General features: G+C 39.4%; 45 protein-coding genes and 1 tRNA gene (2 of these 46 cut by a window edge). 20 read left to right on the top strand and 26 right to left on the bottom strand.

Going from position 1 to position 57671, the window contains the following annotated elements; translation table 11 throughout:
- On the bottom strand, window positions 1-193 hold the 5' end (the start) of the coding sequence (gene recO / locus ACWICE_RS03685; protein WP_185212786.1) for a DNA repair protein RecO. Its footprint begins 527 nt before the window's first position; the window shows 193 of its 720 coding nt (coding positions 1-193); the start codon lies at window positions 191-193; the stop codon falls past the left edge of the window.
- Window positions 194-204: 11 nt separating this feature from the next.
- Window positions 205-429 (bottom strand): alpha-amylase family protein, encoded by a 225-nt coding sequence (locus ACWICE_RS03680; RefSeq protein ID WP_185212787.1) that lies wholly within the window; start codon window positions 427-429, stop codon window positions 205-207.
- A 204-nt stretch (window positions 430-633) separates the two neighbouring features.
- Between ACWICE_RS03680 and rpmB the strand changes: the two genes are divergently transcribed.
- The 7 genes from rpmB (at window position 634) to ACWICE_RS03645 (ending at window position 6073) form a co-directional block, all read left to right on the top strand.
- Window positions 634-867, top strand: coding sequence for a 50S ribosomal protein L28 (gene rpmB, locus ACWICE_RS03675; protein WP_185212788.1), 234 nt, complete (start codon window positions 634-636; stop codon window positions 865-867).
- Between the two features lie 75 nt (window positions 868-942).
- A complete protein-coding gene (gene rpmG, locus ACWICE_RS03670) occupies window positions 943-1125 on the top strand; it encodes a 50S ribosomal protein L33 (RefSeq protein WP_002998409.1) in 183 nt (60 codons plus the stop codon).
- Between the two features lie 44 nt (window positions 1126-1169).
- On the top strand, window positions 1170-1331 hold the full coding sequence (locus tag ACWICE_RS03665; protein ID WP_093100020.1) for a DUF4295 domain-containing protein: 162 nt from the start codon (window positions 1170-1172) through the stop codon (window positions 1329-1331).
- A gap of 143 nt (window positions 1332-1474) precedes the next feature.
- Window positions 1475-2437, top strand: a complete 963-nt coding sequence (gene ftsY, locus ACWICE_RS03660; RefSeq protein ID WP_185212789.1) for a signal recognition particle-docking protein FtsY — start codon at window positions 1475-1477, stop codon at window positions 2435-2437.
- 13 nt (window positions 2438-2450) lie between these two features.
- Window positions 2451-3785, top strand: a complete 1335-nt coding sequence (gene rimO / locus ACWICE_RS03655) for a 30S ribosomal protein S12 methylthiotransferase RimO (RefSeq protein ID WP_454297678.1) — start codon at window positions 2451-2453, stop codon at window positions 3783-3785.
- Window positions 3786-3879: 94 nt separating this feature from the next.
- Window positions 3880-5469: a bacillithiol biosynthesis cysteine-adding enzyme BshC gene (gene bshC / locus ACWICE_RS03650; protein ID WP_454291443.1), complete on the top strand. Its 1590-nt coding sequence runs from the start codon at window positions 3880-3882 to the stop codon at window positions 5467-5469.
- A gap of 7 nt (window positions 5470-5476) precedes the next feature.
- Window positions 5477-6073, top strand: a complete 597-nt coding sequence (locus tag ACWICE_RS03645) for a Crp/Fnr family transcriptional regulator (RefSeq protein WP_185212792.1) — start codon at window positions 5477-5479, stop codon at window positions 6071-6073.
- 9 nt (window positions 6074-6082) lie between these two features.
- Here the strand turns inward: ACWICE_RS03645 and ctlX are convergent, their stop codons facing one another.
- Both ctlX and ACWICE_RS03635 read right to left on the bottom strand, forming a co-directional pair.
- Complete coding sequence (ctlX, locus tag ACWICE_RS03640; protein WP_454297677.1) at window positions 6083-6994, bottom strand: citrulline utilization hydrolase CtlX; 912 nt, start codon at window positions 6992-6994, stop codon at window positions 6083-6085.
- Window positions 6995-6996: 2 nt separating this feature from the next.
- Window positions 6997-7911, bottom strand: a complete 915-nt coding sequence (locus ACWICE_RS03635; protein ID WP_454291445.1) for a dimethylarginine dimethylaminohydrolase family protein — start codon at window positions 7909-7911, stop codon at window positions 6997-6999.
- Between the two features lie 479 nt (window positions 7912-8390).
- On the opposite strand from ACWICE_RS03635, the gene gcvP reads away from it, so the two are divergent.
- The 3 genes from gcvP to ACWICE_RS03620 all read left to right on the top strand — a co-directional run bounded on the left by gcvP (window position 8391) and on the right by ACWICE_RS03620 (window position 13015).
- Window positions 8391-11264, top strand: coding sequence for an aminomethyl-transferring glycine dehydrogenase (gcvP, locus tag ACWICE_RS03630; RefSeq protein ID WP_454297676.1), 2874 nt, complete (start codon window positions 8391-8393; stop codon window positions 11262-11264).
- Between the two features lie 155 nt (window positions 11265-11419).
- Entirely contained in the window at window positions 11420-12172 is a 753-nt protein-coding gene (locus tag ACWICE_RS03625; protein ID WP_454297675.1) for a 3-keto-disaccharide hydrolase, read from the top strand.
- A 21-nt stretch (window positions 12173-12193) separates the two neighbouring features.
- Window positions 12194-13015 (top strand): N-acetylmuramoyl-L-alanine amidase, encoded by an 822-nt coding sequence (locus tag ACWICE_RS03620; RefSeq protein WP_454297674.1) that lies wholly within the window; start codon window positions 12194-12196, stop codon window positions 13013-13015.
- Between the two features lie 135 nt (window positions 13016-13150).
- Here ACWICE_RS03620 and ACWICE_RS03615 read toward each other — a convergent pair whose 3' ends face one another.
- The 7 genes from ACWICE_RS03615 to ACWICE_RS03585 form a co-directional block, all read right to left on the bottom strand.
- The gene (locus ACWICE_RS03615) at window positions 13151-14464 is read right to left on the bottom strand and encodes a nicotinamide mononucleotide adenylyltransferase (RefSeq protein ID WP_185212798.1); all 1314 of its coding nucleotides are present in this window, start codon (window positions 14462-14464) and stop codon (window positions 13151-13153) included.
- Window positions 14465-14535: 71 nt separating this feature from the next.
- On the bottom strand, window positions 14536-15078 hold the full coding sequence (locus ACWICE_RS03610; RefSeq protein ID WP_185212799.1) for an NUDIX hydrolase: 543 nt from the start codon (window positions 15076-15078) through the stop codon (window positions 14536-14538).
- Window positions 15078-16817 carry a phospho-sugar mutase gene (locus ACWICE_RS03605; protein ID WP_454297673.1) on the bottom strand — a complete coding sequence of 580 codons (1740 nt, stop codon included), beginning with the start codon at window positions 16815-16817 and terminating at the stop codon, window positions 15078-15080. The genes ACWICE_RS03610 and ACWICE_RS03605 overlap by 1 nt, the downstream gene beginning before the upstream one ends.
- A gap of 43 nt (window positions 16818-16860) precedes the next feature.
- A complete protein-coding gene (locus ACWICE_RS03600) occupies window positions 16861-17511 on the bottom strand; it encodes a hypothetical protein (RefSeq protein WP_454297672.1) in 651 nt (216 codons plus the stop codon).
- Between the two features lie 2 nt (window positions 17512-17513).
- Window positions 17514-18386: an SDR family oxidoreductase gene (locus ACWICE_RS03595; protein WP_185212802.1), complete on the bottom strand. Its 873-nt coding sequence runs from the start codon at window positions 18384-18386 to the stop codon at window positions 17514-17516.
- A 2-nt stretch (window positions 18387-18388) separates the two neighbouring features.
- Window positions 18389-19156, bottom strand: a complete 768-nt coding sequence (locus ACWICE_RS03590; protein WP_185212803.1) for an enoyl-CoA hydratase/isomerase family protein — start codon at window positions 19154-19156, stop codon at window positions 18389-18391.
- A gap of 149 nt (window positions 19157-19305) precedes the next feature.
- Window positions 19306-21975 (bottom strand): TonB-dependent receptor plug domain-containing protein, encoded by a 2670-nt coding sequence (locus ACWICE_RS03585; RefSeq protein ID WP_454297671.1) that lies wholly within the window; start codon window positions 21973-21975, stop codon window positions 19306-19308.
- 105 nt (window positions 21976-22080) lie between these two features.
- Here ACWICE_RS03585 and purD point away from each other — a divergent pair, with 105 nt between their 5' ends.
- Window positions 22081-23355: a phosphoribosylamine--glycine ligase gene (gene purD / locus ACWICE_RS03580; protein ID WP_454297670.1), complete on the top strand. Its 1275-nt coding sequence runs from the start codon at window positions 22081-22083 to the stop codon at window positions 23353-23355.
- Between the two features lie 97 nt (window positions 23356-23452).
- Window positions 23453-23524, top strand: a tRNA-Glu gene (locus ACWICE_RS03575).
- A 208-nt stretch (window positions 23525-23732) separates the two neighbouring features.
- On the opposite strand, the gene ACWICE_RS03570 is transcribed toward ACWICE_RS03575, so the two are convergent.
- Window positions 23733-24404, bottom strand: coding sequence for a DUF6843 domain-containing protein (locus tag ACWICE_RS03570; RefSeq protein ID WP_454297669.1), 672 nt, complete (start codon window positions 24402-24404; stop codon window positions 23733-23735).
- Between the two features lie 437 nt (window positions 24405-24841).
- On the opposite strand from ACWICE_RS03570, the gene ACWICE_RS03565 reads away from it, so the two are divergent.
- From ACWICE_RS03565 to ACWICE_RS03530, 8 genes are all read left to right on the top strand, one after another.
- Window positions 24842-26860 (top strand): helicase associated domain-containing protein, encoded by a 2019-nt coding sequence (locus ACWICE_RS03565; RefSeq protein WP_454297668.1) that lies wholly within the window; start codon window positions 24842-24844, stop codon window positions 26858-26860.
- A complete protein-coding gene (locus tag ACWICE_RS03560) occupies window positions 26844-27023 on the top strand; it encodes a DNA modification system-associated small protein (RefSeq protein ID WP_454297667.1) in 180 nt (59 codons plus the stop codon). Before ACWICE_RS03565 ends, ACWICE_RS03560 begins: the two co-directional genes overlap by 17 nt.
- Window positions 27020-29125 (top strand): hypothetical protein, encoded by a 2106-nt coding sequence (locus tag ACWICE_RS03555; protein WP_454297666.1) that lies wholly within the window; start codon window positions 27020-27022, stop codon window positions 29123-29125. The genes ACWICE_RS03560 and ACWICE_RS03555 overlap by 4 nt, the downstream gene beginning before the upstream one ends.
- Entirely contained in the window at window positions 29118-30695 is a 1578-nt protein-coding gene (locus ACWICE_RS03550; protein WP_454297665.1) for a DndE family protein, read from the top strand. The genes ACWICE_RS03555 and ACWICE_RS03550 overlap by 8 nt, the downstream gene beginning before the upstream one ends.
- Before the next feature lie 696 nt (window positions 30696-31391).
- Window positions 31392-31586, top strand: coding sequence for a hypothetical protein (locus ACWICE_RS03545; protein ID WP_454297664.1), 195 nt, complete (start codon window positions 31392-31394; stop codon window positions 31584-31586).
- Between the two features lie 144 nt (window positions 31587-31730).
- Complete coding sequence (locus ACWICE_RS03540) at window positions 31731-32027, top strand: hypothetical protein (RefSeq protein WP_454297663.1); 297 nt, start codon at window positions 31731-31733, stop codon at window positions 32025-32027.
- A gap of 216 nt (window positions 32028-32243) precedes the next feature.
- Window positions 32244-32969: a hypothetical protein gene (locus tag ACWICE_RS03535; protein ID WP_454297662.1), complete on the top strand. Its 726-nt coding sequence runs from the start codon at window positions 32244-32246 to the stop codon at window positions 32967-32969.
- Between the two features lie 653 nt (window positions 32970-33622).
- Window positions 33623-34711 carry a hypothetical protein gene (locus ACWICE_RS03530; RefSeq protein WP_454297661.1) on the top strand — a complete coding sequence of 363 codons (1089 nt, stop codon included), beginning with the start codon at window positions 33623-33625 and terminating at the stop codon, window positions 34709-34711.
- Window positions 34712-35285: 574 nt separating this feature from the next.
- On the opposite strand, the gene ACWICE_RS03525 is transcribed toward ACWICE_RS03530, so the two are convergent.
- The 14 genes from ACWICE_RS03525 to ACWICE_RS03460 form a co-directional block, all read right to left on the bottom strand.
- Window positions 35286-35462, bottom strand: coding sequence for a hypothetical protein (locus tag ACWICE_RS03525; RefSeq protein ID WP_313261355.1), 177 nt, complete (start codon window positions 35460-35462; stop codon window positions 35286-35288).
- Between the two features lie 467 nt (window positions 35463-35929).
- Entirely contained in the window at window positions 35930-37510 is a 1581-nt protein-coding gene (locus ACWICE_RS03520) for a helix-turn-helix domain-containing protein (protein WP_454297660.1), read from the bottom strand.
- Window positions 37511-37597: 87 nt separating this feature from the next.
- Window positions 37598-38014: a hypothetical protein gene (locus ACWICE_RS03515; protein WP_454297659.1), complete on the bottom strand. Its 417-nt coding sequence runs from the start codon at window positions 38012-38014 to the stop codon at window positions 37598-37600.
- A gap of 113 nt (window positions 38015-38127) precedes the next feature.
- Window positions 38128-38676: a DUF1573 domain-containing protein gene (locus tag ACWICE_RS03510; RefSeq protein ID WP_454297658.1), complete on the bottom strand. Its 549-nt coding sequence runs from the start codon at window positions 38674-38676 to the stop codon at window positions 38128-38130.
- The gene (locus ACWICE_RS03505; RefSeq protein WP_454297657.1) at window positions 38657-40792 is read right to left on the bottom strand and encodes a DUF4838 domain-containing protein; all 2136 of its coding nucleotides are present in this window, start codon (window positions 40790-40792) and stop codon (window positions 38657-38659) included. The genes ACWICE_RS03510 and ACWICE_RS03505 overlap by 20 nt, the downstream gene beginning before the upstream one ends.
- Window positions 40779-43598 carry a tetratricopeptide repeat protein gene (locus ACWICE_RS03500; protein ID WP_454297656.1) on the bottom strand — a complete coding sequence of 940 codons (2820 nt, stop codon included), beginning with the start codon at window positions 43596-43598 and terminating at the stop codon, window positions 40779-40781. The genes ACWICE_RS03505 and ACWICE_RS03500 overlap by 14 nt, the downstream gene beginning before the upstream one ends.
- A gap of 1 nt (window position 43599) precedes the next feature.
- Entirely contained in the window at window positions 43600-45027 is a 1428-nt protein-coding gene (locus ACWICE_RS03495) for a glycosyltransferase family 2 protein (RefSeq protein ID WP_454297655.1), read from the bottom strand.
- Window positions 45011-46210, bottom strand: coding sequence for a HEAT repeat domain-containing protein (locus tag ACWICE_RS03490; RefSeq protein WP_454297654.1), 1200 nt, complete (start codon window positions 46208-46210; stop codon window positions 45011-45013). Before ACWICE_RS03490 ends, ACWICE_RS03495 begins: the two co-directional genes overlap by 17 nt.
- A gap of 602 nt (window positions 46211-46812) precedes the next feature.
- Complete coding sequence (locus ACWICE_RS03485) at window positions 46813-47316, bottom strand: helix-turn-helix domain-containing protein (RefSeq protein WP_454297653.1); 504 nt, start codon at window positions 47314-47316, stop codon at window positions 46813-46815.
- Between the two features lie 1150 nt (window positions 47317-48466).
- Window positions 48467-49330 carry a glycoside hydrolase family 16 protein gene (locus tag ACWICE_RS03480; RefSeq protein WP_313261340.1) on the bottom strand — a complete coding sequence of 288 codons (864 nt, stop codon included), beginning with the start codon at window positions 49328-49330 and terminating at the stop codon, window positions 48467-48469.
- Between the two features lie 35 nt (window positions 49331-49365).
- Window positions 49366-50292, bottom strand: a complete 927-nt coding sequence (locus ACWICE_RS03475) for a hypothetical protein (protein ID WP_185215729.1) — start codon at window positions 50290-50292, stop codon at window positions 49366-49368.
- An 11-nt stretch (window positions 50293-50303) separates the two neighbouring features.
- Entirely contained in the window at window positions 50304-51824 is a 1521-nt protein-coding gene (locus ACWICE_RS03470; protein ID WP_454297652.1) for a RagB/SusD family nutrient uptake outer membrane protein, read from the bottom strand.
- Between the two features lie 12 nt (window positions 51825-51836).
- Window positions 51837-54956: a SusC/RagA family TonB-linked outer membrane protein gene (locus ACWICE_RS03465; RefSeq protein WP_185212832.1), complete on the bottom strand. Its 3120-nt coding sequence runs from the start codon at window positions 54954-54956 to the stop codon at window positions 51837-51839.
- Window positions 54957-55244: 288 nt separating this feature from the next.
- Window positions 55245-57671: the 3' portion of a triple tyrosine motif-containing protein gene (locus ACWICE_RS03460; protein ID WP_454297651.1), read on the bottom strand. It continues 480 nt past the right edge of the window; the window shows 2427 of its 2907 coding nt (coding positions 481-2907); its start codon lies beyond the right edge, outside the window; the stop codon is at window positions 55245-55247.

Here is a 57671-nt window from a genome sequence, read left to right as displayed (position 1 = left end):
CCTTATTATAAACAACCATTTCTAATAGATGAAATGGCTGGAGCATATTGAATGGGATCTTGGCCTTAGGTTTTCTAGCGCCATTGATCAGATAAGATTGCAGGCCCAAAACCTCCGTATATATCTGAGCGACAACGCTACTTTCGGAGTAGTTGGTAACTTTTAAGGTGATTCCTTTGGTTTGTTGCAGCATCAGGTTCTACCCTATTTGTTTTTCTTGGACTTCCTGTCGTCCAATATTGAGTTTCGATCGATCTTTCTGAACAAGCGATAAATAAAGGTGATAAAGCCGAATCCGAAAGAGATCACGCCGACAACCAGGAGCGGTTTATACCACATATTGTCGGATTCCATCAGGATGGTACCATAGTAGATACAGATTATTCCCAGCAAAGTGAAAGCTAATCCTCGTATTAAATACTTGTTCATTGTGAATTGTTGAAAACTATTGTGAGCGTCGGCGTAAATAATAATGCAAAATACAGTATTTTTGTTGACTTCTGCCCTATTCCTACATTATTTTAAAATAATTCGCTAATTAATATTGTATTTCCCAAAAGAAATATAGATATTTGCACACTCGTTTCTGAGGAACGATAATTGAATTAGAACAACAATAAAAAATCGAATATCATGTCAAGAATTTGTGATTTAACAGGCAAGACGGCATTAAAGGGAAATAACGTATCACACTCGAACGTTAAGACTAAGCGTAAATTCTATCCTAATTTACAGACCAAGCGTTTTTATATTCCAGAAGAAGATCGTTGGATTACTTTAAAAGTATCTACTTCGGCTATTAAAACCATCAACAAAAACGGTATTACAGCATCTATCGACAAGTTTATTAAAAGAGGTCATATTTAATAGATAGTAGCCTGTTATATCAGCAGAAAATAGAATCATGAAATTCACCCGTGAGGGTATAAATAAAGTAAGGCAATGGCAAAAAAAGGAAATAGAGTACAAGTTATCTTAGAATGTACTGAGCACAAAGAAAGTGGTCTTCCAGGAATGTCTCGTTACATTACCACTAAGAACAAAAAGAACACAACTGAGCGTTTAGAGTTGAAAAAATTCAACCCAGTATTGAGAAAAGTAACAGTTCACAAAGAAATTAAGTAATTAACGGATTGGATCTTTAGGGTCCATATTAAAAATATTATACCATGGCAAAGAAAGCAGTTGCATCATTACAAAAAGGTGGTGGTAAAGAGTTTACCAAAGTAATTATCACTACAAAATCTGCAAAAACTGGCGCTTATACTTTCAAAGAAAGTATGGTACACAATGACAAAGTAAAAGAGGTTGTTGCTGCGGCTTCTAAATAAGCAGTTAGATATTCCTTTTTTTAAAGTTTTTCTTTAAAAATCTTATAATTAGCCGTTTTGGGAGCACCAAAAGGGCTTTTTTAGTATCCTGTATTTAAGTATCTTTGATACGATTCAGATCCTTTATCTATAACACATCCATCATGGGATTATTTGATTTTTTTAAAAAGAAGCAAGAGACACCTGAAGCTCAAGAGGCTTTGGACAAAGGTTTAGAGAAGACCAAGGAAGGTTTTTTCTCCAAGATTACGAAAGCAGTAGTAGGAAAGTCTACCATTGATGACGAAGTGTTGGATAATCTGGAGGAGGTTCTGGTAACATCTGATGTGGGCGTTACGACCACGCTGAAGATTGTAGAACGGATTCAAAAACGTGCTGCACAGGATAAATATGTCACTACCGATGACCTGAACCGTCTGTTGAAAGACGAAATACAAGGGTTATTGGCTGAAAACAACAGTAATGACTTTGAATCATTTGAATATGGCAACCAAAAGCCATATGTGATTATGGTCGTTGGCGTGAATGGGGTAGGAAAGACCACAACCATTGGCAAACTGGCTCATCAGTTGAAGGAAGCTGGCAACAAGGTTGTTCTTGGTGCTGCTGATACCTTCAGGGCCGCTGCGGTTGATCAAATCCAATTATGGGGTGATCGGGTTGGGGTGCGTGTTGTTGCACAGCCCATGGGATCGGATCCTGCATCGGTTGCTTTTGATACCGTAAAGTCAGCCGTTGCGAATGGCGACGATGTTGCCATCATTGATACAGCAGGTAGACTTCATAATAAAGTGGGCTTGATGAACGAATTGACCAAGATCAAAAATGTGATGCAAAAGGTTATCCCTGATGCCCCTCACGAGATTTTATTGGTTTTGGATGCTTCTACAGGTCAAAATGCCATTGAGCAAGCAACGCAATTTACTCAAGCTACCGATGTCAATGCCTTGGCTTTGACAAAATTGGACGGTACTGCCAAAGGTGGTGTTGTCATAGGGATCTCGGATCAGTTTAAAATTCCGGTTAAATACATTGGAGTGGGAGAGAAGATCGGTGATTTGCAGTTATTTAACAAAAAAGAATTTGTAGACTCACTATTCAAGTAGGCTACAGCGTAATATGAAAACGAAACAATCAAAAACAGCGCCTGTACAGGCTAAACCACGTGTGAACGTGGTGACCCTAGGTTGCTCTAAAAACATACATGATAGCGAGGTGTTGATGGGCCAATTAAAGGGCAATCAGATGGAAGTGGTCCACGAGGCTTCCAATATCCAAGCTAATGATATTGTGGTGATCAATACTTGTGGTTTTATTGATAATGCCAAACAAGAATCTATTGATACCATCCTTCAATTTTCCGAATTAAAAGACCAGGGAAAAGTAAACAAAGTTATTGTGACAGGTTGTTTATCAGAACGATACAAGCCTGAACTGCAAACGGAAATCCCTAATGTTGATGCATTCTTTGGAACGAATGATCTTCCAGATCTTCTTTCCAGTATTGGTGCAGACTATAGACATGAATTGCTTGGCGAGCGTTTATTGACGACCCCTTCCCATTTTTCTTATTTCAAGATTGCTGAAGGCTGTAATAGACCTTGTTCATTCTGCGCGATCCCTTTGATGCGCGGAAAGCATGTGTCCAAATCCATCGATGATTTGGTTAAAGAGGCTAAGTTCTTGGCTTCCAATAGTACCAAAGAGCTGATCTTGATCGCTCAGGACCTGACCTATTATGGGCTGGATATTTATGGAAAGCGTAATCTTTCGGATCTTTTGCGTCATTTATCGGACGTGGAAGGGATTGATTGGATACGCTTGCAGTATGCTTATCCGTCGGGATTCCCAATGGATATTTTGGATGCCATGAACGAACGTTCCAATATCTGTAATTATCTGGATATGCCATTGCAGCATATCTCAGACCGTATGCTAACCTCCATGCGTAGAGGAACTAGCAAACAAAAGCAGATTGACCTGGTCAATAAGATCCGTGATAAAGTTCCTGATATTGCGTTAAGAACGACATTGATCTGCGGTTACCCCGGTGAAACGGAAGAGGACTTCCAGGAAATGTTGGAATGGGTAGAAGACACAAGATTTGATCGTTTAGGATGTTTTACTTATTCGCATGAAGAGAAAACGCATGCGCATAGTCTAGAGGACGATGTGCCTGAGGAGGTAAAACAGGATCGTGTGGATCAGATCATGGAGGTTCAACAAGGAATTTCCTATGAAATCAATCAAGAAAAAGTTGGAAATACCTATAAAGTGTTGGTGGATAGGGTAGATGGCGATTATTTTATAGGTAGGACTGAATATGATTCCCCTGAGGTTGACAATGAGGTTGTATTGGAGGCAAAATCCAATTATGCCCGTATTGGTGACTTTGTTCAGGTGAAGGTTGACCGTGCTGAAGACTTTGACTTGTACGGAAATATTGTCAAATAACTATAACATTTGTGGCAAGTAGTCGGGCTTATTTTAAATTTTTGTATTTTGTATACTAAATGCCTATACATTTGTAAAAGTTTAAAAGAGGTAGATGAAAGCCACATATATTGATTACAACGACACTAATAGTTTCTCCAAAACCTTAATTGCCTATCTAAACCATAATGAGCAGCTTGCTCCATTTTATGGGAACAAACCTGATATAGCAGGTTTTAAGGATCAAATTGGCAAAAAGAAAGGGTTTGCTCATCGGGAATTATTAACTAAAATATTAACTGATCAATATGGAGACCTGCTGTCTTCCTCTCCGGAAGTGGCGCAGAATATTATCCGCTTAAAGGATGATAACACCTATACAGTTACTACTGGCCATCAATTAAACATATTCACGGGACCTTTATACTTTATTTTCAAGATCGTGACGGCTATCAAATTGGCCCAAGATCTAAAGAAGGAATTCCCTGATCATGAGTTTGTACCGGTGTATTGGATGGCGACAGAAGACCATGATTTCGAGGAGATCAACCATACCAAGGCTTTTGGCAAAAAGATCCTTTGGGATGTGGAATCGCTTTCAGCGACCGGTCGCTTGGACACATCCAGCATAGCTGATACCGTTAAACAATACTGCAATACCTTTGGACTTTCTGATAATGCAACGGAGCTGACCGAGCTTGTAGAAGAGGCCTATCTGAATGGATCGAGCCTGGCTGATGCAACCAGAACCTTCGTGAATTCCCTGTTTAAGCAATATGGATTGATCATAATTGATGCGGATAGGAAAGAATTGAAGAAAATCTTTGCTCCGATCATGGAGGATGATATTCTGAAAGAAAAGAGCTATAAAGCTATTGAAAAGACTTCTGAGCAATTGAAGGAGAAGGGTTTTGCTACTCAGGTCCATTCTCGGGAGATCAACTTTTTCTATCTAACGGAGGAATACCGCGAAAGGATCGTGCGTACTGAAGATGGTAAGTTTGAGATCTTGCATCAAGGGGTCTATTTTACTGAAGAAGAGATCAAGAAGGAAATCCATGCACATCCGGAAAGATTCAGTCCGAATGTGGTTATGCGTCCAATGTATGAGGAGTTAATCCTTCCGAACCTGGCTTATATTGGGGGAGGCGCGGAGATAGTTTACTGGTTACAGTTAAAAGCTAATTTTGATCAGTATAAAGTTCCTTTTCCTATTTTGATTCCGCGCAACTCGGCATTGATTACTGACGATCAGATGGCGGGAAAAATATTTAGGTTAGATTTCACTTTTAAGAGCATATTCAAGCCGTCGGAGACCTTGAAGAAGGATTATGTGAAACGTATTACCAAACATAGGTTGAATCTGCAAGATGAATGGATGGAATTCAATGCTATTTTTGGAAAGATCAAGCTGAGGGCACATAAGATTGATCCGAGTCTAGGGCCAAGCACCGATGCGGTCAAAGCCCGATTGAAAAAGGCTGTCAATAACTTAGAAAAGAAGCTGTTGAAGGCTGAGAAGCGGAATCATCAGGATGCCTTGATACAGATTGATCGGATCAAGGAAAAGCTCTTTCCTGGAGGGGCCCTGCAGGAAAGGACCGATAACTTTGCTGAGCTTTACCTGAAGCATGGCAAGGAATTCATTCCTGACTTGGTAAAAAGTTTTAACCCACTAGACTTTAAATTCACTATACTATATTAATATGGAAATGGAAGAGTTATTGAAGAGTAATTTCTATAAATACTATACAGAAAAAGCTTTCTTGACTGAGAATGATTTCGAACAGCTACTTCCTTTTTTTGAGTTTAGGGAACTTTCGCACAATCAGTATATTCTAAGGGCAGGCGAGGTTTGCAAACATTTTTTGTTTGTGGAGGAGGGATTATTGCAGTTTTTATCCTTGGATGAGAAAGGTGTAGAGCACATCCTTCAGTTTGCACCAGAGAATTGGTTGATGGGTGATCGGTCCAGTGTTTATTTTGATGAGCCTTCCTTGTATTATATCAAGGCCATTGAGCCTAGCAAGGTCGTTTTCTTGCATCCAAAGTTCTTTTCTGAAGCAGCAAAATTACGGCTTGAATTCGCCATGTTTACAGAAAGGTCCCTGCAAAGAAGTGTTTACTATTTACAGCGCAGGATCAACTCCCTATTGGCGATGACTGCCAAAGAACGCTATCTTGAGTTTATCGAGCTTTACCCTAACCTCTTATTGCGCGTGCCACAATGGATGATTGCATCTTATTTGGGGATTACTCCGGAAAGTTTGAGTAGGGTAAGAAGAGAGATAGCAAAGGACAGTTTTTAATAGCTGAGGTTAAAAAACCTCAGCCATCATACATCTGGCGCTGCCGCCACCATATTTTTCAATACTAAACAAAGGAGCATGGGCAATCCTGCCGTGCTTCTCCAGGGCTTCAATCTGTTCCTCTTCAAAGGATTCGAATGCCTGCGAACTCATGCAGATTACTGGATCTCCATCAATGTTCCTGACTTCCAAGATATTTCCTGCAAAACGATTCATTTGATCTTCGCTGATCTCAATGATCTCCTTGCCTGATTTTTTTAAGGTAGAAACGACCAGCTCTCTTTCCTCAGGATTCCTGATTACCTCCAAACAGATTACGCTGAAGTTTGTACCTACGGACATCATCACATTGCTGTGGTAAATGGGGAGGTAAGCCTCGCCAACCTGTTGGGTGGAATGGAAAACCAATGGGGTATAGCCTTGATCTTTGCAGAAAATATGAAATAGTTCCTCATTCGCACGATCCGACAGGGAGCAATAGGCAATCTTGTTGACCCTATCCAAGATCATGGACCCCGTGCCTTCCAGGAACTTGTTCTGGTCTTCATAGGTGCTGTAGTCCTGGACCGTCTCGTAATGTATTCCGGCCTGGTCCAGCTTTCCTAAATAGTTCAATTGCCTTTCATTTCTCCTGTTTTCAGCAAACATGGGATAGATAATGCTCTTATTGACATGGAATGAGATCACATTATTGGGGAATATACTGTCCGGAGTATTTAATTTACCCGGATCTTGAACCACAAAAACCTTGATTCCGGCATTTTTAAGGACCTTGACAAAGTTGTCAAACTCGGTAACGGCCAGGTCGGAAAGCCTGTCATTCCGTTCATTTTTTGCTTGGAAGAAGTTATTGACAGCCGTTTCTTCGTTTCTTCGGAAGTAGAACGGTCTGACCATTAGGATTGTATTGGTGGTTTGCATGGTTATTTTCTGATTAAGGGTAGGGTAGAGCATCGTAGGAGCCCTTCTTGCTTGCCGATTTCGTGATAAGGGATTTCTTCCACAATGAAGTTTTGATCCCTTAGCCAATTGTTCAGCCTGGTAAATCTTTCCTCCGTAACAACGACTGTAGGCGAGATGGAAAACACATTCGAGTACATCTGGTACATTTCATCAGCTGTAATCTGGAATACATTCTCTTCCGAGAACAAGGACAGCAGAAAATGGAAATCTTTTTGGTTCCGGAAGCCTCCAGGGTATATGATTGCCTTGTTTTCTCCTACCGGTTGAAAGCAACAATCCAGGTGTAAAGCATTAGACCTGGGGTCCGTCATGGATTTAATCAGGTCAAAACCCATCACTGTTTTGTTGGGGAATTTTTCCTTTAGGAATTCAACTCCTTGCAGGTTTGTTCTTGCTGTATTGATCTCAGAATAATCCGGACCAGTGTAGGTACCGATAAAAATATAATCTTTCCAGAGGATGACATCACCACCTTCCATGTGAATGTGGTCAGGTGCGGTGATAAGTTTGTCGGGATCGATCTGGTCGATGATGTACAAGATTGCTTCCCATTCTTCTGCTCTGTCGGGCAGGATATTGGATTTTACGAAATAATCGTCAATTACAAAACCTATATCTCTGGTAAAGATTTGATTAAGGTTGGGGATTGTTTCCGGACGATAGACTTCAACAGCATATTTTTTGAGAACTTGCTGGAACTGCTCAAGTTCATGAACCATGTCTGGTTCGGTGGGGTAAGTACCTGCGAGGATATGTTCCAGTGACTTGGGGTCATAAGCTTCTTCGGCTGTCGGGGTGGGGCCGTTATCATTGGCAATCCCCAGTATTACAGCGGACAAGCGATCGGATTCATTCCTCACGTTTAATTTAAGCATATAATTTATTAATTGATTTAGGCCTAAATTAGTAAAGATTCCCATCTTAAAAATACCCGCGAAAATTATTGTAAATATTTAACAGCAAGTGCTTTAATGGTGGAATTAAAGTATTAAAGCAGGGGTGTTCAATGCAGAAAATGGAATGTTTTTGAGGTTTGTTTGCAGTTTTTTTAATAGGTGTGTCACATTATCCCGAAAGTAGCATATCCTAATGCTGAAATGGTTTTAGGTCTTTCAAAGCAAAAGGGCTGAAAGACTGTTACATTGATAAAATATTGCCGCTATTGTTGTTTGGAATTTAAAGAAATGTGCAATCGATTGATGTGTTAATAAAAGTTTTTCGAGCAGGTCGACTCCTTAAAATTACCTATAAAAAGCGTATCTTTGCACATCTAAATTTTTACAGAGAAATCCTGTTGAAATATTTTGGATAACAGATAGTTAATCAGTCTCAAAAGTTACAATTAATACTTAAAATGAGTAACATATTTTACCAAGAAAAATTTGAGGATCGCCATAATGGTCCAAGTTCTGCGCAAGTAGAGGAAATGTTGAACGTGCTTTCAGTAGGTTCTTTGGATGAATTGATCGATCAGACCGTTCCTGCACAGATTCGTAAGAAACAAGCTTTGAACCTTCCTCCAGCACTTAGTGAGGTTGCGTATTTGGAAAAAATAGCTCAAATAGCTGAAAAGAACAAGGTATTCAAATCTTATATCGGTCAGGGATATAATGATGTGATCCTTCCGGGAGTTATTCAACGTAACGTTTTTGAAAATCCAGGATGGTATACTCAATATACGCCTTACCAAGCGGAAATCGCTCAGGGACGTTTGCAAGCCTTATTGAACTTCCAAACCATGGTTTCTGACCTTACTGGTTTAGAGATTGCAAATGCTTCGTTACTGGATGAGGCTACTGCTGCAGCTGAAGGTATGTTCATGTTGTACAGCACACGTAAAAACAAGGATGCAAATGTTTTCTTGGTGACTCCAAATGTGTATCCTCAAACCTTGGATGTATTGCAAACAAGGGCCGTTCCTTTCGGTGTTGAGATAAGGGTTGCAGATTTAACTGTAGAGAACCTAACGGACGATGTGTTTGCCACATACATCCAATATCCAGCAGCTGATGGTACGGTAAATGATTATAAAGAATTTTCTGCTTATGCCCACGATAAAGACATCACGGTATGCGTAGGTACAGACTTAATGTCATTGGCATTGTTGACTCCTCCGGGAGAATGGGGTGCGGATGTCGTTGTAGGTAACTCGCAACGTTTTGGTGTACCTATGGGATTCGGTGGACCTCATGCTGCTTTCTTCGCAACTAAGGACACTTACAAACGTAATATTCCGGGAAGAATCATCGGTGTTACTTCTGATTCCAATGGTGAATACGCTCTGCGTATGGCTCTTCAGACCCGTGAACAACACATCCGTAGAGATAAAGCTTCTTCAAACATCTGTACAGCACAGGCGTTGTTGGCTATCATGGCTTCATTCTACGCAGTTTACCACGGTCCAAAAGGAATCAAAAATATCGCTTCCCGTATCAATGACTTGACGAAATTAGCTGATAAGGCTATCCAGGCATTGGGTTACAAACAAGTTAATGAATCATACTTTGATACCCTACGTTTTGACGTGGGCAAAGAAGTTGATGGCTTGAAGAGCGAAGCTTTGAACCATGAGCTAAACTTCTTCTACCAAGACGGTACAGTTGGTATCTCTATCGATGAGACCACTACTTTTGATGATATCCAAACAATCGTGAAAGTATTTGCTAAGGTAAAGGGCAAGCACATTACCGATGTTGACATGGATGGAATCGTTAAGGAATTAGGAACTTCTATTCCAGAACACTTGGAAAGATCTTCTGAGTACTTGACTCACCCAGTATTCAATAGCTATCACTCCGAGAGTGAAATGCTTCGTTATATCAAATCTTTGGAGGCAAAAGACCTTTCATTGTGCCATTCCATGATTCCTTTGGGATCATGTACCATGAAATTGAACGCAACGACAGAGATGGTTCCAGTTACTTGGGCTAGATTCGGTGGATTGCATCCATTTGCACCTGTTGACCAGACTTCAGGTTACATGCAATTGATCAATGAATTGAACGATTGGTTATGTGAAATCACAGGATTTGCCAAGATGTCTTTCCAACCAAACTCTGGTGCTCAAGGTGAATACGCGGGATTAATGGTAATCCGTGCTTACCACCACAGCCGTGGAGATTTCGATAGAAACATCTGTTTGATCCCTGCATCTGCACATGGTACCAACCCTGCATCTGCTTCTATGGCAGGCTTGAAGGTCGTTGTCGTTAAATGTGACGATCGTGGTAATATCGATGTGGAAGATTTGAAAGCAAAAGCTACCGAACATGCAGCTCACTTGAACTCCTTGATGGTGACCTATCCGTCGACTCACGGAGTATTTGAAGAGCCAATTGTTGAGATCTGTAATATCATCCATGAGAATGGTGGTCAAGTATATATGGACGGTGCAAACATGAATGCTCAGGTAGGGTTGACTAGCCCAGGCTTCATCGGAGCAGACGTTTGTCACTTGAACTTACACAAGACTTTCTGTATTCCTCACGGTGGTGGAGGTCCAGGTATGGGTCCAATCGGTGTAGCAGAGCACTTAGTTCCTTTCTTGCCTAACCATGAGATCATTGAGATCTCTGGAGAAGAAGGGATTTCAGCTGTTTCAGCGGCTCCATTCGGTTCAGCCTCTATCTTGGTCATCTCGCATGCTTACATCGCTATGATGGGCGGAGAAGGCCTTACAAACGCTACTAAGACTGCCATCTTGAATGCCAACTATATCAAAGCTCGCCTAGAGCAACATTACCCAGTATTATATGCTGGTGCCAATGGTCGTTGTGCACACGAGATGATCTTGGATTGCCGTGGATTTAAGAACGTTGGAATCGAGGTTGCTGACATCGCTAAGCGTTTGATGGACTATGGTTTCCACGCTCCAACAGTATCCTTCCCAGTTGCTGGAACTTTGATGGTTGAGCCTACGGAATCAGAATCAAAAGCAGAATTAGATAGATTCTGTGATGCATTGATCGGTATCCGTGCCGAGATTGCTGCAGTTGAGAATGGAGAGGCAGATCAAAAAGACAACGTTTTGAAAAATGCACCACATACCGCTAGAGTGGTTACAGGTGATGAATGGGATAGACCATATTCTCGTCAGACTGCCGCTTACCCTATCGAATACTTAAGAGTAAACAAATTCTGGCCTTCAGTGGGTCGTGTGAATGATTCTCAAGGAGACAGAACATTAATCTGTTCATGCCCTCCGATGGAAGCATACGCAGAGATCTAAGAAGATCTGAAAATATAAAGAACCTGAAAAGCCTTTACTCAAAACTGAGCAAAGGCTTTTCTATTTCTTGTAGAATATCAGGTTAGCCCCCTAAAACATGGCATTTCTGTTATGTTTTTACTATTTTAGGTTTTCAATTAAATCTGATTTTGATCATGAAAACCTACCTATCTCTATTATCGATTCTTGTATTATTCCTTTTAGGTACTCAATTTGCAGAAGCACAAAAGAAGCTGTTCCAATTTGGAGTGGAAAAGAGCTTTGACGAATCCATCTTAAACGCCAAAACCAAGGGCAAGGCTATCCAATGGATTGATGTCAATACCTCCGATACCACTTGGAAGGCGAAAGGAAACCTTCTGCAGAACAGCGGTAATCCGATAGGTGTAGTACGTTCGGAGAAGATGTATGAGAACTTTATCATGCATGTCGAGTGGAGACATCTGGAGAAAGGCGGCAACTCCGGGATTTTTGTATGGTGCGATGCCAAGGCAGACCCGAAAAGCAGGCTTCCGATGGGAATGGAAGTGCAGATGTTGGAGTTGGACTGGGTAAATATCAATGCAGTAGATGGCAAGCAACAGCCAATTGCCTATGTCCACGGTGAATTGTTCGGAGCCGGAGGGATGACCGCATCACCAGACAACCCAAGGGGCGAAAGAAGTAAGTCTTTAGAAAACAGGTGCCTCGGAGTAGGAGAGTGGAATAAATACACCGTTGTCTGTGTGGACGGGACGGTGAAATTAGCGGTTAACGGTAAATTCGTAAACAGTATCAGGCTTGCCTCCAAACGAAAAGGTTATCTTTGTTTAGAAGCTGAAGGGGCTAAAATGGAATTCAGGAACCTTCAGATTATTGAATTGGAACCCGGAATGGATCGCCCAGAGTTTGTGGTTGATCCCTTGTAAGAGAATGTTTAACAAAAGGATATGATCAAGAAATACATTGTTTATTTTTCACTTGCTGTATTGGTAAGTTCTTGTGGCGGAGGGAAGTATGCCAGCACAGAAAAGATATATAAAAAGAAAGCCAAAGATTTCTCAGAACTTTATAGGGAAGCCCCTGTAAAGGGACAGGTAGAAAAGATTGCGGCCAACAATAAGGAATGGATTGCTTCAACCAATTTTGGTGTCCGCAAGCCAAACTATGTGATGATCCATCACACTGCTCAAAAGGACCTGGACCAAACCGTCAGGACCTTCCATAATGAAAAAGTGGGCGTAAGTTCACACTATGTCATCGGTAGGGACGGAAAGATTGTTCAGATGGTCAACGACCTTTACCGTGCGCACCATGCAGGTTTGGGAAGATGGGGAAATGACACTGACCTAAACTCCTCTTCCATCGGTATCGAATTGGATAACAACGGTATCAGTGACCCATGGCCAGAAGTGCAGATCAACGCCTTGGTCCAATTGCTTTCCTACCTAAAGGAAACCTATAAAATTCCACAGGCGAACTTTATCGGACATATGGACTATGCCCCAACCAGAAAGAACGACCCTTCAAGGTTCCCATGGAAGGTATTGGCAGATAAAGGTTTTGGATATTGGTATGATGATGTCCTGGAAGATCCTCCAATGGGCTTTGATCCTAAGATTGCATTAAGGATCATTGGTTATGATGTGAAGAACCTAGATGCCGCTATCAAGGGATTTAAGCAGCACTATACCCAGATGGATGTCACAAGTGCCAACCTCACCGAACATGACCTCAAGATCCTTTATTCGATCTTTAAGAAGTTTCTTTAGAGTATTTAGTACCTAGTATTTAGTATTTAGACTTAGGGAGTCCTACCTGTCTAAATACTAAATACTTTCTACTAAATACTCAAAAGAAAAGGACGTTTTTGGTCTAAATACTAAATACTTACTACTAAATACTATTTAAACAGTTTTAACGAATTTCTCATCGTAGTTCTCGATATCAACAATGTATCTGTTGTTGATCAAGAAATCAAACAATGGTTTTGCTTCTGGAGAAACAGGAAGGTTTTTCGTCGTAACGATCTTCTCTGATTTTTTATCCAAATAAGGGTAAGCATAAAGCTTAACGTTCTTGCTAAACATACCTGAGATGTAACTCAACAGCTCATTGGTATAGTTTTCCTTATTGTAATTATCCGAATTGAAGATGTTTTTCAAGTTGGAAACGTTGGTTGCAATACCCACATGTTTCGGCTTGAAGGTCTGAACGAATTCAGCCAAATGGTTATTCCTTCTGAAGTTGGAAACCAAGATATTGTTACCTGTAGAACAAAGGTATTCCGCACGTTCAGCGAAGTAGATCAGATCCTCATCTGAAATCACGCTGTTTTCATCCAGCACATTCCCCATCAATACCTCAATCAGCACGACGGTATTCTCTGGAACCGCCTTTGTGTTCTTCAAGAACTCTTCAACGGCCAAGTTAAACAGGTCAAAGTTTGGGTTGGACTTCTGACGATACTTCGTACGTAGGATAATGATGTTCTTTTTATAAAGATAATCCTTGATTTGGGCAGCCTTTCCATCCGGTTTGAAGATCGCTGCTTTCGAGAAACCTTTTGCGATCAGGTATAGGTTCAATAAGCGCTCATTTGCATTTGCGAAAAGAGGCCCTGAAACCTTAACCAGGTCAATTTCTACCGAGCCTACAGAAAGATTGTCCACTAGGGACTCAATCATCGTCTGCGGGTTCTCTGCGTAGTAATAGGCGGCAAATACAAGGTTTACACCTAAAATACCAAGGACTTTGGTCTGCAATCTATTGTCACTGTCCAATAACCTGACGTGGATGATGATATCGTTGGTCGGTCCATCCACTTCATGTTGGAATCGGATTCCGATCCATCCATGAGGTTCATTGGTTTTCGTAAAATTCAATGTGGTTACTGTATCGGCAAAAGCAAAGAATTTTTTACTGCTGTATTTCTCACCCTGTAGGCGCTCTGTAAGGAGGCTATACTCATGGTCCAGCATTTTGGTCAGTCGGGTCCGGCTCACGTATCTTCCGGACTCTTCGATACCATAGATGGCATCGGAGAATGCCATATCGTATGCAGAGATGGTCTTTGCAATGGTTCCAGACGCTGCACCTGCTTCAAAGAAATTACGAGCGACTTCCTGTCCCGCGCCAATTTCTGCGAATGTACCATAAATATCAGCGTTAAGATTGATTTTAAGCGCTTTGCGCTTGGTTTCGTAAATTTCTCTTGCCATGCGGCAAAGGTACGAAAACAGCGTCAATAATTGTGTAAAGAGGTTGGTATAAAGAATAAAGTTAGGCGAGATTATAGCTCGCCTAACTTTTTCAATGTATAGAATAGGGCAGAGCTATGCAGTGCCTGTCCGATTTTATTGTCAAAAAGGAATTGTTTTGCCTCTTCCAAGTCCATTAATACCACTTCAATATCCTCCGAAGGGTCTAGGTCCTGTTCCTGCACTTTCCTTCCGCCGGTCAAGAGGTAGGTATAGGTGATATTTCCCGAAGTCGCTGGATTGGCAAATAGTTCACAGACATAGCTGATATCATCAAAGGCATAGCCCGTTTCTTCCAACAGCTCCCGCCTTGCCGCTATCTCAGGATCTTCGTTATCTTCAACCACACCCGCTGGAAGCTCAACCATGATCCTGCCGGCACCATGACGGTACTGCTTAACGAAGATAACCTGATTATCTTCCGTCAGAGCAACCATATTGACCCAAGTAGGGTATTCCAGTACGTAGTACTCCTCTTTTATGTTGCCATTGGGCATCTCTAGCTTATCGACGCGTAGAGTGGCCCAAGGGCGTTGAATAATGTATTTCGAATCAATCGTTTTCCACTTCTCCATTAATCTTTCACTATATCAGCCATCATCAATCTCACTTTATCGTCCAAACGGTTTGAAATTTGACCAAACTCAGAGGTAAACTCCAGATTCTCCCTTACCGAACAATAGAATTTAATCTTTGGCTCCGTTCCAGAAGGTCTGGCAGAAATTACATCGCCATCTTTGGTGATAAACTGAAGCACATCGGATTTAGGAAGGTCAATTTTAGACTTCTTACCTGTCGCCATATCCGTCGCTTCTGAAGTTTCGTAATCCCTAACCTCGACAACCTCGATATCGCCCAACGATTTTGGAAGGTCAGCACGTAGATCAGCCATCATCTGTTTGATCTCATCAGCTCCAGCCTTGCCTTTTTTAGTTAGGGAAATCAGTTTCTCTTTGTAATAGCCATAGTCTAAGTATAATTTCAACAAGACATCGTACAGGGATTTACCCTGGCTTTTGAAATAGGCAGCCATCTCCGAGATAAAGGCACATGAGTTAACAGCATCCTTATCGCGTACTAAATCGCCAACCAAGAAACCGTAGCTCTCTTCACCGCCCACTAGATAGGTTTCCTTGCCTTCCAGTTTCGTCATGACCTCTCCGATAAACTTGAAGCCTGTTAGAGTTTCATAGCTTTTCACATCAAATGCTTTCGCGATATCCGAGAATAGGTTCGAAGTAACGATGGTTTTTACGATATATTGGTTAGCCTTTAGCTGACCCAGGTCCTTTTTAGAAGAAAGCACATAATAGGTCAACAAGCTACCGATTTGGTTACCATTGATCAATTGGAATTCGCCTGATGGCAATTTGATTGCCACACCCACGCGGTCCGCATCTGGGTCTGTTGCCATAACCACATCAGCATCGATTTCCTGACCCATGGCCATAGCCTTCGACATAGCCTCTTCCTCTTCAGGGTTTGGATAGACCACCGTAGGGAAATTACCATCCGGTTTAGCTTGGTCCTCAACAACCTGAACATTCTTGAAGCCCCATGCTTCCAACATCTTTGGAACGATGGTGATACCTGTTCCGTGGATTGGAGAATAAACGATCTTCAGGTCGCTCTGCGCCTTAACGGCTTCAGGATGTATGCTCAATTTCTTGTTCGCATCTATATAGAGTTGGTCAAAGTCTTCTCCCACCAAGTGGATATTCTTCTTAACTCCCTCAAATTTGATCTCTTTCACAGAAGAGATCGCATTCACCTCAGTGATTACATTTTTATCATGTGGAGCAACCAATTGCCCGCCATCATTCCAGTATGCCTTATATCCATTGTATTCCTTTGGATTGTGCGATGCGGTCAACATCACCCCGCCTTGACAGTTGAAATGGCGTACAGCAAAGGACAACATCGGCGTCGGTCTCAATTCCTTGAACAGATAGACCTGAAATCCATTTGCTGAAAAAACGTCGGCAACCAACTGACCAAACTCCTGTGAATTGTTTCGGCTATCATAGGATACCGCAACCTTGATTTCCTGATCTGGGAATTGCTTGATCAGGTAATTCGCCAAGCCCTGGGTCGCTTTTCCGATCGTGTATTTGTTCATCCTATTGGATCCCACGCCCATTATGCCGCGAAGACCACCAGTACCGAATTCCAGTTCCTTATAGAACGAATCCAATAATTCCGTCTCTTCCTTGTTGTCTACCAATGCCTTTACTTTGGAAACGGTGTCCTTGTCGTATTCATCCGTTTGCCATTGATTGATTCTTCCTTGTGTTTCTTTATCTAGAGTACCCATGTGGTTACATTTTTTAAGGTAAATATATTAGTGTAATTATTAATTAGGCATCGCAGTTGCCATAAGAACGGTCCAGTACAGTTACATACCAAGAGCCTTCAAACTGTTTAACATGGAAAACCAAAAAGTGTTCATCCGTAGGGTTTAAAATAACGCGATAACTGCCATCCTCCAATTTGGAAACCCTTTCCAAGGTCTTATCATCGTATTTGGCACCATTGAATTCCCCTTGGTACTTCATGATGGTATCCAGCAGATGTGTCACGCTGGTCGCGGTCGTATCGCTAGAGAAACCATATTTGGTCCATTTATCCGTATCACATAGAAATTCAGGCAATGCCTCAAAGGTCAAGGTCTTGTCGTTTTCAAAAGTAGTATAGGGATAGGAATCGGGAACAGGATTTTGAACATCAAAGCTGTCCACTAATTTGAATTCATCCATCACCCCAGGACGATAGATTATGGCAAGGCCATGTTCAGGATGGATCAAGGCATTGACCTTTTCATTGTCTTGGCTGAGGTAGGCACGCACAAACCTTGTAATCACCTCCGAAATCTGTTGGATCTCCTCAGGTTGGTTCAGGCTTGCTCGCGTTACCGTGTCCTGATGGGCTGTTGCTGTTTTTGATGAGTTATTACAGGAACCTAATAGCACAATAAAGGCTAATAGTCCCACTGCGTAATTTTTGATCATGATTATTTGTTGTTTTTCCGGATAGTTTGCTCGATTGTATCCCACATTTCTGAAGGGATGGCCTCCATGCCATTCATCTGACCGGCTCCTTGTAGCCATTCTCCTCCGTCTATGCTGATTATCTCGCCATTGATATAACCTGCAAAATCAGATATCAAGAAAGCTGCCAAGTTTGCCAATTCCTGATGTTCTCCAACACGTTTTAATGGAACTCGGTTCTTAAAGTCAAATTTCTGGGCCAATTCGCCAGGTAGTAGGCGGTCCCAAGCCCCTTTGGTAGGAAATGGTCCGGGAGCAATCGCATTATGACGAATGCCATATTTTCCCCATTCAACCGCCAAGGATTTGGTCAAGGTTACCACACCGCCTTTTGCAACGGCCGAAGGTACCACATAGCCCGAACCTGTGAAGGCATAGGTCGTCACGATATTCAGTACGTTGGCAGCCTGTTTCCTTTCGATCCAGTGCTTGCCAAACTCCAAAGTACAGTTTACCGTACCTTTCAGGACGATATCGATAATGGTAGAAAAAGCATTCGCAGATAAACGCTCGGTTGGCGAGATAAAGTTCCCTGCGGCATTGTTCACCAATACATCAACCTGCCCGAAGATCTCGATGGCTTTCTCCCGCACAAGCTTGATCTCCTCCGTATTCCTGATATCACAGGCAACAGGTAATACGGGGTTTCCGGTCTTGGCCTGGATTTCTTTGGCAGTTTCTTCCAGAACATCCAGTTTACGGCTCGTGATGACCACATTGGCCCCCAATTCCGAAAAATAGACGGACATCGCCTTCCCCAATCCAGTTCCACCACCGGTCACTACCACTGTTTTACCTTTCAGGGCATCCTGCTGTAAAGCTCCTTGTACTGCCATATTTATGATTTTTTAGTGAGATTGTCGATTATTGCTTTCAAGATTGCCCTTGTGGACGGTGCCCACCAGCGCTCTAGGACCTGCTCAATGGCAGCCCCCTTGGTTTCTTTTACCTGCTGCAAGAGATGCTTGCGGATATTCAACTTCGATGCCCTCCATGCGTTGGGCTCAAACTGCAGGTATTGCTTGGCCTTTCTGGCTGCAGTCGTCTGGATGCGGTCAAAATCAACGACCTCATCAACCAAACCTGCGTTCAAAGCCTCCTGCGGAGTCAATAGCTTGCCTTCCAATAAGAATCGCGCCGCATTGCCTGAACCGATCCAAAAGGCATAAAGTTCAAAAATACTGCTAGGGACAATGATGCCTACAGGCACCTCATTCAATCCGATGATATATTCTCCAGCTGCCATTACACGGTAATCGGAGCAAAGGGCCAACACACAGCCACCTGCTGGACTATGTCCTGTAACCGCCGTGATAAAAGGCTTAGGGAAAGAGACCAGTTCTTCGATCAGGTCAATAAACTTTTCCCAAAAGGCCTTCATCTGTGCCTCGTCGTATTGAAAGAGCGTGATCAGGTCCAGGCCTGAAGTAAAGAAACCTTCTTTACCTTGAAGGACAACGGCAAAAACGGATGGATCTTCCTTTAGGGATCTGAATGTAGTCGTGATTTCCTCGATCATTTCCAGATGCATGGCATTGGATTTTCCTCGATCTAATTGAATGTAACAGATGTTCTCTGATACTTGAGTATTTAAGAATGTACCCATATGAATTCCATTTGTTAAGTATGGAAATTTACGGAAAAATTAGACGTTATGATAAAAAATTAGCGCTTATTATAAGGTAATGTGGAGATATATTGATGTTAGAATAAGATTATCAAAAGAATAGGCCCAAATGAATGGGCCCTTCTCTATTATTTAACTTCAAACTCTAATATCCTTCTCAATATCCTGCCATTGAAGTCCAAGCCCTCAATGATCATTCTATAGGTTCCGGCCTCATCCGAAGTGTAAAAATCAAAATGAGCAATACCCTTTTCATTCGATACTATCCCCGGCTCCCAATGTATCGTCGTTCTAAGGTCCGTTTGGAACTGGCTTTCCGAATTCGCTTCATAGACAGGTTTGTAAAATTCCTTGGTCAAGGAAATTCCTCTTGGAGAAATCGAAAGGATTCCCGTTGGCTGATAGGCCGAACTACGTGCGTCCCTACCTGTTTTGGAGGTGATAATGATCAAACCATTGCCGCCGTAGCTACCGTAGATGGAGGTGTAATTAATGTTCCGGAGCACCTCGACGCTCTGTATATCGATGGGGTTGATGCTGGATAGCATATCACCTTCCACATACATCCCATCTATCACCAGCTGCATCGGTCCATTGCTACGCGTGCTGTAAGGAATGCCTCCACGGAATACCACACCGGTCAGCCTGCCGTTTAGACACATCTCCAAACTAGGGCAGGTAGTAAGGTCTTCCGCTGTCAATACCTGATCCGCATTGCCAGAACCATTCAGGTTAGATGAATTGGCGGCCGCTTTTGGACGTTGTGCCCGAACGGTTACCTCTTCAATCTGGAATACCTTTTCCATGATCCCCTTTTTCTCCAGTTGCTCATAGAACTTTTTACTGGCCAGCAATTGATCCGCATTCAGTTTGTTGATGTCATTCAAGATCAAGGGCTGGTTCTTTCCGAAGTTTATGGCTGGCTCCTTAAAAGGGTTCGCAATGATGTCCACAAAGTTTTTCCCCTTATCATTCCTTGCCGACAATAAAAACTTGACACTGTCCGGAAACAACAGGTTCTTAAAGGCAAACTCACCTTCCGCATTTGCTGTGGTATCCAGGTAATCCATAAAGTTATTCGTGGAAATCAGCTGTATTTTCGCATTGGGAACCGGTGCCTTTCTGCCCACCTTATTGATGCTCCCTTTGATGGTAATCCCTTTCTCTTCGTCGAACTCCGCTTTTGCATTGCTGAGCGAATCCAATTTATTGATCGAAATCTTCCGCCAACCCTGGGTCAACATCAGGTTGTCCAGATCCGCAGCTTTGACAGTGCCATCTGCATTGAAGTAGAAACTTGGCTTCTCAATGAAACCCTTGATATCTGCATTTAAAAAGAGTGAACTTAGTATGCTCACCGAGTTGGGAACATCATCGCTGTAGTTCTTTAGGTTAACGACAGAAGCCGATAATGCAGAGAAGCGAATGCTATCCTCCGTATTCCCAATGGTAATCTCCGTGTTCACCTTTTCCCTTAAGCCATAACTGTTCTTGTTCAATTTCACCTCAGCAGGTAAAATGGACTTTTTATTATAGTTAAAAATAGCCCTTTCAGAAAGAGGAAGAAAATCCTTGTTCAGCAAACTCACCGTCAGAACACCCATAGGCAGGTCCTTACGCGGTACATTGAACAGGACATTCGCTTGTCCGGCCTTATTCTTGGCCATATAGTAAATCTTGCCTAGGTGTTGGACTATGAGGTAGAGTTCTTCATTGTTTATCTTCCCTTCAGCTATATTGACCTGTGCAAAGACCTTATCCGAATTGCTGTTGTTGATGGCCAAGGAGATATTGTTGCCAGAAACCGCATCTATACTGATGGTCTTTTGGCTGCCATCCTTAAATTTAGTCTGTATCTGGTAGCTTTCACCCTCCTCAAAATAACAGGGTGCAGAACCCATGCCCAGTTCGTTGGTGCTCAGCACGGCTGCGGTATCTTGTTTCGAATTGATGATCGTGATATCCGCCTTTATGCCCAATCCTTGCGGATTCAAGGTCTTAATGGCTATTCTATTCAGTTCATTGCTGACAATTTGCCCACCCTCCATAAAATATTGGACCGAATTCCCAGAATCAAAGACATTCGTATTGATCAGTTTCTTGACAATGGATCCATCTAGGTTCTTGAAACGAATCGAAAGCGGTTTCCCCCGATTTTTATCGGTCACCTTGATCCTGATGCTCCCATCAGGCTGCAAGGACTCCCGACCTCGGTCGACTACCTTATCCCCGTCCATCACCGTATAGCCAACAGAAGTCTTTTCCCAACTTTTGTTTTCTGGATTTTCGAAATTTAAGAGATAGAACTCATTTTCCCCCTCCTTGATAAGCTTGCTGCTGCCAATGATATTGTCCGAACGGACATTACCGATATTCAACACCTTCTCAAAATAATAGTCAGAGCTGCTGTTCCGCATCCAATTGCTGTACGCCCGCATGCGGTATGAACCTTCTACCAAGGTGTCCGCAAGCAACATATCGCCAACAGATACGCCCGTAAACAGGGAATTGATCTTTTGTGACACAATCTCGCCCGTCGGGCTGATCAATTCCACATAGGCAATGTTGGAAAGAATGGAGAGTTGATTTTCCAGTCCGATCGTCGAATAGATTTTGTACCAGACGGTTTCTCCGGCACCGTAATTATTGCGGTCGGTTTGGATGTGGATCTTTTCTTGAGGGAATTTTCCTGAATACAGATCCATCTTTTCTTGAAAGGATTCTGAAGTTTGAGCAGCTAGTGGATTAAATAAACTGATAAAACACAGGAAAGCCAAGATGGCTGTGAGTTTCTTCATAATTAAGTCGGCTAAATCCTTATAATTATACGAAAATTTGTAAAGAATCTATGTAAAAATCTTTTTTGGGAGCGGATTTCTCATCTGCTTCAATATCTTTGCGGTATGAATATTCTGATCATCGGCTCTGGAGGTAGAGAGTCTGCCTTTGCCTATAAAATCTCGCAAAGCCCTAAACTAAGCAAATTATTTATCGCTCCTGGAAATGCAGGAACTGGACAGTACGGTGAAAATGTACCTTTAAAAGTGACCGACTTTGAAGGAATCGCTGATTTTGCTTTGAAAAACCAAGTGCAAATGATCGTGGTAGGTCCAGAAGAACCATTGGTGAAAGGTATTCATGACTTCTTCCTTTCTAGGGAAGATCTAAAAGATATTGCTATTGTCGGCCCGCAACAAGAAGGCGCTCAATTGGAAGGATCCAAGGATTTCTCCAAGGAATTTATGATCCGCCACAATATCCCAACCGCTGCTTTCAAATCCTTCAATAAAGAAAACCTAGAAGAAGGCTTGGCCTATCTAGATACCCAAAATCTTCCGATCGTTTTGAAGGCTGATGGATTGGCGCAAGGAAAGGGCGTATTGATCATCGATAATTACGAAGAAGCGAAAGCGGAACTGAAGGCCATGATCAATGATGCTAAATTCGGTGCCGCTAGTGATGTGGTGGTCGTAGAAGAATTCCTGAAAGGTATAGAACTTTCAGTTTTCGTATTGACCGACGGGAATGACTATAAGGTATTGCCTTCCGCAAAGGACTATAAACGTATCGGCGAAGGGGATACAGGATTAAATACAGGCGGTATGGGTTCGGTATCACCGGTTCCTTTTGCAGATCAGGCATTCTTGGACAAGGTAGAGAGCCGCATCATCAAACCTACCGTAGATGGGCTGAAAAAGGATAACATCCCTTACAAAGGCTTTATTTTCATCGGACTGATGAATGTAGACGGGGAACCGTTCGTAATTGAATACAACGTGCGTATGGGCGATCCTGAAACGGAATCTGTATTGGTTCGTATCGAATCTGACCTCGTTGACCTTTTGGAAGGTGTGGCCAATGAAGACCTGGCAACGCGCTCTTATACCGTGACCAATAAAACGGCAGCAACCGTAATGATTGTTTCCGGTGGTTATCCAGGAAATTACGAAACAGGCAAGGTGATCACCAACATCGAAAACGTGAAAGAATCCATCGTATTCCATGCCGGAACTAAACTAGACGGTCAGAATGTACTGACTGCCGGAGGTAGGGTTCTAGCCGTTACTGCACTAGAAGATGACCTGTTCTCCGCTTTGCAACAGGCAGCCGCCGACGCTGGACGCATCTTTTTCCAAGGAAAGTACTTCAGAACCGACATCGGATTCGATCTTATATAAAAATATCGGTTTAAAAGCCAATGAGTTATATTTTTGCCAGTGAAAATATTTTGGAAGAATAGATAAAGCTTCTATATTTGCATCACCAAAGCAAAATGGCCCGTTCGTCTAGGGGTTAGGACGCAAGATTTTCATTCTTGAAACAGGGGTTCGATTCCCCTACGGGCTACTAAAAAAAGCGACTTGAAAAAGTCGCTTTTTTTAGTATATAGTAATTAGTATTAAGTAGCTAGACCTATGACGGATTAATAACTATGGAACATTCATTCGCAGAAGGGTAGTCATAATTAGCAATTCACGGGAAAATGATATGGCAAGGCAGGTTGTTAATGATTTAAACACCTTGCTGGATTTTGACATTATTAGAGACTGTTTTTTTATTGTTGCCTGCACTGTTTGAGAATTATTCTTGTCAATGAGTCGAATTTTTGTTGACTTTTATAATCGCTTCTGTCAAGGGAATCTTTGTTGTATATATAAAAATCAGAAAAAGTTATTCCATTTATTTTATCTGTTGGTTTATCGTCTATTTCTTGATACATTGTTCCTGAACCACCAGCTAAGACACTAGATCGCTTTTTAATTCTGTCTTTGAACTCAAGTATTTCTAGTATTTCATTTTTGTTTCCTTGGTCGTCAACCAAATAATAATGGTAACTAGCTTGGCTATTGAACTCTTCGTTTAGAACTAATATCCCATTTTCAGGGAAGATCAAAGTTTTTACACCCTCTATTTTTTCAAAATTACTTCCACAATTTTCGTCATACATAATTCGCAATTTTCCTTCAAAATTTTCAGGGATTAAAATTGTCATTGCTGTTGAATAATTGTAGAAATATAGGAACAAAAAAGTAAATGGGAAGTATAAAACAATAGGTAATAATGTCGTGAGTAATTTTGTTTGAATAGGTTGTTTTGATATTAAAACCAGTATTGCTCCAATAATAAATGTTGGTATGCCAAAAACTAAAAGATAGTAACTCAAAACACAACCAATGAAGCTAATTGCTATTAAAACAAGTCCAATGTAAAATGATATTCTATTCAATTTATCTTTGCTTGTTAATTCATCGCTATATAGATGCCGCTACTGGCTAAGTATGTGCGATAGTGGTGAATTAAAAAGTCTAAAGTTTCAATCTAGGATTAGCTAAAGCAACGGTCTACTGTAATTTCTAAATTTATGAAAAAAGAAAATATTATAAATGGTTATGACGAAAAAGTAGAGACTTACAACTTGTCCCTTAACCTGCCAATTAGTCAAACATTTCATAGGGAATTTCTTAAAAAATTCTAAAAAGTTGGATTGGAAGCAAAAATAAGAGAAAAGCATCCTTGGAGGATGCTCAAAAGCTCGAATGCGTAACATAAAGGGTGGAAATCCAGGGCTTGCCCAACTTCCGCTTGCTCAAAATTTCAATTATTTTTTATCACTTATTTTAATTATTTTTAAAACTGTTAAATCACCAATTTCCAATTATACCTATGAGTTTTTCTGATACAATTGAACATATTCCAAAGTTATCTTTAGATGAAATTACTAATCTTGAAGATCTTTCTGTAAGATCATATAATATCTGTAAAGTCAATGGCTTACTAGATATTAAATCAATTACAGAATTTTACCATTTGAATAAGTCATTTATTAAGTTAAAGAATTGTGGTGTGAACTCTGACAGAGAATTAACGAAATTATCCATAAAATATATCTCGGGGAAAAATATAGTTAATAAAGTTTTAAATGATTTTGGTGATATAATAAATAATCTTAACAGAGAGCATAAAGATCTTTTTAATAGCATTATAGCTTTGAATTTCAGTTGCTTGTCCGCCAGAAGCAGGAATGCTTTAGGTGTACTCTTAAACAACAATATAACGATAAAGGCTATATACCAAAATAATTTATTTCATAAACCTTTTGCAATACGAGATTTACAAAATGTAGGAGAAAAGTCATCGGATGAGATAATTAGGTTTTTAGAATTGGTAAAAGATTATTCAATAAAATTTCATAAGGCTAAATCAATTGAAGAGTTAATGGATATTAGAAATGAAATACTATTACGGAGTAGATTTAAAAGTGTAAATATTGATTTTGATCTTGTTCATTCAAAATCAGTATTTATTCTAATCGATAAACTAATAAAAAGTCAATACATATTTCCAGGTAACAATAATGAAATTTTCAGAAATCTATTCAATATATATCAAGGAAATAAAAATTTTTCAATGGAAGATATTGCTGTTAAAGCAAATTTAACCAGAGAAAGAGTGAGGCAATTGAGAAATAGTATTTTTGATAGTTTAAGTGGTAAATTTCAATTTATTGAGTCATTTAAAGATGACTTTAAAGAAGTATATAATCTTGATAATAATTCATCATTTTTAAATATATCTAATGAAATTATATTTACAATAAATAATTCTAGTAAGATCAATTTTTCAAAACAATTCTTAAAATATCTAATATCCTTTTTTTACAAAGATACGCATATTTTAATAGGTGACTTATCAGATGTATTACTTGTAAATTTAACTAAGCCAAAAGGACGCCATGTTTGGAAGGATGTATATTTAATTGAATCTTCCTTAACGATAAACTTTGATTTTGTTGCGTTTGTTAATGATATTAACTGTCGTTTAGAAGATAGGATATATGATAAATATATATTTAACTTCAAGAGTTATTTAAGCAGATTTTTATATTTAATTAATTTGGAAGATATCAATAGATTATTTCCGATTTGTGAAAAAATAATTAGAGATGAATTTGATATATATCTAGATTTAGACGATAACATCGTCTTCGAAAGGAACACTATAAAACAAGTATACGAATATGCTATAGATGCATTAGTACTATTGAATAAACCTAGTAAAGTTGAGGAGATATATAATATTATTAACCAAGCAGATCCCTCAATAACAAAGAGTTCAGATGCTTTAAGAGGTAGTTTACAACGAAAAAATATTGGTATAATTTATTTTGGAAGAGAAAGTACATATGGTTTAGAAATTTGGGAATCAGAGAAAGAAAATATAAAAGGTGGGACAATTAAAAATATAGTAAGAGAATATTTAAGCCAATTTGAACATCCAATTCATATTAAAGATCTAACAGTTCATATATTGAAATTCCGAGAAAACTCAAATGAGAATAGTATTTACCAAAATTTGAAAATTGACCCTTACAACTCCTTCTCATTTTTTAATGGGCGCTTAGTAGGTTTACGAGAGAAAAAATACTCGGCTTACTTTTTAGAACAAGAAAGCAAAAAAGTTTTTAAAAAAGACTGGGAAGAAAGATACAAAGAATTGAAAAATTTTATTTCACAAAATAGCAGGTTCCCCTATTCTGAGAAAGGAACTAAACAGGAAAATTCTCTATATAGGTGGTTTAATATTCAAAAAGATAAAAATCAAAAAAACACATTGACAGAGGATCGAAAGAAAATGTTTGAAAAATTATTACAACTTAAAGAGTGGTATGAAAATAAAAGATAATAAAACTCATCAAAAAGAAAGACTAAAAGAGATTTGTTCTACGAAAGGTGTTGATTACAATTCTTTAGAGTCAATGTTAGACTCAGTTAAGTCAAAAAAAATTAAACGTATTAATTACCATCAGCAAAAAATTGTTGACGTAATCGAAAAAGCTATAATATGAAATTTTCTAATATAAAAATCAATAATTTCAGACAGTATTATAAGACTGTTAATTTTGATTTATCTACTAATGAGTACAAAAATATTGTAGTAATTGGTGGTAAAAACGGATACGGTAAAACTAACTTTTTACTTTCTATAGTTTGGTGTTTATACGGAGAAAAAATTTCTCAAATAGACGACAATTTCAAAAAAGAAATACAGAAAGAGAAAAACTATTCTTCATTTATTCAACAATCAATAAATTGGTCTGCTCAAAAAGAAGGAATTGATACCTTTTCAGTAAGTATTTTGGTTGAAGAAATTGAATTACCCGATATCTCAAAACTACCATCAAATGCAGATAAAGTATTAATAACTAGATCAAGAAATACATCAACAACAGAAGAAAAACTGTCAATTATTGACCCATTATCAAATTTAGAAATTTTTGACAACGAAGAAGAAAAAATCTATTTCATTAACGATTACATTATTCCAATAGATGCTGCAAAGTTTGTGTTTTTTGATGCAGAGAAAATTGCTGAAATAGCCAATCTATCAATAAGAGAGGAAGGAAGTTTTATTAATGATGCACTTGGAAAAATATTAGGATTAGACAATTACGAAACACTAATTGATGATTTTGTTTTTTATATCAATAGTTTAAAGAAGGAAGGAGCAGCAAGAAATCTTCAAGAGCAAATAGTAGATAAAGAAAAAGCAATTGACCTATCAAATTTGGAAATTGAAAAACTTGAAGAAGAAAATGCCGAGAAACTCAAAGAAATTGATGAATTAAAAAAGGAAATTAGAAAGTTTGATAGTTTAATTTCACAGAACAGTAAACTAGGAAGTTCTAATTTTGACAGGGAAACAATTGTTACTGAAATTGATAAATTAAAATCGAAGGAAATAGAGCTTAGTGAAAGATTTACAGAATTAAGCGAGATTATTCCTTTGACAATTTTAGCTGGAAAACTTGAAGAAGTAAAAGAGCATATTTCACTTCAAGAAACAAACGAAATGACTCAAAAATCAACAAAAGAGAATTCAGAAAAAATAGAAAACTTCATTGAATTACTTTTCAATAAACCTCCTGATCCTGAAAATTCAACAATGTCTTTCAGGGACAAAAGTTTCTATTATGAAAAAGCTAAACGTTTAGGAAGTGAATTGTATAACACCGAAGGTGATTATCAAGACTTAGAATTTGAACACGATTTAAACAACGCTGAAAAGAGTTTAATTTCTGAGGCAATTAATCTCGTCCATTCTCAATCGAGCGACTTATTTCAAAGCACTATTGAGGAATTTAATGTAATTAATTCAAGAAAATCTGAATTGATGAAAATTCTTAGTAAAGTTGATGCAGATTTAGTGGACGATATAGTTTTAGATTATTTGGCTAAAAAAGAAACAGCCGAAAACAAAACCACAGAATACAATAGAAAAATCGGAGAGAATACTCAACAAATAAATAAAGTAAAGAAGGATATAACCCGGTTTAATCAAGAACTTGTAACACTCAGAAGTAAAGTTGAAATCAACGCTCAAAACAAATTAAAAATCAAAGAAACTGAAAAGTATATTGATACCCTCAATACTTTTTTAGAAGAGCAAAAGAGTAGGCATAAAGATAGTTTAGAAAAAACTATTCTTATCGAGTTAAAAACATTGATGCACAAACTTTCTAGCGAAGAAAACAACAGTAAATTTATCGAAGATGTCAAAGTTACAATTTTGGCTTCTGGACAAGGAATGAAAATCGCTTTACTTGACCAAGACGACAATGAAATCAGAAAAGAAAGTTTATCATCAGGAGAAAAGCAAATTTACATTTCGTGTTTAATTAAAGCAATTCTTAATGAATCCATTCAAGGTTTACCAATTTTTATTGATACACCATTAGGAAGACTTGATGAAGAACACAGAGATAGCATTACTAAAAAATACTATCCTACTCTATCAGAACAAGTGGTACTTTTCTCAACCAATAGTGAGATTACCCCGAAGCGATTTAAGGATATTTCAAATCATATTTCTAAATCATACCTTTTGGTAAACGATGGAGCAAATACTAATTTAAAAAACGGTTATTTCAATACAGTAAACGATGATTAGATTCAGAATAGATTCGGAAAGTACAGAATTATTAGATAGAATTACTACGGTCTATAATTTCAAGAGAGATACTATAACTGGAAGAATAGCTCTTTCATTTAGTATTGAAAAAGGCAAAATTTTTAATGATGAAGCCGCAACCCTTCCTCAAAATGGAAGAGAGTATACCCCTACAAGTAATATTTTTGGTCGATTGATAAATGATATTGACAATCTTGTCTTATATAAAACTATTTTCGATCAACATTACAAGAAAGAACTTTCTGAAAGTGAATTTATTAAACTTTATAAATTGCATTTAAAAGATGGTTTAGACTTATGGATTAAGCAATTAGAAAACTGTGATATAACAAGGGGAGACCATATTTCGTTACTTATAAAATCTATAAAAAAAGGATTGACTTTAAGATCAAATACTGCTCATATTTCTAATAATGTAAAAAAAATAGAAGTTAAAGAGTTTCAAGAATTGCTGTCATTTGAAATTGGAAAATCAGAAAATGATGAACCAGTTGTAATTAAAATTAATGATCTTAGAGAATTTGACAATAGAAATATTGCAATTGCAGGAATGGCAGGTTCGGGGAAAACACAACTAATAAAAGATATTCTATTTCAGATTTCTAAAAACTCAAAGAATGAATTGAAATTTATATTTTTCGATTACAAAGGAGAAGGAAATCCAGAACAACTAAAACCATTTTTAGAAGCGACAAAAGCTGAATTTGTCGATATTGTCAATGATGGCGGAATTGACTTTAATCCTTTCTTATCCATAAATTTAGATGAAAGACAAAGACCTTTTAGCATTCGTGCATTTGTAGATACTATTTCTACTTTCGTTCCAAGAATGGGTGTTAGTCAAGAAAACATACTGATAAGTTTAATTAATGATTTACTAGATCGTAAAAACGGGAAATATCCTACAATAGCTGAATTATTTAACGATTTAGAAAATTATTACGAAGAAAATGGAATTAGACAAGATACCTTGTACTCTGTGATAAGAGATTTATCTACTAACATTTTTAATTGTGATTTGAATAATCCTGATGTTTTAAGCAAAAGTCTATATTTGAATTTACCACCTGCACTTTCCGACACATTGCGTCAGTTAGTTGTATTCCTTTTGCTCAGATATTTTAATTCATTTTTTAGTTCCACAAATGACTGTGAACCTAAAGAGCATATTTTCCCAGTTAGATATGTAATCGTAATTGATGAAGCTCATATCTATCTAAAAAACAAAAACGCAAGAAAAGCGCTTGAAGATTTGTTAAGACTTCTAAGGTCAAAAGGAGTTATTGTAGTTATGCTATCACAAGGTGTTGAAGATTACAAAACAAAAGATTTTGATTTTGCATCACAAGTTAAGTTACCAATTTGCTTGAATATTCAAAACAAAGATTATAAGGCAATTTGTAATTTTGTAGGTACACCAAGCAGTAAATATAAACTTGAAACAGAAATCAAAAAATTAGATTCGGGAAAAGGATTAATCAATGTTGGAGAACCTAAAATAATAGCACTAAGACAATGGTGGAAAACAAAAAAAGATAGTAATCTCTAATACAATTTAGAAAACCGCCTTCTAGATTGATACTTAAAAAATAAAATGTCAAATAATTTCTTATTATTAATTTTTTCAAAACTCTTTGTAAATATAGCAATGTTGAAATAATAATAATTCCAGATGGTATTTGGTAGATTAATAGTATGTCCTTCTTATTAAAATAGATTAAAGATATTGACGTATTGTTATTAAACTTGATATGAAGCTATATAGCAAAAACGTATGTCAAAGCAGTGAGTGATTCGATGATTTTGGAAACATATAGTTGTTAATTACTGATAAAGAGATTGATGCCCAGTAGGTGTTATTCTCCCAAGGGATACCGAAAAAAGCGACCTGATAAAGTTGCTTTTTTTTCGTGAAAGTTATTATGTAGATAAATATTAAACCTGTGATTATTCAAGCTTCTTTTATCGTGTAAATTTATTAGTTTCACCTCTTTTGAATAATTATTTGTCTTGAAAAGGTGTTGTTTAATAAAAGCAAGAATTTAATTTTTTCTACAAGTTTTAAAGGCACCTACTATTGGTTCTTAACGTCTGAAATCAGTTTTGTTTCCGGGTCCTCTAGCCTCCAAAAATAGTCGGTCTTTTATTTGAAAGAGGTGTTGTTAGATTATTGGCTTAAAAAAATATTGTTTTGAGAAAATTACTTTGAAAACCTACATTATTGAAAACTAATGATTATTAATTTATGATGGATAAAAACGACAAAGTTTGGTACGCATGTTACGGATCTAATCTATTAAAGGATCGCTTCTACTGTTACATTCAAGGAGGTCAACCTGCTGGGGCAAATACAATTTATGAAGGTTGTACTGATAAGAGTTTACCTATTGACGAAGAAAATATTATTATAAATGCAGAACTATATTTTGCTAAAGAATAGTCTACCTGGGAAAAGGGTGGCGTTGCATTTATTGGAACGGAATTAAAAAAAAGCCATTCAACAATTGGAAGGATATATCTAATAACTAAGGAACAATTAGTTGATATAGCAAGGCAAGAAACAAAAACAGCAGGAGAATTATATTTGGATTTTGATTTAGCAATTAGTAAGGGATCATATATCTTTAAAGAGAAATCATGGTATGGAAATTTACTTTTTTTAGGTGAGCAGTCTGGTTTTCCAATATTTACTATTACAAATGAATTCAATATTCAGAAAAGCAATAATCCTGCCTCAAGTTATCTTCGAACTATTGTTAAAGGTATAAAGGAAATACAACAACTCGAAAATATTGAAATTTTTGAATATTTGTCAAATAAAGAAGGTATAACTGGTTTTTACGATGATGTTGTATTGAAGAAGATTATTGAAGAAGATTAATTTAGAATTTTAAGGATATTCAAACTGTTTGATAAAAATATTCATGCAAAATATGGAAATATCAAGGTTTGGTATTATACCTATAAGAGTTTCGGAAATTATGAAACATGCTATGCAAAAAAGAATAGAACTCAAAGGGCCGTCACATTATCTTTCCTTAAGGAAATTGATCAAAATAAGAAGTTGATAAACCGACAAAGTAACAAGATAATTAGAATGAATAAAAAAATTAATAGTGCTACTCAATCATTTATAAATTCGGCAGTTGAATTTGAAAGTATTGAGCGCATCCTATTATATTTAAAGGTTAGCAATTCTTTAATTAACGAAGATATTCTGAAATCTGTTAAAAAGCTCAGAGAATTCAATAACAAATTGGATCTTTCGTATGAGCTAGATAGTAAAAGAGAAGAGGAGTTTTTAAAAGTTAATCACTATGAAAGAATGCTTTCCATAATGATGTATATAAGGTTAATAGATAACTTTGAAAGTTATTTTAAAGATATTTTATCTGAAATTGTGTTTAAGAACCCTAAAGTATTAAGCTCTAGTGAAACCGAAAAATTGGATTTTATTTTGTCTTTCGATGACTATCCTAGTATGATAAAGGAAATTGCTAGCAAGAAAATTGAAGCGCTATTCTATCAAAACATAGACAATATTCAAAAATTTTTTAAAGAACGAATAGGAATATTAATCTTTAAGGAGAAGGCTGACGATATTAATCTTTTAATCAAACAAAGAAATTTAGCGGTTCACAATAGAAGTAAAATTTCTAAAGAATTTATTAAATTATTCCCTAATAAAGGATTTGTTGAGGGGATGGTGTTGAAATTTGATTTTGCCTATATTGAACTCCTTATTCCAGCTCTTTATAAAATAATAAACGAATTAGATTATGAGATTTGTGCAAAATTCAATTTGGAAGAGGTTGAATATTAATGCAATAATTGTCTTTTTTTATTAATTACATTTAAAATTTCATATAATTAATTGAGGGGACTAGAGCTGCAAAATAAAATTGCTGTACAATATTCTCCACATAAGAAATTTGAATTGTGGTCAACTGATAATGATATTTTAACTAATCCTAGGCATTCCTTAGTTTTTCGCAACAAGGATAGAATTATTGAGAAGTTATATCGTCCATATCCGCTACGTCATGAAAAAGGGGATTTTTAGCAGCGAGAATAGCTGTTTTAAGATAAATATAGACAATTTTCTGAATTATCGGAAAGGCTAAATATGGCTTATTCATATTCGGAGAGTTTATTTATGGATCGAGAGATTTAATATATTAACATACCGATCCTATACAAATTCATTTTCTATCATTAAAAGGTATTGGAAATCTTAAAGTTTTATAACTAATTAATTTTTTCATATTCCCAATTTAGCTACAAAGTCCTTTTCTAAACTTCAATCGCAATTTCCTCTAGTTTTGAATTGCTGGACCTAAACTAAAGCAAAGTCGAAGTATTAATCGCATTCTAGGAAGACCATATATTAAGCATTCCAAATCGCAACTAGTTTTATTAAATTATTTATTTTGAGGAAATATTAACATCTGATTTTAAAGAAAGTAATTAACGCAAATGGTCATAATAGATATTTTTAGTATTCTGGACTTAAATCATGCATTAGCTGTACTTGGAATAATCGTAACAGCGTATGGATATTTTTTTATAAAAACCTCAAAGTTTGTGGTAATTAAAAGAGTTTCTGATGTAGCCTTAAAACAATTTAGTGATATAGAAATTAAACTGAACAACATAAAGGTAAACGCTAATGTATACCATTATCGTTGTGTAATATATTATAGGGGACCACATGATGTTGGAAATACGGAGATAAAAGAGCCCTTTATTATTTATAATAAAAGTGAAAACTGCAAGTGGCATAATTTAAAAATAATTAAAAATTCCACTGGGTTTAAACCTACTATCCGGGTTCATAAGAATCAGATAATAATCACGAATACCTATTTCAAGTCTGGAGATTCATTTGAAATTGACTTTTTACTTGAATCGGAGACTAGGGATATATACTTTGGACATCGCATATTAAACGTTTCAAGAAAACCTATAATTTACAATCGCGATAATAAATCATTTTTAGGCGGTTTTGGTTTTCTAGCGGCTCTTTCTGCCATATTATTTATGTTTACTTATGCTCAAATAAGAGATTTTAAGAATTCAATAGAAAATAGGCCACAATTTGGGGTTGATTATTATTATTTGGATAATAAGGTTTCTCCAGATAATAATTGGCAATATTTTAAAGATATACAGATTGATAGTATCTATACAGAACAGTTACTGGATGCCTATGATCCAAATAATAAGAAGGATTCAGTTAATTTTTATAGCTCAGGAGGTAAAATTAGGTTTATTTCGCCTAACACACTGTCGATTGAAGAAATTGACCTTCCGTCATTAAAAGCGAAGACATTATATGATAAATTAAATACTGAACGGAAATTAAAGTATAATCATTATTATAAAATTGATAATGATCTTAAAGTAAGGTTTATTAATACAAAAAATTTAGACTTTAATGATTGGAGTACAATATTTTTGTTTTCAGTTTTTTTAATCGGTTCTTTTTTCAGCTTTTATGCAGCTTTAGATAGTTTAAAAAAATCTATTTTAATTAGAAATGCAATTCGAAATTTAAATGAATAGGGCAACAGCTTGAAAGAGGCTGGATAAATTTATTGTTTAGTTTTTACAAAATTTTTTGATAAGCTCTTAATCCTCTAGAGCAAAGTTTAATTCGACTTAAACAAAAGTTCTATAAGGGGTAAACTTTATCTTCTCGATGAAAGCGCTATAATTTCTATCAATATTAAGGTAACTCTTGACCTAATATTTTACCTATATGCCCATTATTTTAGGAAAATGAACACATGGTTTGTTATGTGGTCAAATCACAACGAAATATAAGCCTTGAAATGGATTTGCCATCATCGTAACCCACCTCATTTTTCACCCCACTCTCAGCCCACTCTTATTCGAGACATATTCGAGAAATACCTCGAATTCCACCTTAAAATTCTCCGCCCTTCCTCGACCATTTTCCCTGCTCAAAACCAAGTCCCCTTCCAACCAACTTTACCATCCCTCCAATCCCCTTCCACAGCCCTTCGAACATACCTCCAGAACCCCTTTAGCCATTTTGCGAATTTTCGGAATGTGTCTCGAATGAGACCCATACCATACCCCTTCGATTTCATAAAAAAACCTTAAACTCATTCACCTAATTGCCCCTTGTTTTTTTGACTTGTTCCGTTACGGTGGGCAATAACCTAATGATCCAATCGACCACGGTTTTCTTTTTTTTGATCTGATATTTTTGCATAACTTCTTTTATGTTAAGGTCTCCCTTAACAATAGAGGTTACGGCCTCAATTTTTATAGATTCTTCAAATTTCATGGCTTCACTATTTATTATTTATAATCTGGTTTCGCGTCTAGATTGAGATGGGGTCAGGAAATTGCTACTTTGCTCCTTTTGGATGATTTATGGGAGTTTTTGGGCTAATATTATCTTGAAAGTTAAGAAGATTTGACACAGAGTTCAGCTATGTGTTGTTTGTCTCAAATATTGGCTCATAGCACTGATGATCTTGTTGAATTTTGTATACTGCTGGTTATCATGGTATTGTCGCTTTTATGGTTGGAGATATCTGGATTTGGGCTAAAAATGATTTTCTAGGAGCGTTAAAACTTTTGTGGATTGTGTTACATGGTGTTAGCGGGGTTTCTAGAAATGGGGCTAGTAAAATAAGTGGGAGGCAATTTTACTAGATTGCCTAGGGCGGGGATAAATGAAAGATAAAACAATAGCAGTATAGCCTAAAAATTTATAGTTTCAGGCTAGAATTTAATCTTAGTGCTATGCTACGTATTTAGCTCTTTTTTTAGGAGGTTGATATAGGTCGATGGGGGCATTCCAGTGACTGCCTTGAAGGAGGTTGAGAACTTGCTCAAGGATGAATAGCCGCATTTTTGGGCGAGATATGCCAGTTTGAAGTCTAATAATTCCGGTGAGGTCTTCAACAGATTAAGGAAATATTCAATCCGTTTGTTTTGGATAAATTCATAGAAATCCATGTGGCGGTATTTCTGGATGATATAGGATACATATTTGGAGTTTGTGCCCATCATGGAGGCAACTTGGTCAAGTTTTACATTTTTCTCGAGGAAGAACTTTTCTGCTTCTAATTTTCCCAGTTTTCTATAGAGACAATTTTCTGTATACCTCGATATTTTTATTTGGTTCAGCTTTGTGTTGTGATTATTTAGAGCATTGAGTTCGGGGTAGCTAGTTTCTTCAGGTTCTGCATGCATCCCTGGGCTCTCTGGTTGGCTTTCCGACATTACTTCGACGGGTTCTGGCTGAATCCATACTTTGCGTTTCCAAACGAGTAGGAAGTAAGCAGCAAAGACCAAGAATGAGATAATGCCACTCAGGGAAATAATATAAAGAAACCTGTACATTTCTTCCCTGTCCCTAGTCTCCAAAAGCAAGCTAGCGGAGAGTATATTGGCCCGGTTTATCTTTGTTTTCAATAGCTCGGCGGATTTCTGGGAATAATAGAGCGCATTCTCCATGTTCCCAGTATCCTTATAATAGGTGGACCAGCTGTCGTAGGATATTTTCTCTAGCTCATCGTCCATTTCAACCGCTAGATATTGGTCCACCAAGGACAAATACTGCTGTGCCGATTTAAAGTTACCCTCTTTCATGGCAATTTCTCCAAGGGCAATATAGACATGGGGTTTTAGGGAACAGTTTATATTGCTCAATTTGTTTAGAGCAGAATTGAGGAGGGAGTCTGCGGTCTCTAATTTCCCCGAGTTCATTTCAAAGATCCCCATGATCTGATCATTGGTGGCTTGGGCTACCATAATTTTCATTTTATCCTTGGCTTGTTTGGGAATTTGTTTTGCGGCAGAGCTAGCTAAAACCGCGGCTTTTAAGTATTCCTTTATTTCCAAGGAGTGGTAAGCTTGTTCATGTAAAAGATCTACCAAAATAAATTGCTTTAGTTCAGAGTCTTTGATCATATTGTTGGCCTTCATTGCGCGGTCCAGGTACCTGTTGGATATGTTCATCAGACCTAAGGAACGAAAAGACTTGGCCAAAAAGCCCGAAATGGCAGCTTGGCATTGGAAGTTCAGGGTATAGGAAGCTAATGAATCCGCATGCATGGCGGTCCTGATCGATAGGGGGAAATTACCTTGTTGCCTATAGACATTTGCCTTGGTCATTAAAGCGGAAATACGTTGTTTATCACTATTGGCAACAACAATGAGTGAATCAGCATTCAGCACCACTTTATTGAGATCTTTTATCTCACTAGAAATAGGAGCGGCACAAGGTATTTCATTGATCGTTTCCATGGCATTTCCTTGTGAATAGGCGTATTCAAAAAGGAAGCACAATGCAATTAATAAGTTACTAAAAATGAATTTCATCGATGTCAAAATTAAACAGGTTTTCTGGGCACATTTATTTTGTTTCCATTATGGTTAAATGAAAGTTCAACAGTTTATCAGAATCAATTACCTCAAATAATACAGCGCACTGACTATGGCAATAAAGTTTGCACAAAGGACAATCAGGAGGATATAGTCTATCCATCTCCAATCTCTGTTTATCTTTTGCGTTTTCTTCAATATATCATGAGAATATTTTGAATAATCAAATAACGCCCTTAGCTCATTGGATTCAATTACAACCTGGATCGTCTTGTCCAGTTCGCGCTTGAGATGTAACAGCGATAATTGGGTTGTTAAATATTCTACCTTATCAATATTGGCGCCTTGTGCGTCTAGTAGGTCATTAAGAGCCGTATCTAGATCTTCGTTTAATGTAATAGGTTTCTCTGGACAATTCTCTTGAATAACCGTTTTTAAGGATTTCTCGATTTCAATCAATGAAATCAAGACTTCTTGAGGGTTATAGGCAACGGGTTTCATATTAAGACAAAAGTTAATTCATGTAGTTAAATATCCACATTTTTTACTTTATCTTTTTATATTAATCCAATTCTTTACAAAAAAATTATTGTTTTAAATAAAAATTTATGTAATTAATTATTTTGATTCTCGATTTTTGGAGGTGGTTCAGGCATGTAATATCCTTTCCCATTTTGTCTTCCATCCATCATAAGCTCAACTGATTTATTTTCTTCAAGTTCCTCTGTATACAATTCTTCATAGTCCTTGGTATACAATGCCCCAGGGACGACATTGATATCAAAAACAATCTCTTTGTATTCGGCATCCTTAAAATTCCCGTAAAGTGTAACATAATGTTTCACTGCTCCAATGTTCTTAGCGCTATTGTAGCTCAGGATAAGCTTCCGTTCTTTTTTGGGTGGGATTGAAAACCCGCCAATGCCGTTTGAGTTCTTCAGGCAACCACAAGAAGTAATAATATCTGTCAGGATTAAAGGTTCATCGCCGGTGTTTTTGATGTTAAAGACCAAATCCTTGAGCTCACCTGCTAAAATCGGAAAGTAATGCCTATGGTTATCTTCTATTTCCACGGTGGTTTTCCTGTCCTTGATGTCCATGCAACCTGTTATCAACAAGTTGATGATTGCTAAAAGCGAAATGTTAAAATATTTCAATTTCATCACATGCTATTACTGAATTGTTAATGCTTTTATTTTTGTTTATCCTTATTTCAATTTGTTGCTCTCCGTTAACCATGATTTCCTTTTCCAGCTGGAATGTGTTGCCTTCTTGGATCAATTCCATGCCCGCGACCTTTGCGATGGGCTGCCCGTCTTTCAGTATTTCAATCTTGTCGGGCCTTAGCATCCGGTGCCTTGCATTATGTAAGAACCGCATGCGGATTGTTTTTTTTCTTTCCTCTACGGATACCAGCTTACCTGAAACATTTATATCCTCTGCAGCTAATAACCAGCCTTGATTGAAATCGGAGAGGAATCCGGGCAGGTTGTCAGCCAATAGAGCAGCTTCTTCCAGTGCTTGCATGGTCCTTAATTCCAGCACCTTCTCGATCTGGAAAAGATTTCTGTTCATTGGATGGGCTAGGATCTGTTTCCATTCGGCGATATAGTTGCTTATCTCGCCATCAGTTTCCTTATAATGGTCCTGTTTGTATTTTTTGGAAAAGGCTGCCAATTCCAAGATGCTCTTCTCGGCCTTGGGATTGATCCATACCTTTCCTTCTCGTTCTGCAAGGAATCCGTTTTCAAAATTTCCAGTATGGTAGTCAAACTGGAGTTGGGTATAGGCCAAGCCTAATAATAATTTGTCAAGCTTGATCTTTTCTTCTCCTTTTGCTTTTTTGCTCAGTTCAGATAGATCGCTATGGAATTTTTGAAACCCGCCTTGGTCTAAATAGGATTTCATCAGTTCTCTGAAAGGTAAATAAATTCCTATTTCAGATTTTGATCGACTTGATTTCTGTTCAATCTCTAAAAGATAATCAGCTATTAGCTTACCTGATGTTGGATATTTCCTTTTGCAATAGCCCTCGACTAGGTCTTTGGCATCCAAGCTTGGATCCATCATCATCGCACTCAGTACATAGGTCTTGATGTCTTCGAATGGAGAATAGTCATAGCCCGAACCGTTGAGGAAAAAGCCATTGATCCCGATAGAACGAAAGTAACTCAGCTGATTTTGAAAGCGATCTAATACGGGGTAAGGGCTCAAATAATCGTCGAAATTTGAAATATAGTCCCAGAGGTAGACCGCATTGACTTTATTTTTCCATTGTTCTACCAAGGTTCCAAAATCTTGGACAGCGGTACTGCTTGGGATGATTTTGGAAGATTTTGTGAAATCGATCGTGCTGATGAATACACCGGTGTTTTTTTCCATTTGAATGGAAGGAGCACGTTTAGTAGTCAGGTAGGCCGTGGTGAAAAATTGATAGTCTGGATACTGCTTTGCAAGGCTATTCAGCAGATTTGTAACTGCGCCAGTTGCATCAGCGGTCTTGTTCCCCAATTCTTTACAAGTTTCACAAGTACAAGCGATGTTATTGTCATTGGGAGCGATCATAAAGTACTTTAAGCCATTTCCCTCTTGCCCGACAAGATATGCTTTGATGGCAGCAAGGGTTTCTGCAGAGGAGAAACAAAATTGATCTTCATTTATACCCGCTTCGGTCTGCGCATAGGCTCTTTCAGGTATCTTTCCATTAAAAATCTTTTTAAAATTATGGCCCCAAATTCCCCAATCACGGTCTACGCTATTGGTATGGTAGATGCCTACGAGATTTGGGTCGGTATTGCTGAGCAAATGAGGTTCACGATAGTGCATTGCGAAATTGAATTGGCCTGTCCTGAAATGAATGATGGCAGGAGGGAGGTCATGTGCATCGATATCGACCTTGTCTCCCAAATGGGAGATAAGGCCATAAATCAGCCATATCATGGTTTCCCTGTTCTTTGCAAATAGGGAAAGCTTTCCCGGAACATTCTTGATCTCGTAATCAAAGCTTAAGTCAGGGACAAGCTCAAAATATATCTGGTTTGTTTTGTTTGTGGTATCTGGGCTATCTGTTCTGATGATGGATAGTTTGTTGCCTGTATTGCGCTTGGAGAGGTGCTGATTGAAATAATCAGCCATTGCAGCACTGCTCTGGTCTCCGTTAGAGATAATAATTATCTTCTGTTCAGCAAAGTTGAACACATTGCTTTGGCCCTTACTGCTCGTGCAAGAGCTAAAGGCGAAAAGGCTGAACAGGGGTATGGTGAATCTAAAAAGATACATTCATTTGCAGGTTAATGTTGTATAGGTTTTTATAGGTACTGATTCCATCAATTAGGTTGGTTTGGAAGTTATACCATGACCCTAAAGCATTGGCTGAAATATTCCTTGAAATGTTCCTGCCGAATCCCGCGCCGACCATGGTATTGAGTACCTCAAAACTATTTTGGATCTGGAAGTCCATTAAGTCCAAGTCTGGAGAATTACCTACGCTGGCTATTGCAAGAACAAAGTTTCTAGGATTGTTCATGTAATATTGGCCCTTTACGCCTACGTTGTATAGGTAGCTGCTGCTGCCATTCTCCATTAGCATGAAATTGGAGATTTTCCCTGACAGGTTGAAGTCATCAATGGTCTTCATGACGCCTAGATTCAGGTTCATCAAGGATTCATCTGTGAAAAATTTCCTAAATCCAGCTCCAGCTTCAAGTTGCCAAGTTGGGGTCCATTCATACATGACGGTGGCATTTGTTGCAACCTTCAAGAAAAACTTATTGGCTAGGGCTAGGTCAATCCGGCTGGAAATCTCAGGTGTCCATGGTTTGGTCCATTCAAACTGTCCTTGTATTCCTTTTCCATTTTCACGTCCAGTATAGTTCAGACGCCCGGTATATATGGATCCATCAGTATGTAAGCGGCTGTATTCTGCTGTGGAAATGGTCGTAAGGGCGTCATTGTCGCCGAACCTTGCCCTGAGGTGTGAAATACCCACCGTGTTCTTGAAAGATCGTTGCCCTAGGTAATCCAGATGCTGTTTAAAGTCTTCGAATTCCAATAGGGAAGGATCATAATACCTTTGGTAATAAAAAGCCGAATCATACTGCTTTAGGCCTTCATAGGCAGTACCTTTCAGATACTTCAAGGATTTGCTGTTTTCATTGTATTGAAGGGCAGTATCGATGACGGCTAGGGCTTGGCTATGTTCCTTGTTTTTCAATAACCTGGCAGCGTATTCTTCGGTAGTGCTACTGAAGGTGTTGACCAAGGGTTGGTGGAACGGGTTGAGTGTGACCTGATGGTGGAGCAGTTCCCAAGAGTCTCCTAAGGTTTCTGGCTTATGGTTCATGGCCTCTGCTAGCTTGATCTTAAATGGAATATCATCCAAATAAAGCTCTTCGGCCTTTTTGGCGTAAGAAAGCATTGCATCATGGTCCTTGAGTTGGTAACTGATATTGATCATGGCAAGCAGGGCGTCTTGATTATGTTCATCAACTGCCAACCACCTTTCGCATAGCTGTTTGGCTTCAATGAGTTTGTATTCTTCACGGAACTGTTTGATCCAAGGGGCTATGATTTCTGAGTAACCATTTTGCAAACGCAGTTTGTCCTCTGGGGAGGCTTGCGCCAGGACTTGCTCGTAAATACTTAATGCATAGTCATACCTACCCTGTTTATTGTATAGATCTGATTTCTTCATCATCAGGTCCAAGTTGCCTGGATCGTCAAATAACATTTCATCCAATACGACGATAGCTTCCTGAAGTCGATTGCTAGACTGGTAAGCATTATAGATACCTGCCTGGGCACTTTTTACCGATTCATGGTCGCCATAACGGATAACTTCTTGCCATTCTGAAATAGCTACCGTGGTCTTTCCCTCGTCCATGCTATTTTTGGCACTTCTTAAGGTGTTGGTGACATAAGACTCGCGTAGGTCCAAGTCGTCTGGGTACTTGGTAAAAAGGTCTTTGGTTAGGCTAGCAACTTTTGGTTGGTTCTGCATCCTTTTATAGACGGTCAGTTCCTTCAGGTCGAGCTCTTTGCTGCCACCTATACTGTTTCGGTGCCTATTCAGGACATCGACAGCTTCCTCATATTGTTCTTGGCCCACGCGTTCATTGAAAACATAGGCGAATGCTTCTTCGTTTCCGGGCGAAGCTTCAAATATTTTTCCATATAGCGTTCCTGCATCGCCTTCCTTGGCATTGCGGGCCGCTTCAAGTAGAAAGTAGTTGTACTGGTTCCTAAGGTTTGCACTTCCACCTCGGTTCATCTCTTGACCAAGGAAGCCCAACAGCTCTGAATAGCGCTTCTGATGTTCTAGGACGGCTAGTTTCTTGCTGATGAAACCTTCGTTTCCGGGGAACTGGTTTAAGGCTCTTTCGGAATAAACCAAGGCGTTGTTATAATCCCCGGCCTTGATGTAGCTGTCTATAACCGAAAAATAACTCTCCTGTTCTTGGGGTTGGTCCTCTACTGATTTCCTTGCCAATTCGATGGTCTTATCTATTTTTCCCGAATTGCGGACTTCAGCAGTGCGCTGCTCGGTAATATAGGTTTGATCCTTGCGCAACTCGGGGTCTTCAGGATATATCTGTGCAATTCTTTTTAACAAACGATCGGCCTCCACTTGGTTTCCCGATACGCGATATAAATCAATCTTTTTTCGCCAAAGATCTTTCAAATAGGGGTTTACCTCCAGCAACTCATTGACATAACAGATTGCACTTGAATAGCGAGCGGTCTCCGTTTCGACCGTAATAAGCATCTTCTTAGATTCAAGATTGCTAGGGCCATATTCCAATGATTTGACCAGTTCATACCTTGCTTTATCATACTGCTTGCTATGGATATAGTATTTACCCAGCATCATTCTCATATCGGAATCTTTGGGGTTTTTTAACAAGATTTCCTCTGCTTTTTTCCTGCCTTCTTCCCAACGCTGCTGGTTGTATAATGCATTGATTTGATTTACTTCCAAATTGTTTTGGTTGGTAGATCCTGTGCTTTGAGCATGAGAAACAAGGCAAAAAAAGATCAGTCCAAAGGCTGTAATCATCCTTTTGGAGAATATAAATCTCTTTAACATATTATGTTGCGGTGTTTGTGTTTTTATTAGGTGCGTATCCCTGTCGGGTCATCTGGCCCCATTTGAAATCCTTTTTGGTAATGTACTGAACATAGCCTTTCAGCGTGAAAAAAACCACCAGCGGGTGATATAAAAAAGGCTCTAGGGCTGCAAAGAACACCAGCTTGAGATATTCCCAGAAATTTCTATACAACTTTCCAAGAACTAAATCATTGGACACGGTGACTATAGAAACCACCAATCCAATTAAATAGGCATAGAGCAGCATCATCCAAAAGGTTTCGAAATTAACCTGACCTGTTAACAATAAAAACAGGAAGAATATCAAGCCCACCATCTCAATGATTGGTGCCAGGAACTCAAAAAAAACAATATACGGCATGACGATCAGCCCCATTCTCCCATAATCTCTGTTCAAGAGGAATTTTCGGTGATCGACGATGAACTGAAGCATCCCGCGACCCCATCTTGTTCTCTGCCTGTTCAAGAGGCTTATGTTAGGAGGCCCCTCAGTCCAGCATAGACTATAGGGACATTGAACTATTTTATATTTTCTTTTGTTCTCCCGCATAAACGCCACCATTCTCACGGTCATGTCCATATCCTCCGCATGGGAGGTGGAATCAAAGCCCCCAGCGGAGATTACGACCTGTCTATCAAACAGACCGAAGCCCCCAGAGACATTTGGAATGGAGTTGATCATCGACCAACCCATTTTTGCGACTAGGTATGACCTCAAATATTCAGTTTCCTGGAAAAGTGGAATCAGTCGACTCGGCGCTTTTACCCGGATTATCTTTCCTTTCTCTACCTTGCAACCATTCACCATGCGCATGGTGGCTCCTACGGCGATAACTTGTGTGTCGGAATCAAGGACGGGAAGAATGATTTTGCTCAAGGTGTCCTCAGAAAGGATGCAGTCTACGTCTGTATTGATGAAATGATCATATTGAGCGATATTTACCCCTGCATTCATCGCATCCGCTTTGGTACCTCCGTTTACTTTATCGACCACAATAAGCTTACTGAATGCCGGATTGCTGGATCGAAAAACTCTTTTTATGGGCTGACAGAACACCTTGTAGACATAATAATAGGGGACCTCCATCAGTTCGAATTCCTCTTTCAAGATGTCGAGAGTCCTGTCGGTACTTCCATCATTCACGATGATCACTTCAAATGTTGGATAATCAAGATTCAAAAAGGAGTGAACACTGTCTGAGATAATGACTTCTTCATTATATGCAGGTGCAACAATTGATATTCCTGGAGCTTGGTCAGGAAAGTCCTTCAGATAATTCTCTTCCCGCTTCGTGTATTTAAATCGATAGCGAATCGTTTTGAAATAGCTCATTACCATTAATGCCAGATAGAAGACCGCCAGGGCCGTGGCATAGAAGTAGATCAAATAGTTAAAGAAATAGGCCATTGGTTTGATATTGTGCTACTGTAAAGTTCTTTTCATTGGTTACTTGAGCTAATAGCATGTTTTCAGCTTCCTTTTTGGTCTTTGACACCTCGTTTTTAAGTGTTTCAAGTGCCTGTTGTCCCTCGATCCCATGTTGGCTGATCGCTCTCGCAATGTTTAATTTGCTGTTATTGTCATCAGTTGATTTGTAATTCTTGACCAAGAATTCCAATGACTCCTGGCAAGGCAGTATGGCCATGGTCCTGATAATGGCCTCACGGACCACCGTAGTCTCCATGGTATAGCGATCTATTAATTTAGGGATGCCCTCAAAGTAACCTAGCTCACCAAGGGTTTCTACCATTTGCACTCGGATATCCCGGTTTTCATGCTTATCAAGTAAGTCTGTCAAGATCTCTGATGCTTCATCTTGTTTGAAATATCCTATTTCCCTCAAGATGAAGATGATATACTTTGGGCTCTTGGAGCTGTTCACCCAACGTAATAAGTTTGGAAGCTTTCCATCCCTAGACCTCTTGATTAAGGTAGAGTGAAGACGAAGTTTATCTAATTGGGTAAACTCCTCATCGAAGTTTTCTTCCATAAAACGAAAGGGGTTGTATTTGTCTTGGTTGGTGTATAGATCTCTTGCGGCTTTCCTGATATCCTTGTTTTTATGGAAGGTTGACTTAGAAAGGACGCCGGTGTTTACACCGTTGTCAAATTCTCCTATGACCAACAAGGCTTCTTTTCTTTTATCAAAGCCTGAGTTTCTAATTCTTTTCTCCCAAAAGCCCATTAAACCTAAGGCTTCAAGACTGTTCTTGTAATTGAGATCATTAAATTGGCCAGCTTTCATCAGTTCGCTTTTGACATCCAATAAAACGTCGGTTACATAATCGGATTTCCAGTGTTTCAAATTTGTAATATTGAACTCCAATAGTCTTTGGATCTCTTCTTTTTCATATATCGAAGGATTTTTAATGATAAAAGAAAGTTTATCATAGAAATGGTTTGCAGTTTTCTGTTTCTTTTTCTCGGTCCTGTTTAATTGATAGCCTATGACCAATAGGCGGGTAAAAGCTAGTATGGTTACCACTATTAAAAAAAGGACCATTACAAAAGTGACTCTAGCAATTGGCGGATAGCCGCTGAATATAGTACCTATATAATTTAGGTAGTACGTGAAGTATTCAAAGTTCATAATCAATATTTTTATAATAATTAATTGACAATCTTTTGATCTTGCCTAGAATTGGAGGGAAGTGTAACGTATAATTGGCGTTGCATTTCATCGATTCTCGCTTAAACAAAGCTCATTAATTAGGTTTGGATTTATTGTCTCATTTTCTCCATTTTCGGAAAATACAACAATAACGGACACTCGTTTTTATAGGTAATTTTTTGCGTTATTAATTTGTATATTAATGATAATAAGTGTTTTATTAATTTGAGTATTCGTTTTTCAAACAATTTGTAGAAAATCCAAATTTACTATTAGAAAAAACTTTTTCCATCCTGTTAAGTGGTTCAAATAGGGACAAATGGGGTGACCACCCCTGTACATCGGTATTTATTCACAGGTGTTTCAGTCAGGTGTTTTTGTGCCAATAAGCTGTATCCTTGGGATAGCCGTAAAAAGGAGGCCATATTATTCGAGCAATAGAAGATGTTGTGAGCCAGGATCAAGGAATTGCCTAGAAGAGAGGCTTTCCTGCCTTTGATTAAGACCGAAAGCTTCTACGACATTGAAAGCAATAGTGAAGAGGGCTCCCTATTGAAACCAAGGAAATGACTGGGGAATTATTATTGGGCTATAAGTTGGTCATTCCTGAACTTATGCGGTGAACAGCCATGGATAGCTTGGAAATTCCTATAGAAGGAAGCACGGGAACTGAATCCACAAATACCGGCTAAACCCTCAATCGTATAGTCCATCACTTGTTCCTTGAGTTTCTTCTCAGCATAAGCCATCCTTAATTGATTGATAAAGCTCGTATAACTTTCTCCGTACTCGTATTTTAGGAATTGACTCACATGGCGGATCGGAATCCCTAAATCAGAGCTGAATTTTTCCTTCGTTAGCTCACTATCAAGATAGCACTGGGAATTGACGAACTCGATAATCTTGAGGTTGTAAGCCATGAACAGATCTGAATTTGGATGGGTAGCATTAGCGCTTTGTTTTGTGGGCTCATAATAGTTGATATCATATATTATTATGTCACTTCCCTTTTCTACTAAGTTCCCTTTTGAATGATAGAAGTTGATATTTGCCGAGTAAATAAGGGTTAAAGTAGAGAGGAACATGCTGATTAAAATGAGTCTACCCGCCCATATAAATTCTATGTCTTTGGTAAAATTGGTTAAAGAAAGGATTATTATGGTAATGATGGCTGAAAATAGACCTATTACAACCAATCTAGGAAGTAATTGAAGCTTTTCCCTCAACCTGGTTAAAAAGTATCTGGGCTGAATAATGACAAAATAGATGAAAAAATGTATAAGGACCAATCCCGAATTAAATAGCGGGACAAAATTCATGAAAGAATTGTACTGGAACGATAAGTTATTTACAAATACCAAGTAGATAATAAAGAATATTACAAACGGAATTAAGTGTACCCATAAATTCTTTTTTTGCTTACCGCGAAGTCTGTTGGAAAGAATCATAAGTGCAGGTCCGTAAAGAAAACCTATGGGGATGTTGAGAATGTAAAAATGTGCTTCATCATCAATCATGTACAAAAATGGAATGATCGTTAAGAATAAGATAGTTAATAATAGAATTGTGTATAGGCCCCAATGATGTATTTGTCTTTTTACACCCTGTATTAACTTCAGGACCAACAAACTATTAATAATTATGAATATGGAGATAAAGGATAAAATCATGTGGTTAACGCATTTAATGAATATTCTGATTCAAAATTTTATTAACAATTGGTCAGATATTTGAGATCTCTATCTTATACTAATTTAACTTATTTATCCTCGAAAGTAAAGATTGGTTAACTTTTGTTTAATCTTTGTAGCGTATCGTCTACTCTTTACGGGTTGTATGGTTAATAGTTTACCCGATTTGTTAAATCATTAACTCTTGTTTCATTATGAGTGGGTTAAGATTAATAAATAGGATAAATTATATCAAAATAAAGTATTGAGACATGCTGGATATAGAGGTGCGAAGTATTAAGACAATTAAAGCTACAATCGCTTTATTATGGCTATTATTGCCCAAAAAGGAGGGTGTTTAACCTAAAATGGATCAAATGACCATTATGTTTAGCTATAGAGGCAATGTGGTCTAAAAGGAAAGAGATTTTCTAGGTAAAGCCCTGAAGGAAAAAGATTAAGGGGTAAGATTAGCCTACCCATCGAAGCTAATTCTTACCCCAATCATCACATCAGTAACAGTATTTAAGGTACAAATACCATTGACTTAAAACGATCTTCTCTATTATGGGTTCAACAGTTCGTAAACCCGAACATAATCTACTTGATAAACATTAGGAAAGGAGGCTTCATCAATGCCTTTTAATCCGCCCCAATTACCTCCGACTGCCAAGTTCAGCAACCAGTGGAACTTCTTGTCGAATGGCCATACACCGCTTCCTTTACCTTCATTGGGAAAGTGCAGGATCTGTTCGCCATCCACAAAACCTCTGATATACTCAGGGGTCCAGTCCACGCGGTATTCGTGAAATTCGGTGGTCGCATTTTGAATCTTCTTGATGGCTTCCTTTTGGGTGCCCTTAACATGGTTATAATCTTCGGTGTGCATGGTGATATGCACTACATCCGGTTCATAGCCCACATGTTCCAGGATATCAATTTCCCCAGAAGCTGGCCATGGGCCGTATGCCCAGTCGGTAGGCAACATCCATGCTGCTGGCCAAGTTCCTTTTCCAGCAGGGACCTTTGCCCTGACAACGAACCTACCGTACAGGAAATCTCCTTTGCCCTTGCTGATCAAACGGGTTGAAGTATAGTCAGCACCTTCAAATTTTTCCTTTCTGGCGGTAATGCTCAATATGCCATCGGCAATATTCACGTTCTCCGGACGGGCATTGGTATAATATTGCAATTCATTATTTCCCCATCCACTATCGCCTCTTCCTACATCATAGCCCCATAGTTCGGTATTGGGCAGACCATCCTTATCGAATTCATCAAACCAGACCGGTGTCTCCGAATACTTGTATTCTTTAGGTTTTGGGGCCGGGGGAGGTTCAGGGATAACGATATTGTTCTCGTTCGATTTTTCTGAACAGGACAATAGTATAAGGATAGGTAAGATCCAAAAGCTCATATTTCTCTTCATTTTTAAATTGTTTATAAAATAAAATCGATCGCTGATTAGAAAGAACGTAAGGTCATGGTCCACCAAGCGTCTCCGCCGATATTGACACCAACCTTCAGGATATCATAGCCAGCTCCATCTTTATTTTTGGTCATCTCCAATATATCATAAAGCACAAAGTCGTTCACTGGACCCGTTGCGGTCTCACCACCATTATGTGCTTTCTTGACACCGATATGTGCCCCTTTGCCCACCAATCTCAATTGACCAAGCTTTTTGACGCCTGTTCCTTCTGTTACCGAAAACTTAAAATTCCCGGAATTCCACAAGGCCTGTTCACCTTTCAGGTTTGCTGCGGGTTCACAGCCGGTCGTTTTGTTCCCTAGGTAGCCATCGGCAAAGTAATCGCCTTTGTTGTCGTAGGCATAGGTTCCCTCTGCATTAAAGGAGAAGGTAAATTCATCATTGAACTCACATGCTCTACCGGTTACTTCTCCTGCGCCACTGCTCCACCAGTCGCCGTTATCTGCACCTGGACCCACCTTGAAAGCTCCTGCTTGAGGGTTCAGCTTCCAGGTCTTCTTGGTGCAGCTGGCAATAAAGCCCAGTGCGGTCTTGGCATCACAAGCATTCGGGTCATTTTGCTTTACGGCAACAGGCTTGGTCACACTTGCCATCCCTCCCTGACCTACGACATCCAATTTCACGTCGTAGTTGCCTGCAAAGATCAAGGCTACTTCTACTACGTCACCCGACAGTTTCTGTCCGCTGGATACGATGGTCCAGTTGGCAATGGTAGGGGTGTTGGTCGTGTTCTTCAATTGTACACGGCCCGGTGCTATTTCTACCGCTTCAAAATTGGGCTGCGGTAGGGGATTCAAGCTGAGGTCATCTCCTTCTGGACGACAGGCAATCACGACCATCGAGAATAGCATGATCCTCCAGAGATTCGCATTAAATATTTTGTTATATATCGTTTTCATAATTCAGTCAATTATTTCGTGCCTCCGTATTCTTTGTTTTGCTCCAATTGGGTATTATCTAGCTCCAAAAGCGGAATCGGTAATACTTCATGCTTCCCAGCGACATATCCTCGGGCTGATAGAGCGGCTGCTGCATCTCCCCAACGAACCAGGTCGAACCAGCGTTGCCCTTCTCCGGCCAATTCAAGCCTTCTCTCGCGCTTGATGTTCGCAAAGGTCGCTGTAGTCGCCGGAAGCCCAACTCTCGCTCTCACGGCGTTTAACAGGGCTCCTGCACGGGTAATGTTTCCACTGCCTCTGACCAATGCTTCTGCTTCTAGGAGATAAGTGTCGGCAAGGCGGATATCATAGATGTTCTGCGGAAAATTAAGCTCGAATGTTCCGGCACCTGTCCATCTGTTCGACTCTCTACCGGCATATTTTTCCAGGAAATAACCTGTATCCATATAGCCCGGTGTGTAAGACGCTTTGCCATCTGCTTGCAACTGGTGCATATCCGCAACGGTATATTGATACCTAGGATCTCCCTTTAGTTGGTCAACAAGGCCATTGGTCAAGGGAAGGAATCCCCATCCGGCAATATAGTCCGGTGCTCCTGAACCTGCCGCATATCCACGGGGACCGATCATGATATTCAGGATATTACCTTCTGTACAGTCGATACAGCCCCAGTCACCAACGGAGGTGTTGGTAAAGGATATCTCCATAATGGACTCGCTGTTGAATTTATTGCTCACCTTGAAGAGATCACCATAATTGGCCAATAACTTGTAGCCATATTTGCTGGTTTGGCCGGGTTCGCCGTTCACTTCCCTGAATTGGGCAGCTGCCTCGGTGAACTTTTCTTGCTGTAGATAGACCTTGCCCAGCAATGCTCTTGCTGTGCCCTGTGATGCTCTTCCGGCCTCGGTATCTAAGTTTAAATTGATGGGTAGAACAGGAATGGCCTCCATTAGATCTTTCTCCATCGCAGCATAGACCTCCTGAGGTGCTACTTGTGGGGTTGCATAAATGGCATCTCCAACGAGCGGGCTCAGGATCAATGGGATATTGCGGAAGTAGCGAATAAGGTCAAAATAAAAATAGGCTCTCAGGAATTTCGCTTCTGCGGTAAACCTTGCCTTTTCATCATCGCCCATTGGGATCTCTGGCAATTTCTCCAGCAATACGTTGGCTCGCATGATTCCCATATAGCCTCGGCGCCAAAGATCCTCCTGTGGACCCACTGCTGGGCTCAGGGAATAGTTGGACCAAGCTTGGATATTCGGTAAATCTGAGGATCCACCGCCGCCAGCAAAATGATCGTCGGATGCCGCTGAGGTAGCCAATATTTTAGTGACATAGCTGGAACTCTGGAAACCCACCACATCATATACCGCAACCAGACCGTTGTAAGCCTCTTGTCGGTTCCTGTAGTAGTTCTCTTCTAAGTCCGTGCCCCTAGGTTTTAGTTCCAAAAAGCTATCGGAACAGGATTGCCCCAATAAAGAGAAAGCAATAAGTATAAGGAATAATTTATTATTTAATTTCATCACTAATCTAGATTAAAATGCAACATTTAGACCGAACATATATGACCTTGCTTGCGGATAGATGCCTCGGTCGATACTCATGATACCACCACCGATTTCAGGGTCGTATCCTGTATATTTCGTAAAGGTCATCAGGTTCTCAGCCATGGCATATAGCCTGATTTTTTGAAGTCCGATCCTTCTGGTTAGTTCCGAAGGGATGGAATATCCGATCTGAACGGTCTTCAAGCGGAAGTAGCTTCCATCCTCCAAGTAGAATTCCGAAGGATTCGTGAAGTTATTGTTCGCATCGGCATCCGTTAAACGTGGATAGTCGTTCGAACTGCCTTCTCCTGTCCATCTTCCCAAAGCTCGTGTAGAGTAATTGGCATTGTTGATGTCTAGCCTTCTCAAACCTTGGAATACCTTGTTTCCAGCTACCCCTTGTCCGAAGATTAGGGCATCAAAATTATTCCACTCTAGGTTCAGGGTGAAACCGAAAGACCAGTTTGGTGTCGGATCGCCGATAAAAGTTCTGTCATTTGCGTCGATTGCGCCATTGCCATCTAAATCTGCCCATTTGAAATCTCCTGGACGTGCATTCGGCTGGATCAAAGCGCCTTCAGCGCTCTTGTATGCTTCAATCTCGGCTTGGTTCTGGAAGATACCCATGGTCTTGAACCCATAGAATGAGTTGAAAGCTTCGCCTACCATGGTACGGGTGATGTTGTAGGTCGATGCCTGGAAACCAGCTCCGTTCAGGAAGCTCACGCCCGCACCGATATCGGTCACCTCATTCTTCAGGTAGGATGCATTTCCGTTCAAGGCGAAATTGACTTCTCCTAGTCGATTTTTGTAGCCCAGTTCCAACTCCACACCTGTATTTTTCATGTCCGCAACATTGGCTGCAGGGTTTCCAATTGCCCCAACATAACCTGGGATACGTGGATTCTGTAAAATACCGGTCGTTACTTTATTGAACCAATCGAAGGTCAGGTTGAAGTTCCTTAAAAAGGACAACTCCAAACCTATGTTGGCCTGACTGGTCTGCTCCCATTTCAGGTCTGGGTTTGATGGTGCATTCGGGCTATTTCCTACGGTATAGATGTCCGTTAAGCCAATGGTGTAATTACGTCCGCCACCGATAGTGGAAAGGAAAGCAAAATCACCGATGTTATCATTACCGACTACCCCGTATCCTCCGCGGATCTTCAACATGTTGATATGTGGGTTGTCGATTAGGAAATCTTCCTTGCTAACGACCCAACCTAATGAGAAAGACGGGAAGATACCGTACTTGTTATTGGCTCCAAAACGGGATGATCCGTCTCTTCTGATCAATCCTTCAGCCAAGTACTTTTCCTTGTAATTATAGTTTAATCTGGCAAATAAGGAGGAAACCGTATGTCCCACATTCTCATAACCGGAGGAATTCTTTTGATCTGCCGGAACGGTGTAGTTCAGGGAGGCATCATCAAAATTATTGACAGGAATATCAAAATAAGTTACGGCTATACCTCTCGCGCGGTTGTCATAGTACGCTCCTTGACCCACCAATGCGGAAATATTATGGTCTTGGATGGTATATTGATAGGAAATGGTGTTTTCTAAGTTCCAATCAAAACCTCTGTTCGTTCCACGGGTAAAGTCGTTCTGTGCTCTCTTCATTACCGCATTCAGGTAATATACAGGGGTGAAGCTCTCATTTCCCCAGAAAGATAGCTTTGAACCTAAGGTAGAACGGATTTTTAGGCCCTTGATAGGCTCTAACTCACCATATACATTACCTACGATATTGTCTGACCATCCATGGTTGCCTAAACGGGTTTGGATATAAGCCAATGGATTCGACATCTCCTGGGCAACAAATTGGGAAATTCCATAAGGGTTGCCGTTTGGATCGCGTGGAACCGCCTGTGACGCATAAGGTAAGCTTGGGTTATTGATCACCGATGGATCGGTGATGATCAATGGCGTAGTCGGATCTAAGTTGATGGCCGATGACAATGGTCCACCGAACTCACTGTTCGTGTTCCCTACACCTTGTCCTTTTTCATGGGAATAACCTAGGTTTTGACCAAATTTCAACCATTTGGCAACCTTATGTTCCGAGTTTAAACGGATGTTTGTTCTTTTATAGTTGGAAATCTCCGAGGCTACGATGCCCTCTTGGCTCAATAGACCGAAAGAGGTGTAGAAGGTAGAAACCTCGTTTCCTCCGCTGATGCTGAGTTCATGGTTCTGGCGGAATGCATTTCTATTGAAGATATGTTCTTGCCAATCTGTTCCTTCTCCTAATGAAGCCGGATCTTGGAAAGGCAGGGCATTTCCTGCTGCCAAAGCCGCCTCGTTTCTCAAGGTTGCATATTCCGTGGCATTCAATAGGCTAAGTTTTCTTGCCGGAGCTGAACTGCCCAAGAATGTGTTGTAATTAATACGGATCGCTCCCTGTGCCCCTTTCTTGGTGGTAACAAGGATAACACCCGCAGCCGCTCTAGCACCGTAGATCGCTTGTGAGGAAGCATCTTTCAACACTTCGATAGATTCGATATCCGATTGGTTCAGGTAGCTGATCCCGCCCGCATCAACAACGACCCCATCGACAACCCATAATGGGTTATTGTTTCCGAATGTTGTGAATCCACGGATCCTAATGGTGGATGAAGCTCCTGGTTCCCCGGAATTGGAAGCGATGGTTAGTCCTGAGGCTCTACCTTGAAGGGACTGTTCCAATCGGGTAACTGGCATAGTCTCCAGATCGCTGCCTTTCACACTACTGATGGCTCCGGTGACAACGCTCTTTTTCTGCGTTCCATAACCAACGACTACGATCTCTTCTAATTCGTCCAAGCCATCTTCTAACTGTACATTATAGACTCCAGATTGCCCTACTTCGATACTCTTGGATAGCTTCCCGATTTGGGAGAACTTCACCGTGGCACTGCTGCCCGGAAACTCAAGGGTATACTGCCCCTCAAAATCTGTACTCGTAGCTTGTCTTTTACCTTCGACAGTTACCGTCACACCAGAGATGGGTTCTCCAGTACTTGATGAGGTAACCTGTCCACGGATCGATAAAGTCTGCGCTTTCAGATCCGTCACAGAAATACACATGCAAATCAAGATGAATGCATGCAAAATTTTTAATCTCATAAAAGGAAAATAAATTAACATGGTGATATAATTGAAAAATCATGCAGGCTTGGTTATGGCCTTTTCATGATAAATCAAAGATATTGTGGAGAAGAATATTCTGTATTTTTTAGGTTAAACAATTACCACTACATCAGAGAATTTTTTGACTCATTCCTTCTGTTTGGTACACTACAGCTACCCTACAGCGGTATTGTTAACATCTGATAATCAGCGCTGTATAATTACGGTTTTCCCTCAGTGCTGTTTGTGCCTATTTTGGGGATTCAGGTAAATATTTCCCTTGTCTTAATTTGGTGTCTCAGGTTTTGCAAACTCCAAAAGGTAGTTATAAAGGTTGATTTCTGGGTCTATCTTCAGTTTTTTTCTAAGCCTATACCGACTTACTTCAACGGCCTTGGCTGTAACATGCATCAACTGCGCAATTTCTTTTGAGGACAGGTTCATCCTTAGGAATGCACATAGCTGCAGCTCTTTTTGGGTCAGGTCGGGATGCTCTTTCTTCAAGCGCAAAAAGAAGTTTTCATTGGCATGATTGAAGTGAATATTGAATTTCTCCCAATCATCATTGGTCTGTTCTGCCGATCGGATGATCCGGGTCAATTGCTTGAAATTGCTCTTGAGTTCCGCATCTTTTATGCCTTCCATGGATCGGTTTATCCCTTCCTTAATCTTTCCAAGGGCCTCACCGCGCTGTATAATGTTCATGGTTAAATTGGCCAATTCCTTGTCCATATAGCCTATTTCCGCCTCCAGGTTTTGATTGCGTAACTTGATGACTTCCTTTTCTTTTTTCTCGATTTCCAATTGGGTAAGCTGAAGCTCCTGCTGATGGACCCTTCTCAGTTTTTTACGCTGCATGGCCAAAATCCAGAAAGGGAAGGAGATAAAGAAGATGGCATACAGCACATACATAAAGGGATGCAGGTACCAAGGTGGAGCGACTGTAAAGGCAATTGTAGCTTCTTCAGATTCATTTCCTACTCCATTGCGGGACTTGACCTTGAAGACATAGTCTCCTGGCCCTAGATTCGTGTATTCCTTTTCTCCTTTGTTGCTCCAAGAGGACCATTTTGTCTCCAAGCCATCCAACAGGTAACTGTATTCTACCTGCTCCTGCTGCTCATAATTTGTTGAACTAAATTCAAAATGAACGGTATTGAAAGCATTGGGGATTTTCCGGTCTTCAGCCGCAGTGCTACCATTACCTCCATATAGGACCAGTTCCTCTTTGGCCTGATTCGATATCTTGATCAACCGAAGCAATACATTGGGTTTGATGGCCTTCTCCAAATAACCTTTATAGTCTAGGAGAATACCGCCCTTCTGCCCATTGATAAAGACATTCTCTAAATCATGTACATACACGGACTCAAATCCTCCCAATATCTTCCCATTCAACATCGGAAAATGATTGAGAATGAATGGATTTTGCTTGCTGCTTTTTGAATAATCCAGGACGCTCAATCGTTTATTGCTGACGAACCAGATATTGCCAAACTTGTCTTCCTTCATGTACTGAATCGGCAGACCATTTAATGCCGCAAAATCTGCTGATTTTACAAATTGATCGGCCTTTTCGTCATATTCATAGATATAGTTGGGATTACAGACAATCACCTTGTTCTTGATAAAGAACAGATAGTTGTGGAGGATAGAAGACTCTGCCTCAGGCAGGGTATATGATTTTTCCTTGACGACCTCCTTGAAGTCTTTCGACAACCAAAGCTTCGACACTCCACGATAGGGGTGGGACACCCAAACGGCATTTGCATTATCATCATAATGAATGAAACGCAGCGATTCATTGGACTTGTTGATATGGCCCAACTCATTAAAATTATTCCCATCAAACCCGATCAACCATAAACCCGCATAAGTACCCGCTATCAATCGCTCAAATGGCAGTACCCGCGTGGTGGCTTTGTGAAGCCATGTCCCGATGGATCTATAGATCGCATTCGCCTGATCGCCCTTGATCTCAAAACTTCCGTCCTCATGTGCCATCAAAAGTCTGCCGTTGAATTCATTTAATGACCATACCTGTCCATCGCTATGGGCTATCTTTTTGAAATGAGCTTGAGACATGCCAATATCCTTACCTCTATTGCCATTGAGCAAATCGGTCGCATAAAGGCCATTTGACGTTCCTATAAACAGGCGGCCCCCATAGATTAAATGCGAATAGGCACTGACTGTTGTGTTTTGATCCGGCTGTATATACCCAACACTGCTGTTGATGGTGATATAGTCTATGCCATCATCGGTTGCTAGCCATAGATTGGAGTTTTTATCGGTAAATATAGCTCGTATATGGTTGGTCTGCAGACCGCCCTTGTAGACGTAATGTTGCATCACATCCCCAGAAGCATTGATGATAAATAATCCTCCAGAGTTGGTTCCTATTGCGTATCGGTCATTCTCAAGATCTTGCAGACAAGAAATACGATAGGAATTGAGATTGGTATAGCCTTTAATAATTTTAGGGGCAAGCTGTCCATTGATATAGGTATACAGACCGTTCCGAAGGGTAGAGATAAGTAGGGTGTCTGCATTATAACTGACGATATCCGTAATCACATCAGAGGCGATGTCCGTAGATTTTAATATGGATTTCCAGATGCCATTTTCATACCGCATCAAGCCCATTTCGGCTTCATAAGCATACATATCACCCTTCACCTGTCCCAAGAACTGCCAGCTGCTCTTGGCCCG

It is taken from the genome of Sphingobacterium sp. NPDC055346 (genome assembly GCF_053645235.1).
The sequence above is the reverse complement of the archived record's forward strand: the minus strand, read 5'-3'. Positions and strand labels throughout refer to the sequence as shown.

Bases quoted from the DNA above. Each gene is read 5' to 3' on its own strand.
- ACWICE_RS03595 (WP_185212802.1), bottom strand. From the start codon at position 18,386: ATGGCAGTACAAGGAGCTTTACAGCAGGATGCCCTGAAAGGTAAAACA.
- ACWICE_RS03530 (WP_454297661.1), top strand. From the start codon at position 33,623: ATGGTCATAATAGATATTTTTAGTATTCTGGACTTAAATCATGCATTA.
- ACWICE_RS03635 (WP_454291445.1), bottom strand. From the start codon at position 7,911: ATGCTTAAATTAAACGTGAGGAATGAATCCGATCGCTTGTCCGCTGTA.
- ACWICE_RS03565 (WP_454297668.1), top strand. From the start codon at position 24,842: ATGAGTTTTTCTGATACAATTGAACATATTCCAAAGTTATCTTTAGAT.
- ACWICE_RS03610 (WP_185212799.1), bottom strand. From the start codon at position 15,078: ATGGAGAAGTGGAAAACGATTGATTCGAAATACATTATTCAACGCCCT.
- ACWICE_RS03585 (WP_454297671.1), bottom strand. From the start codon at position 21,975: ATGAAGAAACTCACAGCCATCTTGGCTTTCCTGTGTTTTATCAGTTTA.
- ACWICE_RS03525 (WP_313261355.1), bottom strand. From the start codon at position 35,462: ATGAAATTTGAAGAATCTATAAAAATTGAGGCCGTAACCTCTATTGTT.
- ACWICE_RS03465 (WP_185212832.1), bottom strand. From the start codon at position 54,956: ATGAGATTAAAAATTTTGCATGCATTCATCTTGATTTGCATGTGTATT.
- ACWICE_RS03590 (WP_185212803.1), bottom strand. From the start codon at position 19,156: ATGGGTACATTCTTAAATACTCAAGTATCAGAGAACATCTGTTACATT.
- ACWICE_RS03625 (WP_454297675.1), top strand. From the start codon at position 11,420: ATGAAAACCTACCTATCTCTATTATCGATTCTTGTATTATTCCTTTTA.
- ACWICE_RS03645 (WP_185212792.1), top strand. From the start codon at position 5,477: ATGGAAGAGTTATTGAAGAGTAATTTCTATAAATACTATACAGAAAAA.
- ACWICE_RS03665 (WP_093100020.1), top strand. From the start codon at position 1,170: ATGGCAAAGAAAGCAGTTGCATCATTACAAAAAGGTGGTGGTAAAGAG.
- ctlX (WP_454297677.1), bottom strand. From the start codon at position 6,994: ATGCAAACCACCAATACAATCCTAATGGTCAGACCGTTCTACTTCCGA.
- ACWICE_RS03615 (WP_185212798.1), bottom strand. From the start codon at position 14,464: ATGGCAAGAGAAATTTACGAAACCAAGCGCAAAGCGCTTAAAATCAAT.
- gcvP (WP_454297676.1), top strand. From the start codon at position 8,391: ATGAGTAACATATTTTACCAAGAAAAATTTGAGGATCGCCATAATGGT.
- ACWICE_RS03490 (WP_454297654.1), bottom strand. From the start codon at position 46,210: ATGAACTTTGAATACTTCACGTACTACCTAAATTATATAGGTACTATA.
- ACWICE_RS03485 (WP_454297653.1), bottom strand. From the start codon at position 47,316: ATGTTCCTCTCTACTTTAACCCTTATTTACTCGGCAAATATCAACTTC.
- ACWICE_RS03535 (WP_454297662.1), top strand. From the start codon at position 32,244: ATGAATAAAAAAATTAATAGTGCTACTCAATCATTTATAAATTCGGCA.
- ACWICE_RS03550 (WP_454297665.1), top strand. From the start codon at position 29,118: ATGATTAGATTCAGAATAGATTCGGAAAGTACAGAATTATTAGATAGA.
- ACWICE_RS03500 (WP_454297656.1), bottom strand. From the start codon at position 43,598: ATGTTAAAGAGATTTATATTCTCCAAAAGGATGATTACAGCCTTTGGA.
- ftsY (WP_185212789.1), top strand. From the start codon at position 1,475: ATGGGATTATTTGATTTTTTTAAAAAGAAGCAAGAGACACCTGAAGCT.
- ACWICE_RS03605 (WP_454297673.1), bottom strand. From the start codon at position 16,817: ATGGGTACTCTAGATAAAGAAACACAAGGAAGAATCAATCAATGGCAA.
- ACWICE_RS03560 (WP_454297667.1), top strand. From the start codon at position 26,844: ATGAAAATAAAAGATAATAAAACTCATCAAAAAGAAAGACTAAAAGAG.
- rpmG (WP_002998409.1), top strand. From the start codon at position 943: ATGGCAAAAAAAGGAAATAGAGTACAAGTTATCTTAGAATGTACTGAG.
- ACWICE_RS03475 (WP_185215729.1), bottom strand. From the start codon at position 50,292: ATGAAAACGATATATAACAAAATATTTAATGCGAATCTCTGGAGGATC.
- purD (WP_454297670.1), top strand. From the start codon at position 22,081: ATGAATATTCTGATCATCGGCTCTGGAGGTAGAGAGTCTGCCTTTGCC.
- ACWICE_RS03510 (WP_454297658.1), bottom strand. From the start codon at position 38,676: ATGAAATTGAAATATTTTAACATTTCGCTTTTAGCAATCATCAACTTG.
- ACWICE_RS03495 (WP_454297655.1), bottom strand. From the start codon at position 45,027: ATGGCCTATTTCTTTAACTATTTGATCTACTTCTATGCCACGGCCCTG.
- rpmB (WP_185212788.1), top strand. From the start codon at position 634: ATGTCAAGAATTTGTGATTTAACAGGCAAGACGGCATTAAAGGGAAAT.
- ACWICE_RS03520 (WP_454297660.1), bottom strand. From the start codon at position 37,510: ATGAAATTCATTTTTAGTAACTTATTAATTGCATTGTGCTTCCTTTTT.
- ACWICE_RS03680 (WP_185212787.1), bottom strand. From the start codon at position 429: ATGAACAAGTATTTAATACGAGGATTAGCTTTCACTTTGCTGGGAATA.
- ACWICE_RS03600 (WP_454297672.1), bottom strand. From the start codon at position 17,511: ATGATCAAAAATTACGCAGTGGGACTATTAGCCTTTATTGTGCTATTA.
- ACWICE_RS03555 (WP_454297666.1), top strand. From the start codon at position 27,020: ATGAAATTTTCTAATATAAAAATCAATAATTTCAGACAGTATTATAAG.
- ACWICE_RS03515 (WP_454297659.1), bottom strand. From the start codon at position 38,014: ATGAAACCCGTTGCCTATAACCCTCAAGAAGTCTTGATTTCATTGATT.
- rimO (WP_454297678.1), top strand. From the start codon at position 2,451: ATGAAAACGAAACAATCAAAAACAGCGCCTGTACAGGCTAAACCACGT.
- ACWICE_RS03505 (WP_454297657.1), bottom strand. From the start codon at position 40,792: ATGTATCTTTTTAGATTCACCATACCCCTGTTCAGCCTTTTCGCCTTT.
- bshC (WP_454291443.1), top strand. From the start codon at position 3,880: ATGAAAGCCACATATATTGATTACAACGACACTAATAGTTTCTCCAAA.
- ACWICE_RS03480 (WP_313261340.1), bottom strand. From the start codon at position 49,330: ATGAAGAGAAATATGAGCTTTTGGATCTTACCTATCCTTATACTATTG.
- ACWICE_RS03470 (WP_454297652.1), bottom strand. From the start codon at position 51,824: ATGAAATTAAATAATAAATTATTCCTTATACTTATTGCTTTCTCTTTA.
- ACWICE_RS03545 (WP_454297664.1), top strand. From the start codon at position 31,392: ATGATGGATAAAAACGACAAAGTTTGGTACGCATGTTACGGATCTAAT.
- ACWICE_RS03620 (WP_454297674.1), top strand. From the start codon at position 12,194: ATGATCAAGAAATACATTGTTTATTTTTCACTTGCTGTATTGGTAAGT.